The following is a 49,792-nucleotide window of genomic DNA, read 5'->3' on the forward strand; positions in this document are numbered from 1 at the left end:
TCGCCGCCGATCGTTCTCGGTCCGTGAGATGTGAACTGCGCCTCATACCCAGTCGAGACCTAAACGACACGTGGTCGATCGAGGGCGGATACGCTGGCCGGGCAGCGTCGGGTGTGGGCGGTCGTCGGTCGGGTCGGCGCCGGTCAGTGCGCCCCCCGAAGTACGAGCCGTCTGCCGCGGCGCTGCCTCCCTCCCCGTACGACCTGGGCTCACCCGGTGGGCCTGCCCCGCGTGACCGGATGTCCGACCGGGCACGCCCCATCCGATGTGCTGCTTCGCGCTGGCGCACGTCCTGGACTAAGGAAGTGAACCCGTGGCGAACTCGGCCACCCCGAACGGCAAATCCTCCGACTCGACGCCTGCAGGGCCGCCGATCCCTCAGCGTGAGGAGGGCCAGAACGACCAGATCTTCGACACCGTGCTGCGCGGCTACGACCGCCGGCAGGTCGACGACGCCCTGTCCACCCGCAACAAGGAGATCACCCGGCTCAAGGTGCGCCTGGCCGAGGCGAACCGCCAGCACCAGCTGACGGCCGAGTCCGCCGAGCGCACCCAGTCCGAGCTGCGTGAGCTGCGCGCTCGTACGGCCAACGGTGAGCCGTCGGTCCCGGAGGACAGCTTCGGGTTCCGCGCCGAGAAGCTGCTGCGGCTGGCCGAGCAGGAGGCCACCGAGATGCGCAACAGCGCGAGCCGCGAGTCCGCGGGGATCCTCGAGAAGGCGCGGACCGACGCCGAGAAGCACCGCCACGACATCGAGCAGTCGCTGATCGCGCGGGCCTCGCTGCTGGAGCAGCAGTCCTCGCAGCGGTCCGCCGAGCTGCAGGAGCGTGAGCAGCAGATCGCCGACCAGCTCGCCGCTGCCCGCCAGCAGGCCGAGCACATGCACACCGCCGCTGAGCAGGCGGCGCTGCGGCTGCGCAAGGAGGCCGAGGCGGCGGCGGACGACACCCGCCAGCGCGCCGAGTCCGACATCCGGCGCCAGCGCGACCAGTCGACCCAGGAGCTGGCTCGTCTCAGCGGCCTGCAGTCCGACGTGCGCTCCGAGCTGTCCCGCCTGAGCGACGTCCTCAGTGCCGAGGTCGCCAAGGCGCTGAGCAAGGTCGACCCCGAGGCGACCGACAACGCCAAGAACGCCTCGTCCAGCACGTCGCAGAAGCAGGCGGCGAGCTCCGGCTCCAACGGCTGATCCGACTCACCTCGTCCGACCGTCACCGGTCCGTCCGTCCGGCTCCAGCCGGCGGACGGCCGGTGACGACGCTCGTCGAGGGGTTCCGAGCGGCTGCTACGGCCGGATTTCCGTCGTCCGCCATCTTCTCGATGTCCGGGCCTCGCGTGCTAACGTCTTGCGCGGTTGCAGTTGCAGTTCCTCTCAGGACGATGAGGTGCCCGCGCGTAGCGGGCGCTTCGGCGTTGTGGGGCGTGTTCCACGCTTTCGGGGGTAAGACCAGCGGCAGCCGCCGCTCCGCGACGCGGGGTGTCAACGCCAGAGCAACAGATTGAGAGTTACCCCCATGGCACAGGGAACCGTGAAGTGGTTCAACGCTGAGAAGGGCTTCGGCTTCATCGCCCAGGATGGTGGCGGCCCGGACGTGTTCGTCCACTACTCCGCCATCCAGACCCAGGGCTACCGCAGCCTGGACGAGGCGCAGCGTGTCGAGTTCGAGATCACCCAGGGCGACAAGGGTCCGCAGGCGACCAACGTCACCACGGTCTGATTCAGACTTTCCATCGGCCGACCTGATCGGCACGAGACGAAGCCCCGGAACCGAAAGGTTCCGGGGCTTCGTTGTGCTGACGATCCGGCGGTCAGCCGGTCCGCAGCCGGGTGAAGAAGTCCTTGGCCACCGGTGCGGCGACGGTGCCTCCGGTCTGACCCGGGGACACCTGCTCCACCATCACGGCGAACGCGACGTCGCCCTGCCAGCCGGTCAGCCAGGCGCGAACGACCGGCTCGCCCTTCTCGGTGAACTCGGCGGTGCCGGTCTTGGCGTAGACGTCGCCGCCGGGCGTCCCCTGCATCACCGTGCCGGAGCCGTTCGTGACGACCTGCCGCATCATCATGTGCAGCTGGCTCAAGGCGTTCGCGTCGAGCGGCTTGGGGGTACGGTCGCCGCCCTGGCCGCTCACCAGCGCGGGCGGGATGAACGAGCCTCTCGCGACCGAGCCCGACATCACCGCGACCGCCAGGGGCGAGGCGAGGGTGCGGCCCTGACCGAAGCTCGCGGCCGCCTGGTCCACCTTGCCGGTGGTCGGGGGCACCGAACCGGTGAACGCCGGGACACCGAGCTGCTTGCCCCAGTCCTGATCGATACCGAGGGCGAGCGCGGCGTCGTGCATGTCGTTCGGAGCGAGGCTCGAGGTCGCCTGGACGAACGCGGTGTTGCACGAGTGCGCGAAGTCCTCGACGAACGTCGGGTCGGACAGCGTCTCCTTCTCGAAGTTCCCGATCCGGCGACCGTCGACGACGATGTCCGGCGGGCAGGCGACCTTGGTCGTCGGGTTGAAGCCCTTGGTGAGGAGCGCGTACGTCGAGGAGACCTTCAGCGTGGAGCCCGGCTGGTAGCGGCCGCTCAGCGCGCGATTGATGCCGTACGACGGGGAGTTCGCGGCCGCCAGGACGTCTCCGGTCTTGACGTCGATGGCGACCAGCGCCGAGGGGGTCTTGCCGGTCTTGGTCAACGCCGCTTCGGCGGCGCCCTGGACCTTCGGGTCGAGGGTGGTCTGCAGGTTCTTGCCGTTCTGCGGCTTGGAGCCGTGCAGGATCTGGTCCGGGTTGCTCCGTGGGGACACGCTCAACCCCCCGCTCGGGGCAAGGGTCTGGTCGTAGGCGGCCTGCAGGCCGGACGTCCCGGCGTACATCCCTGCGCGGTACCGGTCCGGGTGGTCCTTGATCATCTCGCCGGTGACCGGCCCGACCGCGCCGAGCAACGGCTGCCCGAAGGTGCGGGTCGGGGCGAGCGGCTGCTGGCGCTCGCTCACCAGGACGCCGGTCAGCCCCTCGATCCTGCTCTTGCGGGAGGCGTAGTCGCTGTCCCGGTAGGTGATGACCGGGATGGCTGCCTTGGACCCGGAGGACTGGGCCTGGCGCAGCTTGCCGGTGAGGCTGCCCGGGTCGGCGCTGACCACACCCTCCAGCTGCTGGACGCTGCTCCGCGTCGCCTTGCCCGGGTCGATCTGGATGTCGTACACCGTCTGGTTCGACATGATCTTCGCGCCGCCTCGGCCGAGGATCTCGCCGCGCGTGGCGGTGCTCGGCGCGTTGACGGCGAACGCGTCGTTCGCGCTCAGCTTCGGGTGCCACAGCGAGCGGTCGCCGATCTTCACACCCCACGCATCACCGGAGGTCGCGAGGGGGACCGGGTCGTCCCAGTCGAACTTCGTCCCGTCCGCGAGCGTCCAGCTCACCCGTAGCGTCGCGGTCGCGGTGGACCCGGACCGGTCGATCTTTCCGACCTCGACCGACACCGGGCCGTCGCCGAGAGCGTGGGTGGCGGTACGGAAGTTCTGCGCCGCGCCCGCAGGAGAGGTGCCGACGTAGGACGCCTTCTCCAGGCTGCGCTCCTCCCAGGCCCGCGCGAACGAGGTGGCCGCGGAGCGTGCGCCGTCGTCCTGCTCGGACGTCTGCTGGTGCTGGTGCCACAGTGTGTAACCGCCCAACCCGCCGGCGACGAGGACGCCGGCTCCCGCGGCGGTCAGGACTGTAGATCGAGGCATGCGCTCATCCAACAGCACCGGTCTGACCGACGGCTGAGCACCTCAGCAGGATCCGGCAGTACTGGAGATAGCGCCGTTCGTGCTGGACGAGGACGAGCCGGTCGGCTCGCTGGACGTCTCGTCGGTGGGGGTCTCGCCCGGGGTCGCACCGTCGGTGGCGCCAGGAGTCGCGCCGTCCGTCGAGCCGGCGGTGGGCGCCGCCGTTTCGGTGCTCGCCGCGGGCGCCGGCGGGTTGATCGCCTGGTCGACGAGCGAGCGGATCTTCGTGAAGTTGGGCTTCGCGGTGTTGATGACGGGGGTCCCGAGGTGAACGCTGCGCATGTGACCCTTCTTCATCTTGGTCACCAGCTCCGAGAACGCCGAGAGGTCGTCCTGCGGGACGTCGAGCAGGATGTTCTTCTTGGCGACCTGCATGATGGCGGGGAACTTCGCGAGCATCTGTGCCGGGTTGGTCTGATCGACCAGGGCGTTGACCATGCACTGCTGCCGCTTCATCCGGCCGTTGTCACCGGTCGGGTCCTCGGCGCGGCTACGGGAGTACCAGAGCGCCTCGCGGCCGGTGAGCTTGCGGGTGCCCGGCTCGACGTAGCCGGTGATCGATCCCTTCACGATGTGGCCGTTCTTGATGACGCCACCGATCGCGATGCCCTTGCCGGAGGGACCTTCCGGGACGGTCATCGTCACGCCGCCCATGGCGTCGACCAGCTGCTGGAAGCCCTGCAGGTTGATGACCACCGAGTAGTTCATCTGCAGCCCGACGACCTCCTCGATGACCTCTCGAGTGGTGTTCCAGCCGGGGTACTTCTCATCCGCGGGGTACAGGTCCTTGTGATCGGAGGCTGCCTGCTGCCAGACGGCGTCCATCTGGCAGTCGATCCCGCAGTCGAAGCCGTCGGGCCAGACCTCGTGCAGCGGGTTGTCCTCCGGGAAGGGGACCTTCTGCAGGTTGCGCGGGATGCTGATGAGCACCGAGTCGCCGGTCCTGGTGTCGATGCTGACCACCATCATCGAGTCGGTGCGGACACCGACACGGTCCAGTCCGGCGTCCGAGCCGAGCAGAAGGATGTTGACGCGCGGGACGTCCTTCCAGGGGTTGGCGCCGCCGCCCGGACCTGCCACGTCGTGGCCGCGGCCGGTGAACCGGTCCTGGAACATCGACCCGAACGTGTCCTGAGTGATCAGGACGTACTGCGTGGCACGAGCGGCGGGCACGGCGACCACCAGGCACATGACCAGCGTGAACACGCGCTGCAGCCAGCGGGCCTTCGCACCCCAGCCGCGACGGGACGTCTCACGGGCGGTGAGCATGATGCCAAACACCCACAGGATGCCGCCGATGAGGAAGGCCGCGAGCAGCGCGAGCAGCCCCTTCTTGCTGAGCAGCTGCGTGGCGGCCGTGAGGATGCCGCCGTTGGCGACGAAGTAGGCCATCACCAGGGCGCTCAGCGCGGCCCCCGCCAGCAGCACGAAGCCGAACCGGTGACGTCGGGTGAAGATCAGACCGAGGCCGGGGAAGACGGTGCTCAGCGCGGTGAGCCCGAGCGCGCGGCGGACCTCGTGCGTACGACGACCACGCATCTGCGAGCGGGTGAGCAGCTGGCCCGAGTCGGACTCATCCGCACGCTCGGAGCCGTCCCGCGGCTGACGGCGAAGCGCCTCGTAGGCACCGTTCGTCATCGTCGAATGTCCTCTGGTCGTCGTCTGCCCTAGGGCTTCATCACATCGTGACCTACAAGGCAGGACGAACCAAACCCCGAGGTGCGAGCCGTGGCTAGCGCGCCGCTCATCGTCCCCGATCCGGGCATCATGACGAGCCGGTTCAGCCAAAACACAGGAAGATCACGCCGCAGAGAACACGCCTCTGAACCCTAGACGCTGCGGCCTGATCGTAGGTTGTCACGCGCCGCCGGATCCGGTTTGGTGGCGACGGCCCCTCGCAGGTAGCCTTGCCTGCGCTTGATCTGGAGGCGTCGCCTAGTCAGGTCTATGGCGCCCGCCTGCTAAGCGGGTTTGGGGCTACAACCCCATCGAGGGTTCAAATCCCTCCGCCTCCGCATAGAGGACGAGGGGTACGACCGCGCACCGTGGTCGTACCCCTTCAGTCTGTCCGGGCCGGGTTCGCTCCCTCGCCGGACCGCTCCCAGTGCGCCGACATCGGCAGGCTCTCCAGCACGCTCTCGGCCTGCTGGTGGTCCGGGCTGGCCGGGTGGGCGCCAGGCCGGAACCACCGTCGCAGCAACCAGAACCGCACCACCGTGGCGACCGCGTTGCCGACGAGGAACACAGCCGTGGCGACCCACGTGCCGGCATCCGGCGCGGCGCGGTTCAGCAGCCACAGCGCGAGCGCCGTCAGTGCCCAGCTCACGCCGAGGAGCAGGAGCGACTGCAGCTGGACCCGCACGGCGCCCGTACGACCCTGGACGCCGAAGGTGAATCGGCGGTTGACGGCGGTGTTGGCGACCGTGCTGAGCAGCAGCGCCAGGACGTTGGCCCACTGATGGGTGGTCACACTCGCGAAGAGAGCGAACAGCGCGACGCTGAGGGCTGTGCTCCCCACGCCGACGACCGCGAAGCGCAGCATCTCGCCGCCGAGGCGACGGGGCAGCAGGTTGGCCGGACCTGGCACGGGCTCTCCTTCGGTCAGCCGGCGGTGACCGGCGGGTGCGGCTCGGGCGCCCCCTGCGGCCCCGCCGGTGCGGCGTTCCCGCCACCCGGAAGCGTAGTTGGCCCGGGCAGCGACAGGATCACCTCGGTCGACCCCGGCCGTGACTGCAGCCGCACCTGACCACCGTGGGCGTTCATCACCGCGCGGACGATCGACAGACCCAGGCCCGTGCTCCCCTCGACGCGGGTCCGGGCGGAGTCGCCCCGGGTGAACCGCTCGAAGACGTGCGTCTGCAGCTCCTTCGGGATGCCCGGCCCGTCGTCGCGGACGACCAGCTCGGCGCCACCGTCCGGCACGGGACGGACGACGGTGGTGACGGCGGTGCCGGGCGGGGTGTGCCGGCGCGCGTTGGCGAGCAGGTTGATCAGGACCTGGCGCAGGCGACCCTCGTCGCCCACGACCTCGCACGGCGCATCGGGCAGGTCGAGGGACCACACGTGCTCGGGTCCGGCGGCGTGCGCGTCACTCACCGTCTCGACCGCGAGTCGGGTGAGGTCGACCGGCGAGCGGTCCAACGGCCGTCCGGCGTCGATCCGGGCGAGCAGCAGGAGGTCCTCGACGAGCGAGGTCATCCGGTCGGCCTCGGACTCGATGCGGCCGAGCGCGTGCGTGACGCCCTGGGGCACCGGATCCGGCTCACGACGGGACAGCTCGGCGTAGCCCTTGATCGAGGCGAGCGGCGTCCTCAGCTCGTGGCTCGCGTCCGCCACGAACTGGCGGACCTGCATCTCCGAGCGGTGGCGCGCGGCGAGCGACCGGTCGACGTGGTCGAGCAGCCCGTTGAGCGCCGACCCGACCTGACCGACCTCGGTACGGGTGTCGGTGTCGGTGGCGGGGACCCGCTCCTGGGTGCCGCCCGGTCCGGAGGACAGCGGGAGCTGCGACACCCGGGTGGCCGTGCCCGCGACCCGTCGCAGCGGAGCAAGGCTGCGACGGACCACCCAGGCCGCCGCGGCGGTCAGCACGAGCAGGCCGAGCGCGGTGAGCAGCGCCACTGAGAACGCCGTACGACGGACCGTGTCCTCGACCGGGTCGACGGGCAGCCCTACCGTGGTCGTGACCTGGAGGCGGCGCGCGACGTCACCCGATACGACGACGACCGGGTGGCGGACCGACACGACCCGGTAGTGGCCGGCACTGCCGCCCAGATCGACCGTCCGGGGAGCCGTACCGATGGGGACGGCTCGCAAGCGCGCGATCTGGGCCGACGTGAGCTGGGTCGTCCCGCCGGGGTAGTTGATCGTCGCGCTGGGGCGTAGCTGTTGGCCATCGGCGTCGTCGGGACCACCGCCTCGGCTCGGGAGGATCGTCCCGTCGGACGCCACGTCCAGGCGCAGGTCGCCGCTGCCGACCACTGGGCCCGGTCCGGGCTGACGTCGGCCGCCGCCGGCCTCGATGGCGGCCGACGAGGTGCGCAGCTGGTCGTCGACCTGGCCCGTCAGCGTGCGGTCGAGGCGCAGCACGGTGAGCGCCCCGACGGCGGTGGTCACCGCGACGAAAAGCAGCACCATGGAGGCGACCAGGGTCGTGCGCAGGCTCCACGAGCCGGGGTGCAGGAGCCGCCTCATGGGACGGGCTTGAGGACATAGCCGGCCCCGCGCATCGTGTGGATCATCGGCTCCCTCCCGGCGTCGACCTTCTTGCGCAGGTAGGAGATGTAGAGCTCGACGACGTTCGCCTGGCCGCCGAAGTCGTAGTGCCAGACGCGGTCGAGGATCTGTGCCTTGGAAAGGACCCGCTTCGGGTTCCGCATCAGGAAGCGAAGCAGCTCGAACTCCGTTGCAGTCAGGGCGATCTCGACGCCGGCGCGGCGTACCTCGTGGCTGTCCTCGTCGAGCGTGAGGTCGCCGACGCTGAGCACGGACTCCGGCTCGGGCGCGAGGACCACAGCACGTCGCAGGAGCGCCCGGACCCTGGCGACGACCTCCTCCAGGGAGAACGGCTTGGTGACGTAGTCGTCACCGCCGGCGGTCAGCCCGGCGACGCGGTCCTCGACGGCGTCGCGAGCCGTGAGGAACAGCACGGGTACAGCGGGGTTGTCGTCGCGCAGCCGGCGCAGGACCTCCATGCCGTCGAAGTCGGGCAGCATGATGTCGAGGACGACGGCGTCCGGCCTGAACTCCTTCGCCGTACGCACCGCGCCGGAGCCGGTGCTCGCCGCCTGGATGTCCCAGCCCTCGTACCGCAGCGCCATGGCGAGCAGCTCGGTGAGGTTCGGCTCGTCGTCGACGACGAGGACGCGAACGGGGCTGCCGTCCGCGCGGGTGAGCGTGGGCGTACGAGAGGTCATGCTCACGAGTGAACCGCCCCGGGCTATGCATGCGCCAGGGCGAACCTGTGGGGTTTCTGTGTGCTGGCCGTGGCCGAGCCCCACGACGATCGGGGCCGTCTCAGTCGATGAGACCAATAATGTCTGGTTATTAAACAAATAACCAGAAGTCGCAATACTCCTCGGAGCCACCGCATGGCGACAGCCCGCGCGGGCCTCGCCGTCGTCCAAGGAGAGAACATGTCCACACCCCGAGGCCGCGTCCTCGTCACGCTCGGAGCACTCGTCGTCGGTCTCGGTCTGTCAGGGTGCGGAGGCACCTCGCAGGCAGCCGCAGGCAAGCCGCCCGCCTCGGTCCGGCTGGGCTACTTCCCCAACCTCACGCACGCGACGCCGATCGTCGCCGACCAGGAGGGGCTGTTCGCCAAGCACCTCGGCGGCACCTCGCTGAAGGTCAGCCACTTCAACGCGGGCCCGGCGGCGGTGGAGGCGCTGAAGTCCGGCGCGATCGACGCGACGTACCTCGGTCCCGGCCCGGCCACCAACGCGTTCATCAACTCCGGTGGGAAGGCCCTCACCGTCGTGGCCGGCGCCGCATCGGGCGGCACCTCCTTGGTGGTGAATCCCTCCATCACCTCGGTCCAGGCGCTCAAGGGTCAGCGGGTGAGCACCCCACAGCTCGGCAACACCCAGGACATCGCGCTGCGCTACAAGCTCAAGCAGGAGGGCCTGACGACCAACCTGCAGGGCGGTGGCGACGTCTCGATCGTGCCGCAGGACAACGCCCAGATCCTCGACGCCTTCAAGCAGAAGAAGATCGCGGGCGCCTGGGTTCCCGAGCCGTGGGCGACCCGGCTGGAGGACGCCGGCGGAAAGGTCCTGATCGACGAGCGCGACCTGTGGCCGGACAAGAAGTTCGCGATCACCCTGCTCGCGGTCCGGACGTCGTTCCTCAAGGAGCACCCGGACACCGTGAAGGCCCTGCTCAGCGGCGCGCTCGACGCGGGTGACCTGATCGCCAAGAACCCGAAGAAGGCGCAGCAGGACGTGGCGGACGTCATCGGAAAGGCCACCGGGAAGCCGCAGAAGGTCGATGTCATCGCTCGGGCCTGGAACAAGCTCGACTTCGGCTACGACCCGGTCCCTGCCTCGATCACCACCGGCGCGGACCACGCGTACGAGGTCGGCGTGCTCAAGAAGAAGCCCGAGCTCAAGGGGCTGATCGACCTGTCGATCCTCAACGACCTGCTCAAGCAGCGCGGCAAGCCGCAGATCAGCGGATGACCACGACCACCCCCACCGCGGGCGCGGCGACCGGCACCACGGGTGGTCCGGCCGTCGCGCTCCGCGACGTGTCGAAGCGGTACGCGGGAGAGCGCGGCGTCCTCGCGCTCGACGGCATCTCACTCGACGCGGCACCCGGCGAGTTCGTGTGCCTCGTCGGAGCATCCGGCTGCGGCAAGTCGACGCTCCTCAACCTGGTCTCCGGCCTCGACCGGCCCACCTCCGGAACCGTGACGGTGCAGGGCGATCCGGCCTTCATGTTCCAGGAGCACGCTCTCTTTCCCTGGCTCTCGGCACTGGACAACGTCGCGATGCCGTTGCGCCTCGACGGAGTCGGCCGACGCGAGCGCACCCTGCGGGCGCGCGAGCACCTGGCTGCGGTTCATCTGGAGGAGTTCGCCGATCGTCGTCCGCACGAGCTGTCCGGCGGGATGCGGCAGCGGGTCGCTCTCGCCCGTACGCTCGCGACGAAGGCGCCGGTCCTGCTGATGGACGAGCCGTTCGGCGCGCTCGACGCGATGACCCGCGACCTGCTGCACGACGAGCTGGAGTCCATCTGGCGCGAACGCCGCCTGACGGTTCTGTTCGTCACCCACAACGTGCGCGAGGCCGTCCGACTCGGCGACCGCGTCGTGCTGCTGACCAGCCGTCCCGGGCGGGTCGCCGCTCAGTACCCGGTCGAGATCGCGCGGCCGCGCCGCATCGAGGATCCCGACGTCGCGGCGCTCGCCGGCGAGATCACCGCCGAGTTGCGCCAGGAGGTGGCCCGCCATGGCCGTTGACACCGAGGCCGACCTGCGCCGGCAGGAGCTGCGCGGACTGGACCGGCTGGACTCGACCCGTACTCGCCGACCGCTGGTCCGTCGACTCTGGGACGCGACCTGGCCCAAGGTGGCGGCGCTCGCTCTCGCGCTCGCGGGCTGGCAGGCACTCGCCGCCACGGGCTGGAAGGCCGAGGCCGGCTTCGGCGGACCCGGTCCGGTGCTGCGGGAGCTGTGGGCCGCGCTCACCGACGAGTACGCCGGCAACGGGCTGCCGACCGTCTGGGACGCCATCCGCGTCACCATGACCCGGGGAGTCGTCGGCTTCCTCCTCGCGACGGTCGTCGGGCTGCTGCTCGGCGTGGCCGTGTCCCAGTCGAAGATCCTGCGCGCCGCGATCGGGTCGCTCATCACCGGGCTGCAGACCATGCCGTCGATCGCGTGGTTCCCCCTCGCACTGCTGCTCTTCGGGATCGACGAGTCGGCGATCGTCTTCGTGATCCTGATCGGGTCGGTGCCCTCCATCGCCAACGGCGTCATCAGCGGTGTCGACTACGTGCCACCGCTGCTGGTGCGTGCGGGCCGGAACCTCGGCGCCGGCCGGGTCGGGCTCTATCGCCACGTCATCGTGCCGGCAGCGCTGCCGAGCATCGTCTCCGGCCTGAAACAGGGGTGGGCCTTCTCCTGGAGGTCCCTCCTGGCCGGCGAGCTGCTCGTCGCGATCGCGAACCGGCCCTCGCTCGGGCAGTTCCTGCAGGCCAGCCGCGAGACGAGCGACACGAACTACATGATCGCGCTGATGATCATCGTCCTGGCCATCGGCATCGTGGTCGACGTGGTGTTCAACGCGTTCGACAACCGCCTGCGCCGGCGCCGGGGTGTGGCGCCGCAGCCCTGAGGCCGGCCGATCACTTGGTGGCGATGACGTCCCGCAGACCGGCGCGCGTCTCGGGCGCCTCCTGCCGCGCGGCGTCGGAGGCCTCGTCGGTGTCCAGCTCCTGGGAGGCCCGCTCGGCGCGGACCCGCTCGACGTAGGCGTCGATCTCCTCGCGCACCTTGGCGTCGTCCCACCCGAGCACACCGGCCATGATCGCGGCGGTCTCCTCGGCCGCGTCGACCCCGCGGTGCCTGGTCTCGATGGACATCCGAGTACGGCGGGCGAGGACGTCGGCGAGGTGCAGGGCGCCCTCGTGCGTGACGGCGTACTTCAGCTCGGCCCGCAGGTACTGCTCGGCGCTCTTCACCGGTTCCAGCATCGACGGGTCCTCCTCGGCGAGCGCGAGGACCTCGTGCAGCTGGGAGCCGTACCGGCCGAGGAGGTGCTCGATCCGCCACTCGGGCAGGCCGGTCTCCGCGGCGAGCTCGTGCTCGAGGTTGACCATCGCGGCGTAGCCGTCGGCTCCGATCAGCGGGACGTGCTCGGTGACCGAGTCCTTCAGCGGGCCGAGGTCCTGCGCAGCGGCGTCGACCGCGTCCTGCGCCATCACCCGGTACGTCGTGTACTTGCCGCCGGCGATCGCGATGAGTCCCGGCGCCGGCCGGGCGACGGCGTGCTCGCGGGACAGCTGGCTGGTGTCCTCGCTCTCACCGGCGAGCAGGGGTCGGAGCCCGGCGTACACCCCGACGATGTCGTCGCGCGTCACCGGCACGGCGAGCACGGTGTTGACGTGCTCGAGGATGTAGTCGATGTCGTGGGCCGTCGCCGCGGGATGCGCCAGGTCGTGCGTCCAGTCGGTGTCGGTGGTCCCGATGATCCAGTGCTGGTACCACGGGATGACGAACAGCACCGACTTCTCGGTGCGCAGGATGAGCCCGACCTCGCCGGCGATCCGGTCGCGCGGCACGAGGATGTGCACGCCCTTGCTCGCGCGGACCCGGAAGCGCCCTCGTCCGCCGGCCATCTTCTGCACGTCGTCGGTCCACACGCCCGTGGCGTTGACGACGACCCTGGCTCGTACGGTCGCCCGCTCGTCGGTCTCGACGTCGCGCACGACCACCCCGGTGACCCGGTCGGCCTCCTTGATGATCTCCACGACCTCGGTGGAGGAGCGGACCACGGCGCCGTAGTGCGCTGCCGTGCGGGCGACCGTCATGGTGTGGCGCGCGTCGTCGGCCTGCGCGTCGTAGTAGCGCACCGCCCCGACGAGGGCGTCGGACTTCAGCCCCGGGAAGAGCTTGAGCGCGCCGCCGCGAGTGAGGTGCTTCTGCCGGGGTACCGAGCGTGCGCCGCCCATCTGGTCGTACATCGCCAGCCCGGTCGCGACGTACGGTCGCTCCCAGCCGCGGTGGCTCAGCGGGTACAGGAAGGGAACCGGATGCACCAGGTGCGGCGCGATCCGGGTGAGCATCAGCTCGCGCTCCTTGAGCGCCTCGGCGACGAGCGAGAAGTTCAGCTGCTCGAGGTAGCGGAGGCCGCCGTGGAACAGCTTGGACGACCGCGAGGACGTCCCGCTCGCGAAGTCGCGCGCCTCGACCAGCCCGGTGCGGAGCCCGCGGGTCGCGGCGTCGAGCGCGGTGCCGGCGCCGGTCACCCCACCACCGATCACCAGCACGTCGAACTCGCGCTCGGTGAGCTCCTGCCAGGCGCGCTCGCGCTCGGACGGCCCGAGCGTGGCGCTGAAGGGCTGCATGACCATGGCGATTCCTCTCGGTCCGACGTGGTTGCGCCAAACGTTACGCCCCGTCCTGCTCCCACCGCTCGCCGCATTCACCGGGGGAACGTTTTGGGTGAACCCGTGGACGTGCGTCCGCTCGGAGCGGTAGGACTGGCAGCACGCTGAGCACGACGGAGTGGGCAGCACCGGTCCGGCGCGGCCACCCGTCTCGTCTGAGAGGCACGGTCATGAGTCTTGGATCCGTTTTCGTGAGCGAGGTGATAGGCACCGGGCTCCTGACCCTGCTGGGCTGTGGTGTCGTCGCCAACGCCGTCCTACCGAGGAACAACGGTCACGAGGGTGGCTTCCTCATGATCAACTTCGGCTGGGGAATCGCCGTGTTCGCCGGCGTCTTCGCCGCGTACAAGTCCGGCGCCCACCTCAATCCGGCGGTGACACTCGGCCTGCTGGCCAACGACGCCGGTACGTACGCCAAGGGCGTCGACATCACCGTGGGCTCCACGCTGACCTACCTCGCCGGCGAGTTCGTCGGAGCCTTTCTCGGGGCGCTGCTGTGCTGGGCGGCGTACAAGCGTCAGTTCGACGAGCGTCTGGTCGATGACGCGGTGCCGGTCGAGGCAGCCGCCCGCAGCGCGCGGACCGATGGCCGGCTGGTGAGCGACGGCGAAGACCAGGCCCTGGTCGACGAGCCTCAGGTGGAGACCACCCCCGGTGCACCGTCCCTCGGGGTCTTCTCGACCGGAGCGCAGATCCGCAGCACGCCGTGGAACCTCGTGACCGAGATCATCGGCACGTTCGTCCTGGTCTTCGTCATCATCTGCTTCGGCAAGACGCCCTCCGGCCTCGGCCCGCTGGCCGTCGCCCTCCTGGTCGTCGGCATCGGCGCGAGCCTCGGTGGTCCGACGGGCTACGCCATCAACCCGGCGCGTGACCTCGGCCCGCGCATCGCGCACGCACTCCTCCCCATCCCGCACAAGGACAACAACGACTGGGGCTACTCCTGGATCCCGGTCGTGGGCCCGATCATCGGGGGTGTGCTCGCAGGACTCGTCGCCAACATGTACATCTGATCCACGAAAGCTGCTGAAGGACAAAGGAACTGACATGAGCAAGTACATCGCAGCGATCGATCAGGGCACCACGAGCACGCGGTGCATGATCTTCGATCAGTCGGGTGCGGTCGCGTCCGTCGCCCAGATGGAGCACGAGCAGATCTTCCCGAAGGCCGGGTGGGTCGAGCACAACCCCACCGAGGTCTGGGACAACACCCGCAAGGTGACGGCCGAAGCCCTCGCGCAGAAGGACCTCAAGGCGAGCGACATCGCCGCCGTCGGCATCACCAACCAGCGCGAGACCGCGGTGGTCTGGGACAAGACGACGGGCAAGCCGGTCTACAACGCGATCGTCTGGCAGGACACCCGCACCGACCAGATCGTCGAGGAGCTCGGCGGCTCGGAGGGAGCGGAGAAGTACAAGGCCAAGGTCGGCCTGCCGCTGGCCACGTACTTCTCCGGCCCGAAGGTCACCTGGATCCTGGACAACGTCGACGGTGCCCGGGAGAAGGCCGACAAGGGCGACCTGCTCTTCGGCAACATGGACACCTGGGTGCTGTGGAACATGACCGGCGGCACCGACGGCGGTGTCCACGTCACCGACGTGACCAACGCCTCGCGCACGATGCTGATGGATCTGGACACCCTGAAGTGGGACGAGTCCATCGCGGCCGACATGAAGATCCCCATGTCGATGCTGCCGGAGATCCGCTCCTCCTCGGAGGAGTACGGCAAGGTCCGCGAGCGCGGCGTCCTCGCGGGCGTCCCGATCGCCGGCATCCTCGGCGACCAGCAGGCCGCGACGTTCGGACAGGTGTGCTTCGAGACCGGCACGGCGAAGAACACCTACGGCACGGGCAACTTCCTCCTGCTCAACACGGGCGAGGAGAAGGTCATGTCCAAGAACGGCCTGCTGACGACGGTCTGCTACAAGATCGGCGACAACAAGCCGGTCTACGCCCTCGAGGGCTCGATCGCCGTGACCGGGTCGCTCGTGCAGTGGTTGCGCGACAACCTCGGCCTGATCAAGAACGCCCCGGAGGTCGAGGACCTGGCCAAGCAGGTCGAGGACAACGGTGACGTCTACGTCGTCCCGGCGTTCTCGGGCCTGTTCGCCCCGCACTGGCGTTCGGACGCCCGCGGCGTGATCGTCGGCCTCACCCGGTACGCCACCAAGAACCACATCGCCCGGGCGGCGCTCGAGGCCGTGGCGTACCAGAGCAAGGAGGTCGTCGACGCGATGAACGCCGACTCCGGTGTCGACCTCACCGAGCTGAAGGTCGACGGCGGCATGGTCGGCAACGACACCCTGATGCAGTTCCAGGCGGACATCCTGGACGTCCCCGTGATCCGGCCGAAGATCACCGAGACGACGGCGCTCGGGGCGGCGTACGCCGCGGGCCTCGCGGTCGGGTTCTGGAAGGACGAGGACGAGCTGCGCAAGCACTGGGCCGAGGACAAGCGGTGGGAGCCGCAGATGGACGCCAAGGACCGCGACGCGGGCTACGCGAAGTGGAACAAGGCGGTCAAGCGCACCCTGGACTGGACCAAGGGCGACGCCTGACGGACCGGCGCACGACGAAGGCCGGCACCCGATCGGGTGCCGGCCTTCGGCATGTGCGCGGCCTCAGGAGACCGTCGGTGGTCAGCTGATGGTGACGGTGCGGGTCGCCGTCGCGGTGGTCGGACCGTTGTCGCCGCAGTAGCCGACCGTGAAGGTGATCGTGTAGGTGCCGGGCCCCGCGTACATGTTGGTGCCGTGCGGAAACGCGCCACTCATCGGCTCGGTCGACGCAGCGCTGTCGCACGTGGCGGCCCCGCCGTCGGACCCGACCTGCTGGCCGTCGCCGAACGTGATCCGCGTGTAGGTCGGGTCGACACCGCCCGCCGTCGACGGGTGGACGTAGCCGCGGTAGGTGAAGGAGACCGCGACCTGGGGGCTCTCGACCGACACCGACGGCACGATCGACAGGCGCGCCGGTACTTGTGTCGTGGAGGAGCTGGTCGTCGGCTCGGAGGTGGCGCTGGTCGCCTGGCTGCTGGGTGGGACGCTCGTCGCGTGCCGGCTCGCCTCGCTGCTCCGGGTCGGCGGGACGTACCGCGTGCGGGTCCGCGTCCCGGTGCCGGCCGGGGGGAGCGAGCGCGTGATCGACGCCGGCTCCGAGGCGGACGTGGTGCTGGGCGCACTGGTGGCCGCCGTCGTGGCGGTCGAGGGGCGCAGCGACAGCGAGGGCTCGGCGGCGACAGTGGCGCGGCGGTCGACGCCGCCGGTCACCACGAGGGTGCCGACGACCAGCGCCGCCGCGGCGAGGCCGCCACCGGCGATCGCCAGCGTGCGCCACTGACGTGGCCGCTCGGGTCGGCCGCTCAGCAGCCGGCGTACGTCCTGCTCGCGTCGGTGCTCCAGGTCCTGCGGGGTGACCTGCGCAGCACGGGCCTCGAAGGCGTCGCGCAGCAGCTGTTCCAGGTCGGTACTCACGCTGTCCTCATGATCGGGTACATCGGTCGTACCTCCTGGCGGCTTCGCCCCTCCTCGAAGCCGCCAGACAGGTACACATCGAGAGCGCTCGCGGCGCTCCCACGGTTAAGGACGCACATCCACGGGCGAGGTTGTCGCCGGGCGACGGCATCTTCGGAGCGACCCGGTGACGTCCCTCACACGCGGACGGTCAGGAGCCGGGAGTGCTCACGCCGTCAGCGCTGCCCGGCCCGTCGGTCGCCGTGGAGTCGCCGGAGCCGGACCCAGGCGGCACGGCGGACGGCGAGCTGCCGCTCGTCGGCGACGCGGTCGAGGTGGGCTGGTCGGTGGTGTCGACGAAGAGCGAGAAGAGCCCGGCCTCCGACGTGCTGTCCACCGCGGTCGGGACGGAGGCGGCCATGGTGCTGGAGGGCGAGTGGTACCCACCCGCGTCCCGCGGCCAGCCGCCGAGCGCGGTGTTGTTGTCCAGGTAGCGCGTCAGCTGCATGGCGTTGCTGACGCGGATCTGGACGTAGCCGCTCGAGCGGCGCACCACGACGTACGTCAGGTCGGGTGGCATCGGGATGCTGGACATCTCGCCCTGGGCGACGAACTCGGACGGCACCGCCAACGGACCCGAGACGGAGCCGGGCGCTGCCGTGGACGCCACCGTCGGCTGCTCGGCCGTCGGCCGGCTCGTGCCCGTGATCGAGGACGCGGACGTCGGTGGCGGCACGCTCGCCTCGCGGGTGGGGCCGCTCGAGGTCGCGGCAGACCGGGTCGGCTGCGGACGCGACTGACCACCGACGCTGGTGGCCGTCCGTGACGGGGTGGCCGGGGCGGTCCGCGGCGCGGAGCTCTGGCTCGACGGCAGCTGCGGCAGGCCGATCTCGTTGGAGGGGGAGCTCGTGGACGGCTCGCCTGCGAGCTGCGCGGTGCTGTCCGGCTCGTGCGTGACGACGACCGCGCCGACGACCATGGCAGCGGCGGCGAGGCCGGCCGTCGCGACGTACAGGCTCCGGCGCGTCGTGCGCTCAGGAGGCAGCGGGGCGGCGAGGACGCGGCGCAGGTCGCGCTCGCGGTCGGTGTCCAGGTCGTGGGGGGTGACGCGCGAGGCGCTCGCCTCGAAGGCGTCCCGCAGCAGCCGCTCGAGGTCCTCGCTCATGAGCGCCCCTCCTGGAGGTACTGCTGCAGCGTCTTCATCGCCCGACTCGCCTGCGACTTCACGGTGCCGTTGCTGACGCCCATCGTCTCGGCGATCTCGGTCTCGGACAGGCCGGACCAGAACCGCAGGATGAGGACCTCACGCTGCCGCTCGGGCAGCCGGTTGACGGCCTGCAGGACCTCGCGGTGCTCCTCGCTCAGCATCAGCTCGGCGTCGGCGGCAGGGCCGATGTCGGGCTCGGCGACCCGCAGGTGCGCGCGGACCGTACGGCGGCGACGCAGCGCCGAGCGGGACTGGTTGACGACGGCCTGGCGGATGTACCCGAGCGCGGCGCCCGGGTCGCGCAGCTGGTGCTGGCGCCGGTGCAGACCCAGGAACGCGTCCTGCACGACGTCCTCGGCGGAGGCGAGGTCGTCCACCAGAAGGCGGGCCAGTCGAACCATCGAGAGGTGATGAGCGGCGTACAGCGCCGCGAGATCCACCTCGGACTCGGCCACCGAACGCGCTCCTGTCAGATCCACCAGACTCTCCCCGGACGGCCGGGGAGACGCCAACGCCAAGGTTGTCATGATCCGCCCCCCTGATGGGATGTCGCTCGCGTTCGTGATGGTCCCGTCATCAGCACAGACGCCTGGACCGGACCGAGGTTGCATCAGGGAAACAGGTCTTGACCGTTGCCTTACCTGTCACGTACTGCGGTCGGCCCGGCGCTCCGCACAGGAGCGCCGGGCCGGTTACGTCGTTGTCCGTGAACGGACGAGGGGAGTCTACGACTCGCCGAGGCGAGCCTTGAGGGCGTCCAGCTCGACCCGCAGCTGGGTGGGGAGCTGGTCACCGAACTTGGCGAACCACTCCTCGATCTGCGGGATCTCGGCCTTCCACTCCTCGGCGTCGACGGCGAGCGCGGCCTCCAGGGCCTGGTCGCTCATGTCGAGGCCGTCGGTGTCGAGGCTGTCGGCGGTCGGCACGTGACCGATCGGCGTCTCGACCGCGGCCGCCTTGCCCTCGATGCGCTCGATGACCCACTTCAGGACGCGGGAGTTCTCGCCGAAGCCCGGCCACAGGAAGCCGCCCTCGTCGTCACGACGGAACCAGTTGACGTAGAAGATCTTCGGCAGCTTGGTGGCGTCGGCGTCCTTGCCGAGGTTGACCCAGTGCTGGAAGTAGTCACCGGCGTTGTAGCCGATGAACGGCAGCATCGCCATCGGGTCGCGGCGCACCACGCCGACCTGGCCGGTCGCGGCGGCGGTCGTCTCCGAGGAGAGGGTCGCGCCCATGAACGTGCCGTGCAGCCAGTCGCGGGCCTCGGTCACCAGCGGGACCGTCGTCTGGCGGCGGCCACCGAACAGGATCGCCGAGATCGGCACGCCGTTCGGGTCCTCGTACTCGTCGGCCAGGATGTCGCACTGCTCGATCGGGGTGCAGTAGCGGGAGTTCGGGTGGCTGGACAGCTCGTCGCTGTCCGGCGTCCAGTCCTCGCCCTTCCAGGACGTGGCGTGGGCCGGCGTGTTCTCCAGGCCCTCCCACCAGATGTCGTTGTCGTCGGTGAGGGCGACGTTGGTGAAGACCGAGTTGCCCTTGTTGATCGTCTTCATGGCGTTCGGGTTGGTGTGCTCGTTGGTGCCCGGCGCGACTCCGAAGAAACCGAACTCGGGGTTCACCGCGTACAGGCGGCCGTCCTTGCCGAAGCGCATCCAGGCGATGTCGTCACCGAGCGTCTCGACCTTCCAGCCCGGGATGGTCGGCTCGAGCATGGCCAGGTTGGTCTTGCCGCAGGCGCTCGGGAAGGCGGCGGCGACGTAGTAGACCTGCTGCTCGGGCGAGATGAGCTTGAGGATGAGCATGTGCTCGGCCAGCCAGCCCTCGTCGCGCGCCATGACCGAGGCGATGCGCAGCGAGTAGCACTTCTTGCCGAGCAGCGCGTTGCCGCCGTAGCCGGAGCCGTAGGACCAGATCGTGCGCTCCTCGGGGAACTGCACGATGTACTTCTCCGGGTTGCAGGGCCACTTGACGTCCTGCTGGCCCTCCTCGAGCGGCGCGCCGAGGGAGTGCAGCGCGGGGACGTACTTCGCGTCCTCGCCCAGCTCCTCGATGCGGCGCAGGATCTTGGTGCCCGTGCGGGCCATGACGCGCATGGACACGACGACGTACTCGGAGTCGGTGATCTCGACGCCGAACATCGGGCTCTCCGCGTCGAGGTGACCCATGACGAAGGGGATGACGTACATCGTCCGGCCCTTCATGCAGCCGTCGTACAGGCCACGCATGAGGTCCTTCATCTTCTCCGGGGCCATCCAGTTGTTGGTGGGGCCGGAGTCCTTCTCGTCCACCGAGCAGATGAACGTGCGGTCCTCGACCCGCGCCACGTCGCTGGGGTCGGACGCGGCGTAGAAGCTGTTCGGCTTCTTCTCCTCGTTCAGGCGAACGAACGTGCCTGCCTCGACGAGCTTGTCGGTCAGCTCGGTCCACTCCTCGTCCGAGCCGGTCACCCAGTGGATGCGGTCGGGGGTGGTGAGTGCTGCGACCACGTCGACCCAGGCCTGGAGCTTGGCGTGCGAGGTGCCCGTGGTGGCAGGAGCGTCCGTTGCCGTCATGTTTCGCCTGCTTTCGGCGGTGGCCGGCCGGGACCGGCCGAACCGCCCTCGTTGGGGTGGTGCCCGCGTCATCGGGGGCGGTTCACCGACCGTACGCCCGGCGACGAAAGGGCCCCCAATCGCGAGGAGGCCGCCGAATGTGACGCGCGTCACATGTCTAGTGGGTTGTGTTGAGTTGTCCGTTCCGGCCGTCGCGAACCCGACGAGAGCCACGACATTCGGACAATTCCGACCATCTTGTTTCAGCGATCCCGTGCGGGAATGCTTGCGTACGCCGAGCCGTCGCGGACCGTTCGCCTCGCGTCTTTCCGCCTCGGGTGGCGGCCCTCGGTGTGACCCACCGCGACCAGGCCGCCTCGGTGTGACCCACCGCGGGAGGGGGTCAGCGGCGGGTGGCGACGACCGTCAGCTCGTGCCGGTTGTGCTGCAGCTGGCGGATGAACGTCGGCTCGTACGCCTCCTGCAGCGTCTCGAGCGACTCGTCGGTCTGCTTCACCGGGTTGTTCGTCCCGAGCTTGAAGGTGACGACCACCTGACCGCCCGGGCGCAGGAGGTCCGCCGCCTCGACCATCGTGTGCGCGGTGAGGTGGGGGACCATCCGCATGTCGTTGACGATCAGGTCGACCGGGCCCTCGTCGTACGCGGCGATGAACTCGCCCGCGGTCGTGCGGTGGTGCACGACCCGGTCGTCGGCGAGAACCCGCGGGTCCAGCTCGGCCGGGTCGACGGCGTGGACGGTCCCGAAGCCGCGCGACCGCAGGATCCGGGTCCACCCGCCGGGACTCGCACCGAGGTCGACCGCGACGTCACCCTCGGGGGTACCGATGAAGCCGAACAGCTCCTCCAGCTTGAACTCCGCCCGCGACACCTGCTCCTTCCGGGCGGCCAGCCGGATGCGGCCGCCCGCCCAGTCGCACAGCCCGAGCCCGCTGAGGCCGACCCCGGCCGTCGTCCGCTCGGTGCCGACGCACACCGAGACCGTGCGCTCCGCGCCCGAGGTGACGACGCGGACTCCGTTGTCCATCAGCATCTCCAGCAACGGCCGGCGGATCTTGCCCGGCGACCACGGCACCTCGCCGCTGTCCCAGACGTGCAGGCCGACCTCGTCGCCCGGGTCGAGCTCGTCCAGGGCCGCGTCCGCCGCCCACTCGCTCACGCCCTCGGCGTCCAGGTGCTCCAGCCGGGCCGTGGGTGACTCGGCGTCGACCGCGGCCAGGTGCCGGACGAACCGCAGGTCACCGGCGATGCTGGCCTGCGCGACCTCGGCCTGGCCGCCCTCCTTGAGGTGCACGATGCCGGCGTCCTCACCGACCCGGGTCACCTTGCCGACGGGCAGGGTCCGGCGCAGCTCGGCCACCGCAGAGCGGTAGTAGTCGGGCGCCACGGAGAAGAGCACAGGCGTATCCACGTCACCCATCGTGTCAGGCACCCGCGCGGGTCAGACGCTGCCGGTGCGCCTCGTACAGCACGACGGTCGCGGCGGAGGCGGCGTTGAGCGAGGACGCAGAGCCGATCATCGGGATGCTCAGGACGCGGTCGCAGGCATCGCGCCAGGCGGCCGTCATCCCGCGGGTCTCGTTGCCGATGACGACGACGTCGCTGCCGGTGAGGTCGGTCTCGTGCGGTGTCGCGTCGCCGCCCTCGTCGGTGCCGAGGACGGAGACCGTCTCACCACGGTCGCGGCGCCGCGCCACCCAGGTGAGGACGTCGGCGTGGGACCCGACGCGGACGACCGGGACGGCGAAGAACGAACCCGTCGTCGCGCGGACGCACTTGGGGTCGAACGGGTCGGCGGCGTGGCCGGTGACGACCAGGCCCGCCCCGCCCAGCGCGTCGATCGATCGGATCATCGTGCCGATGTTGCCCGGACTGCTCGGCCGGTCGAACACCAGCGTCGGACCGGCGCCGGCCGGGATGCGGGACAGGTCGTCCGGCGGCATCTCGACCACCGCCAGCATCTCGGGGGCGTCCTCGTCCTTCTCGGCGAGCTCCTGCAGCAGCTCGGGCGCGAGGGCGTACCGGTCGGCCGCCGTACGGTCCAGCAGACCCGTCGCCCACTGGGAGAGGCGCGCGCCGTCGACGTACAGGAAGGATCGGATCGTCCAGCCCTGCTCGGCGGCCAGCGTGATCGGGCGGACTCCCTGGACGAGGAACTCACCCGCGCGGGTGCGCTTCGTCCGGTTGGTCAGGAGGGTCTGCCACTGCTGGAAGGTGGCGTTGCGCCTGCTCACCCGGGTCGCTCGCATGGACCAGCACGGTAGTCGGGCGCTGCCCCAGCTGCGTTCGGTGTTCCTGACGCAGTTCGAACTGCGTCATGAGCAGCAATCGCAGTTTGAGCAGCGGGGGGGCGTGGGGCTGTGCGGCGCGGGTCAGACGGTCTCGCCGGGGAGAGGCATCCGGCGTACGCCACCGAGGCGGCGATGGAAGCGCACGTGCCGGCGGTGCCGGTCGAGGATCTGCCACAGCCGCTCGTGCGCCGCCCAGGGCAACGGTTCGTCGCCGTACTGCCAGGTGGGTCCGAAGCTGACCCATACCGGCACCCACTCGGCCGCGCACTCCCAGTCGCCGCGGTGCTTCATCAGCAGATCACGCCGGATCTGGTACGCCCGGCGCGGGCCGTCCTCGCACAGCGGCGCCGTCCGAACCGGCCACAGCCGCAGGTCGTGACTCATCAGCTCGAGCTCGAGGTCGGTGAGGGCGCACGGGTCCACCAGGACGGTGGCGACGTTCTCGTGCGGCTGGCGTCTCACCCTCGGCACGCTAACCCCGTGCCGACCGAAAGTCAGCGGCCAGCCGGTCTTGCCAAATGCCGGTTCCGCATGGCAAGACGGCGCCGCGCCGTGGAGACAACTGCGTCACTCGAATCTGACGCACGTGCACGTCGGTCAGACTGATGTGACTCAGTTGTCTGGCAGGGGCGGGCGTGACCGAGCGGTGCGGCGGGCGGGGCAGGGGCTGGGGAGTCAGGCGGGGACTGGCTTGATGCGGTCGCCGCCGACCCAGACGCCGGCGATGTCCGCGGGCGTACCCAGGGCGAACACCTTGGCGAGGGCGTCCTCGGCGGAGGCCGCGTGCCGGAGCCCGATGTCGAGGGGCGTGCCGCCGGCGGGACGGACCCAGACCGCGTCCAGCTGCTTGCCGACGGAGAGGTCGCCCACCTGGTCGGCGAGCCCGAGAGCGTCGGCCCCGGCGGACGTCGCCAGGTGCAGCAGGTGCGTGGAGGCGAGGGTGAACCCGTCCCCGAGGAGGAGCTGCTGGGCGAAGTACGCCTGCAGACCCTCCTTGAGCAGTGAGAACCCGGTGCCGGCGCCGACGTCCGTGCCGAGCGCGACCCGGACGCCGTGCTCGACGTGCCGCCGCAGCGGGAAGAGGCCGCTGGCCAGCGCGGCGTTGCTGGTGGGGCAGTGCGCGACGGAGGCGTCGTGCGCCGCGAGCACGTGCAGCTCACCGTCGGTCGGGTGGACGTTGTGCGCGAGGACCGTACGGCGTCCGACCAGTCCGTGCCGCTCGTACGTCTCGACGTAGCTGCGTCCGTCGAAAAGCCCTGACACCTGGGCGATCTCGGCATGGTTTTCGTTGACGTGCGCGGTCATCCACACACCGGGGACGTCCTTGACCACCGCGCCGCACGCGTCCAGCACCTCGTCGCTGCACGAGTACGAGAAGCGGGGCGTGACGGCGTACCGCGCGCGGCCGTGGTCGTGCCAGTGCCGCGCGAGCCGCGCCGACTCGTCGTACGCGCGCTCGGGCGTCGTGAGCAGCTCGGGCGGCAGCAGCCGGTCGGACAGCACCAGGCCGGAGGTGATGCGCAGCCCGAGCCCGGCGGCCTGCTCGAACAGCGCATCGACCGCGCCGGCGAAGTGCGAGCCGAAGACCAGAGCGCTCGTCGTCCCGGCGTCGATGAGCCCGGCGAGGAAGTCGGTGACGACGCCGCCCGCGTACGCCGGGTCGGCGAGCCGGACCTCCTCGGGGAGGGCGCAGTGCGTCAGCCACTCCAGCAGGGACATGCCGAGCGCGCCGATGACCCGGACCTGGGGGAGGTGGACGTGGGTGTCGACGAAGCCGGGCAGCAGGACGCCCGCGCGCAGGTCGACGACGTCCTCGTCGGGGTGGTCGGCGCGCACGACCGCGTACGGCCCGCGGGCGGTGATGGTGCCGTCGCGGACGACCAGGCCCGCGTCGGACTCCGCACGCAGCCGACCACCGGTGAACGGGTCGTCCGGGGTGTCCAGGACGGTGCCGCGGTAGAGCGTCACCGCGCGACCTCGGCCGCCGAGTGGGCGATGGACCGCAGCACCTCGGCGGCGACACCGACGGCGATCGTCGCGGGGTCCTTACCGGGCAGCTCGGGCAGACCGATCGGGGTGACGATGCGGGCGAGGGCGTCCTCGGCGTGACCCTCCGCGCGGAGACGAGCGCGGAACCGTGCCCACTTCGCCGACGAGCCGATCAGCCCGATGGTGCCCAGGTGCCCGCAGCGCAGCGCGGCGTCGCACAGCGCGACGTCCTCGGCGTGGTCGTGCGTCATCACGAGGACGTGGCTGCCCGTCGGGACCTCACCGAGAACGATCTCGGGGACGGGAGCGTGGTGGGGTACGACGGTGGCGACGGCGTCGTCGAGGACCGCGAGCCGCGCCGGATCCAGCTGGTCAGCGCGTGAGTCGACCAGGTGCAGCTCCAGCTCGTGCCGGGCGAGGATGCGGGCGAGCTCGAGCCCGACGTGACCCATCCCGAAGATCGCGACCGACGGGCGAACAGCCAGCATCTCCAGGAGAACTCGCACCTCACCGCCGCAGCACTGCACGCCGTGGGACGACGGCGCCCGGTCGCTCAGCGAGACCGTCAGCTGCTCCGGGGCTCCCGGTCCCGCGGCTCCGAGCATCGCGCGCGCCCGGTCGGCGGCGGACTCCTCGAGGTTGCCGCCGCCGATCGTGCCGAGCACCTCGGTCGCGGTGACGACCATCTTGGCCCCGGCGTCGCGCGGTGCGTGACCGCGTACCTCGACCACGGTGACCAGGACGCCCGGCCGGCGTTCCGCGCGGAGCCGGCCGACGGCGGCGTACCAGTCCACGTCACACCCCCGACCGGACGTGCGGCTGCACCCGCTCGGACGACGGCCGCATCGGCTCGGCGCTCGGCGACGGCTGCTCGGGTTCGCGGCCCGGTGAGCCCTCGACGACGTGCGCGCGTTCGTCGTGCTCGGAACGCGCCTGCTCCACCGCCCAGAAGACCGCCTCCGGGGTCGCGGGAGAGGCGAGGTCGACCGACGTACCGGGCGGCCCGAACGCCGCCGCCGCCTCGCGCAGGGCTTCGCGCACGGAGAACGCCAGCATCAGCGGCGGCTCGCCGACGGCCTTGGACCCGTAGACCGCGCCGTCTTCGTGCGCGTGCTCGAGCAGGCTGACGTTGAGCACCTCGGGCATCTCCGACAGGCTCGGCAGCTTGTACGTGCTCGCGGCCTGGGTGGACAGGCGTCCGCGGGTGGGGCCGTCCGAGGTGTCCCAGCGCAGGTCCTCCAGGGTCAGCCAGCCGGCGCCCTGCACGAACCCGCCCTCGATCTGCCCGAGGTCGACCAGCGGGGACAGTGAGTCGCCGACGTCGTGGACTATGTCGACGCGCCGCGTGCGGTACGCGCCGGTGAACCCGTCGACCTCCACCTCGGACGCCGCGACGCCGTAGGCGAAGTACTTGAACGGCGACCCCTGCATGGTGCTGGAGTCCCAGTGCAGACCCTCGGTGCGGTAGAAGCCGGTGGCCGACAGCTGCACTCGCTGGACGTACGCGAGCCGCACCAGCTCGTCCCAGGTCGTCTCGCCGCCACCGAGCCCGGTCACGACGCCGTCCTCGAACCGGACGTCCGCCGCGGGGACACCGAGCTCGCCGGAGGCGACGACCGCGAGCCGGGCGCGGATCTGCTCGCAGGCGTCCTTCACAGCGCCGCCGTTGAGGTCGGCGCCCGAGCTCGCAGCAGTGGCAGAGGTGTTCGGGACCTTGTCGGTGCGTGTGGGCGCGAGACGAACTCGGTTGAGCGGCAGCCCGAGTGCCGTCGCCGCGACCTGGAGCATCTTGGTGTGCAGGCCCTGGCCCATCTCGGTGCCGCCGTGGTTGACCAGCACCGAGCCGTCCTTGTAGACCAGCACGAGCGCGCCCGCCTGGTTGAAGGCGGTGAGGTTGAACGAGATCCCGAACTTGACCGGCGTGACGGCGAGCGCCCGCTTCGCGTGCTCGTGCGTCGCGTTGAACCGCGCGATCTCGGCCCGCCGGACCAGGACGTCGCCGCTGGTGAGCACCTGGTTCCATGCGGTCGCCAGGCGTTCTGGGTGGCGGACCGGCATGCCGTACGGGGTGTCCTGGCCGGCGGTGTAGAAGTTGCGCCAGCGCAGCTCGACCGGGTCGATGCCGAGCAGCGGCGCGCATCGGCCGAGGATGTCTTCGATGACGAGCATCCCCTGCGGGCCGCCGAACCCGCGGAACGCCGTCTGCGAGGTCTTGTGGGTACGGGCGATCCGGCCGTTCACCCGGACGTCCGGGATCCAGTAGGCGTTCTCGACATGGCAGAGCGCCCGGGCCAGGACGGGCTCGGACAGGTCGAGGCTCCAGCCGCCGTCGGAGGTAAGCGTCGCGTCCAGGGCCTCCACGCGTCCGTCGGAGGAGAAGCCGACCCGCCACTGTGCATGGAACCCGTGCCGCTTGCCGGTCATGGTGATGTCGTGAGTTCGGTTGAGCCGCAACCGAACCGGTCGGCCGGTGAGGGTGGCGCCCAGGGCGGCGATCGCGGCGTACCCGTGCGGCTGCATCTCCTTGCCGCCGAAGCCGCCTCCCATCCGTAGGCACTGGACGGTGACGGCGTTCGAGGGCAGATCGAGGACGTGCGCGACGATCTCCTGAGTCTCGGTCGGGTGCTGGGTGCTGCACTGCACGAACACCTGGCCGGACTCGTCGACCTGAGCGATCGAGCAGTGCGTCTCCAGGTAGAAGTGCTCCTGGCCGGCCATCTCGAAGGTGCCGGTGAAGACGTGCGCCGCCCGCGCGATGCCCGCCTCGACGTCGCCGCGCCGGACGGTCGGCTGACCGCCCTGGAAGCTCTCGGCCTCGATCGCCTCGGTGACCGTCACGATCGACGGCAGGGGCTCGTACGTGACTTCGACCGCGGCTGCGCCGACCCGCGCGGCCTCCAACGTCTCGGCGAGCACCCACGCGACCGGGTGGCCGACGTACATCACCTCGGACGGGAAGAGCGGCTCGTCTCCCTTCACTCCAGCATCGTTGATGCCGGGGACGTCCTCGGCCGTCAGCACCCGCACGACGCCGTCCACGTGCAGCGCCGGGGCCGGGTCGAGCCGCGTCACCAGGGCGTGCGCGTGCCCGCCGGTGACGGGGTACGCGTGCAGCACGCCGGCCGTGCGCCCGACCAGGTCGTCGGTGTAGAGCGCCGTGCCAGTCACGTGCAGCGCGGCGCTCTCGTGCGGAATCTCCTGGCCGACAACGGGATTCGTTGGACGTTCGGACAGGGAGCTCATGCCGTCCTCCCCTCGTCGGCAGCGTGGTCGGCGTAGAGGCGGAGGAGCGCGGTGCGCAGCATCGCCTGCCGGTACGCCGCGCTGGCGCGCTGGTCGTCGATGGGAGTGCCCTCGGTGCGCATCACCTCGGCCGCCGCCCGCACGGTCTCCGCGGTCCAGGGCCGTCCCTCGAGGGCGGACTCGGTCGCCCGGGCCCGGATCGGGGTGGCCGCCACGCCGCCCAGCCCGATGCGCGCGCGGCGGACGACGCCGTCCTGCACGTCGAGGGCCAACCCGACGGCCACGCTGGAGATGTCGTCGAAGCGCCGCTTGGCGATCTTGTGGAACGCCGTGATCTCGCTGAGCGGCAACGGGATTCGTACGCTGCGGATCAGCTCGTCGGGTCGGCGGACCGACTCTCGGTAGCCGGTGAAGTAGTGCGCCAGGGCGACCGTGCGCTCGCCGGCGGCGGAGATCAGGACGACCTCCGCGTCCAGCGCCAGCAGCGCCGGCGGGAGGTCGCCGATGGGGGAGCCCGTGCCCAGGTTCCCGCCGATCGTCGCGCCGTTGCGGATGAGCAGGGACGCGAACTGGGGAAAGAGCTCGTCCAGCAGGGGCACCCGCCCGGCGAGGCCGCGCCCGACTTCGCTGAGCGTCAGCGCCGCGCCGATGTCGACGGCGTCGTCGGAGACGTGGAGCTCGCGCAGCTCGGGGAGGCGGTCGAGGGCCACGACCAGGTCGGCGCGCGCGCCGCGCAGGCTGACCTCGACGCCCCAGTCGGTGCACCCGGCGACGGGGACGGCGTCCGGGTGGTCGGCCAGCAGCCCGAGCGCCGTCTGGAGGTCCGTCGGCCGGACGTACGCGCGGTCGCCGTACGTCTGCCACGTCGCGACCGCGAGAGGTGCGGGCTCGGTCGTACGACGGGTGAGCGGGTCGCTCGCGTCGGCCGGACCGAGGGCGTACGCAGCGTCCCTGATCGGGCGGTAACCGGTGCAGCGGCACAGGTTGCCGCTCAGCGCGTGCAGGTCGAAGCCGTTGGGTCCGCGCTCGCGGTCCGGTTCGGGAGCGGGCGAGCGGTCCGGGCGGTAGTACTCCGCGGCCATGCTGCATACGAACCCCGGCGTGCAGTAGCCGCACTGCGAGCCGCCGCGGACGGCCATCTCGTGCTGCACCGGGTGCAGGTCGTCGACGGTGCCCAGGCCCTCAGCAGTGACCACCTCCTGGCCGTCGAGCGAGCCGACCGGGACCAGGCAGGAGTTGATCGCCGTCCAGCGCGTGCCGTCGCCGTCGTCGGGCCGGGCGACCATGACCGAGCAGGCGCCGCACTCACCCTCGGCGCAGCCTTCCTTGGCACCGGTGAGGCCGATCTCGCGCAACCAGTGCAGGACGGTCGTGTGCGGGGGAACGTCTCCGACCGGGCGTACCCGGCCGTTGACCGTGACGGCCACGGCGTCGCTTCGTGCCACGAACGCTCACTCCTCCCGAGCCGGTCCCACGGACCGGTGGTCCGCGGCGGCATGGTTGGGGTGGGCGTCGACAGCCCGACCGGTTGGCCATGCGGAACGACCGGGCTCGCAGTTCTCCCGACTGTACGCCCGGCGCGGTGTCGCAGGACAGGTTTCGCATTCGTGGAGAAGGTGGAGGTCCGAACGAGAGGAGAGAGCGATGCCCAACGTGATGGTCGACTTCATCATTTCCCTGGACGGTTACGCCGCCGCCGACGGCTGGCCGGGGCTCTGGGGGCTGGGAGGTCCGGAGTACCTCGCCTGGCTCGGTTCGAAGGAGGAGAACGAGCACACCGTCCTCATGGGCGCGCGGACGTACCGACTGATGTCCGGGATCGCCGCCGACGCGCCGGATGAAGAGGGTCTCGGTGGCCTGACGGCGGCGCGCAAGCTGGTGTTCTCCTCGACCCTGGACGCGCCGCTGACGTGGGCGAACACCGAACTGATCGATAGCGATGCGGTCGAGGCGGTCACCCGTATGAAGAGCGAGGACGGGCCGGAGCTGCGCACCATCGGCAGTCTCAGCCTGTGCCGCTCGCTGCTGACCGCGGGCTTGGTCGATCGCTTCCGCGTGGTCGTCTTCCCCGTGATCAACGGCGCCACCGGGCGGGAGCGCATCTTCGATGGGTACCCGGACGTGCGGCTGGACCTGGTCCAGCGCCGTACGTTCGACGGCCGGCTCCAGCTGCTGGAGTACGCGCCCACCGTCCTGGACGCACCCCCTGGCGACATCGCTGGTTGAGCCGGCGCCTCCGCTGGTTGAGCCGGGGCCCCCGCTGGTTGAGCCGGGGCCTCCGCTGGTTGAGCCGGGGCCTCCGCTGGTTGAGCCGGGCCGGAGCGCAGCGGAGGGCCGTGTCGAAACCGGGTGAGGCGCGGGGAGAGTCTCCCGGTGCGGCACCTGGTTTCGACTCGGCTCGCCTAGCGGCTCGCCGGCTCAACCGGCGGTGGGCGCGGCTCGCCGGCTCAACCGGCGGTGGGTGCGGGGGCTGGAGGAAGCGCGGCGTGGCGGTTGACGTCCTTGTAGAGGAGGTAGCGGAACCGACCGGGGCCGCCGGCGTAGCAGGCCTGCGGGCAGAACGCGCGCAGCCACATGAAGTCGCCCGCCTGGACCTCCACCCAGTCGCGGTTCAGCAGGTAGACCGCCTTGCCCTCGAGCACGTACAGCCCGTGCTCCATGACGTGCGTCTCCGGGAACGGGATCGCGCCGCCCGGCGCGAACGTGACGATGTTGACGTGCATGTCGTGCCGCAGATCCTCGACGTCGACGAACCGCGTCGTGGTCCAGGCGCCGTCGGTGTCGGGCATCGGGACGGCCTCGACGTCGCGTTCGCGCGTGACGAAGGCAGCCGGCGCGTCCAGCCCGTCGACCGGCTCGTAGCGCTTGCGGATCCAATGGAACGTCGCGGTGGCGTCCGAGGTGCTGCGCAGCGTCCAGGCGACGCCCGGCGGCAGGAAGGCGTACGACCCCGGCGTCAGGTCGTGCGACCGGCCGTCGAGGGTGAGTACGAGCGCCCCGTCGACGACGAACAGCACCGCCTCAGCGTTGGGGTCGCTCTCCGGGCGGTCGCTGCCGCCGCCGGGAGAGACCTCGACGACGTACTGCGAGAACGTCTCGGCGAACCCGGACAGCGGCCGCGCGAGCACCCACAGCCGGGTCGTGTCCCAGTGCGGCAGGCGACTCGCGGTGATGTCGCTCATCGTGCGGCGCGGCAGCACGGCGTACGCCTCGGTGAACACCGCCCGGTCGGTGGTGAGCTCGGTCTGGGCGGGCAGGCCGCCGCGCGGCACGTAGTCGGGCATCAGGAGTCTCCTCGTCGCAGCAGCCGCCCCAGCGGGCGCTCGGTCGTCGCCAGCACACCGCGTAGCCAGGTGCGCCGGGCGACGCCGGTCAGGGTGACGCCCTCGTACGCGGTGACCTTGTTCTTGTGCTCCAGCCGGGCGGCCTCGACCACGAACGACTCCTCCGGGGCGAACGCGACCAGGTCGGCGTGGCGTCCGACCCCGATGGCTCCCTTGGACTCCAGGCCGACGAGCGCGGCGGGACGTTCGCTCATCCACCGGGTCACGTCGGCGAGGGTGTGACCGCGTCGGGCCGCCTCGGTCCAGACGGCGGACAGGGCGAGCTGCACGGACGCGACGCCGCCCCAGGCGGTGCCGAAGTCGGGCGTCTTCAGGTCGGTCGTGCACGGCGAGTGGTCGCTCACCACGCAGTCGATCGTCCCGTCCGCAATGGCCTCCCACAGCCGAGTTCGATTGACATCACTGCGGATCGGCGGACAGCACTTGTGCGTCGTGGACCCGTCGGCGATGGTCTCGGCCGCGAACGACAGGTAGTGGGGGCAGGTCTCGACGGTGATCGGCAGGCCCTCGGCCTTGGCTGCTCGGATGGCGGGCAGGGCCTGCGCGCTGGACAGGTGCAGGATGTGCGCGCGGCCGCCCGACCGGCGTACGGCGTCGATGACCCGCTCGATCGCGGTCACCTCGGACGCGTCCGGCCGCGAGGCGACGAAACCCTCGTACGTCGAGCCGGTCGCCTCGGTGACGGAGCCCGCGTCCTCGGCATGGACGATCATCAGCGCGCCGATCAGCGCCGTACGCCGCAGGTACTGGTCGAGCTCGGCGGGGAAGAGCGGCGGGAACTCGGGGACGCCCGAGTCGATGAGGAAGCACTTGAAGCCGAAGACGCCCTCGTCGTGCAGCGGCAGCAGGTCCTCGAGGTTGCCTGGCACCGCGCCGCCCCAGAAGCCGACGTCGACGAAGCACTCGCCGTCGGCGGCTGCGCGCTTGATGTCCAGCGCCTCGACCGTCGTCGTCGGCGGAAGGCTGTTCAGCGGCATGTCGACGATGGTGGTGGTGCCGCCCTTGAGCGCGGCGCGCGTCGCCGTCTCGAAGCCCTCCCAGTGCGTGCGGCCGGGCTCGTTGACGTGGACGTGGGTGTCGACCATGCCGGGCAGCAGTACCTCGTCCTGGGCAAGCCGTACGTCCTCGGCGGCGGACCAGTCGGCGTCCACGGGGCCGATCGCCACGACCTCGCCGTCGCGCACGCCGACCGCGGCGGGCCGCTCGGCGCCGTCCACGACCGCGCGCTCGGCCCGCACGACGAGATCCAGGGGCTGCTCCACCCGGCCATCCTCACACCCGACGCCCTGCCCGTCGGCGAAAGTTGGCGGTCGGCACAGCCATGCGTGTGCCGGCGGTCACGTTTTGCCGGTGGTCCGGCAAAGGTTGGTGAGTGGCACAGCCATGAGTGTGCCGGCGGTCAAGTTTTGCCGGTGGGGGAAAGGGTTGGGCGCTGGGGCCGGTCGCGGGTGAGACTCGGGCGATGAGCACGCTGCGACCGATCGACCTGGAGACGTGGCCGCGCCGGGGGTGGTTCGAGCACTACACCCGGCGGACGCGGTGCACCTACGCGATGACCGTCGAGCTGGACGCGACCACGCTGAGGGCAGCCCTGCGGACGACCGGCAGGCGCACGTACGCCGCGCACGTCTGGGCGCTCGCGACCGTGATCAACCGGCACGACGAGCTGCGTATGGACCTCGGCCCGGACGGGAAGCCCGGGGTCTGGGACGTGCTGCACCCGGCGTTCACCGTCTTCAACCCGGCCAGCGAGACGTTCGCGTGCGTGTGGACGGCGTACGACCCGGACTTCGGGGTGTTCCACGACCGGATGATCGACGTGGCGGCGCGCCACCGGGACGCGGTGGAGCTTTTCCCGCAGGACGACCTGCCGGGCAGCACCTTCGACGTGTCGAGCGTGCCGTGGACGTCGTTCACCGGGTTCACCCTGAACATCGAGGGCGGCGCGAACCACCTGCGCCCGATCCTCACTCTCGGCCGGTACGTCGACCGTGGAGACCGCACACTGCTGCCACTGGCCGTCCAGCTGCACCATGCGGTGGCGGACGGGTTCCACGCCGCGCGCCTGGTGAACGAGGTCCAAGAGCTTTTCGACGACCCCACCTGGCTCGCCTGACCGGCGCGTCCTTCGTCGGTCGAGTAGCCGGAGCCTGCGGAGGCGTACCGAGACCTGGTGAGCGCGGTTGCGGGGTCTCGGTACGGGCCTCACTTCGTTCGCCCTCCTCGACCGGCGGTCATCTCGTTGGTTGAGCCGGTCCGAGGCGTTAGCCGAGGGGCGTGTCGAAACCTGGTGACGTACGGGGAGAGTCAGCGTCCGCGGTGGCGGTGGTTTCGACACGGTCTCGCCCAGCGGCTCGCCCGGCTCAACCAGCGGAGCGGCTGCTGTACTCGACCGGCGGTCATCCCGTTGGTTGAGCCGGGCCGGAGCGTTAGCGGAGGTCCGTGTCGAAACCCGGTGACATCTCGGGAGACTCGGGCGGACGGCTCGCCTGGTTTCGACTCGGACTCGCCTAGCGGCTCGTCCGGCTCAACCAGCGGTGGTGGGGCTCAATCAGCGGTGGTGGGGGCTCAGCCGGTGGTCGTGAGGGCGAGGAGGGTGGGCTCGTCGAGGTCGGCCAGCCGGCTCACCTCGTCCAGGTCGAGGGCGCCGCAGCGGACGCCGCGCAGCAGCGAGGACGCCAGCATCCGGGCGGTCGCGGGCTCGTCGGCGATGCCGCTCTCGACGCGCCCGACGTACGCCCGCAGCCGGGCCGCCGCGTCCAGCAGCGCGCGCCGATGGAAGAGATACGTCGCGAGGTACCGGGTCGGCAGGTGGCCGGGGTGCAGGTCCCAGCCCTGGTAGATGCCGCGTACGAGTGAGCGGGTCACCAGCCGGTGGTGCAGCGCCCACGTCGCGTGCGCCTCGGCCTCAGACCCGAACGCCACGACGTTGGTCGACCCGTCGGCCACCCGTACGCCGGTCTGCGCGGCGGCGACCTGCATGACCGCCTTCGCGTGATCGGCAACCGGGTGGTCGAGCGACTGGTAGGCCGCCGCGATGCCGAGCCCCGCGCTGTAGTCGTACGTCCCGTAGTGCAGGCCGGCGCAACGCCCGTCAGCCGCATCGATCATGGCCGCGACCGGCGCGGTGCCGTCCACGCCCATGACCGCTTGTGCCGTCTCGACCTGAATCTCGAAACCCACGCTGTCAGAGGCGATTCCGAGTGCGGACTCGATCGTCGAGCACGCCGATGCCATGGCGGCGACCTGCTCCACGGAGGTCACCTTGGGCAGGGTCACGACGAGGCCGTCCGGCAGCCGCGGGCCGTCGACCAGACCGGAGAGGAACGCCACGAGCGTCCGGACGCCCCGAGCCCGCGTCGGCGCCTCGAACGACTTGAACCGGATGCCGAACCATGCAGGACGCCCGTCCATCGATCGCAGCGCCGCCACCGTGGCCGCCACGTCCGCGTCCTCGACGTCGTCAGGTCGCCCGCCGTACCCGTCCTCGAAGTCGACCCGCAGGTTCTCGATCGGCTCGGTGGCCAGCTTCGCGCGCACCCGCTCGTACACCGCCTCGACGTCCGCGACCGGCTCACCGACCGCAGCCGCCAGGGTCGCGGATGTGGGTGCGTACGAAGCGAGCAGGTCCAGTGCCGACGCGCCCCACCGACGTACGGCGTCGACGTCGAACCGGTCCGCCGGAATGTACGCCGTGTGCACCGGCTGGCGGTCGACGCGATCGCCCGGGTACCGCTCCGCCAGCCGGGCGTCCCAGTCGGACAGCCGCCTGTCGAGCGCCGCGGTGAGCGAGCGCGTCAGGTCCTCGACGGACTCGGGCACGGGCACCTCCGCACGACATCGGTGTGTCACACCGCGCGGAGACGCACGCGGTGTGACACACCGTACGGGTGCGCGGGTGGGAGAGGATGACGCATGGCCGACTCGCTGCCGCTGGACGTCCTCAACACGGCACGGCAGGACGACGTCGCGTCCGCCCTGCTCAGCTGCTGCGCCGCGACGGCCTGGGTCGAGGCCGTGCTCGCCGCGCGCCCGTACGCCGACCGCGGCGCTCTGCTCGCCCGTTCGGACGAGGTCTTCGCCAAACTCGCGACCGCCGACGTGGACGCCGCGCTCGCCGGCCACCCGCGCATCGGCGAACGTGCGACCGGGCAGGGCCGTGACGCGCGGTGGTCGCGGCAGGAGCAGGCGTCCGTCAGCGACGCGGACGCGGACATCCAGGTGCGGCTCCGAGAGGGCAACGTCGCGTACGAGCGCCGCTTCGACCGGGTCTTCCTGATCCGCGCCGCCGGACGCAGCCCGCAGGAGATGCTGGACGAGCTGACCCGACGCCTCGGGAACGATGCCGACACCGAGGCGGCCGAGGTCCGTGAGCAGCTGCGACAGATCACCCGCTTGCGACTGGAGGCATTGCTGACATGAGCTCGCTCTCGACGCACGTCCTCGACGCGGTGCACGGTGCGCCCGCCGCCGGCGTACCCGTCGTCCTGTACGCCCAGCGCGACGGCGCGTGGCAGACCTCAGGGTCGGGCACGACCGACGCCGACGGGCGGATCGCGGAGCTGGCCGGCGACCTCAGCCAGGGCACCTACCGCGTCGTCTTCGAGACGGCGACGTACTTCGTCGCCTCGGGCACGACTGCGTTCTACCCGGAGGTGGTGGTGACGTTCGTCGTCGAGGAGGAGCGACACGTCCACGTGCCGCTGCTGCTGAGCCCGTTCGCGTACTCGACCTACCGAGGGAGCTGACATGGCGTACGTCCTGGGCCACCACCAGTACGGCAAGGCCGAGGTGCGGGTCGTGCGCGTCTACCGCGACACCGACCCGCACGAGCTGGTCGACTACAACGTCAGCGTCGCTCTCCAGGGCGACTTCGCGGACGCGCACATCGAGGGCGACCAGGCGAAGATCCTCACCACCGACGCCTGCAAGAACACCGTCAACGCGTTCGCGAAGGAGCACGGCGACGCGGCCCGGCAGCCCGAGACGTTCGCGCTCGTCCTCGCCCGCCACTTCGTCCGCGACGTGCCTCAGGTGAGCCAGGCCCGCGTGCAGATCGAGGCGTACCCGTGGGACCGCGCGCACGGCACGCCGCACGGCTTCGTCCGCCGCGGCGACCACGTCCGTACGACGACCGTCACCGTCCGCGGCGACGACGAGACCGTGGTGTCGGGCCTGCGCGGGCTGACCGTGCTGAAGACGACCGACTCGGAGTTCCACGGCTTCTACGAGGACCGGTACACCACGCTCAAACCGACGAACGACCGGATCATGGCGACGGAGATCCAGGCGCAGTGGTTGCACTCGGTGACCGAGACCGGTTGGGAAGCAAGCTTTTCCGCGGTGAAGACCGCGATCACCCACAGCTTCGCGAACGCGTACTCCTACGCGTTGCAGCACACGCTGTGGGAGATGGGCCAGGCCGTCCTCGACGCCGCGCCGACCGTGAGCGAGATTCGCTTCTCCTGCCCGAACAAGCACCACTTCGTCGTCGACCTCAGCCCCTTCGGGCTGGAGAACCCGAACGAGGTGTTCCACGCCGACGACCGCCCGTACGGGCTGATCGAGGCGAGCGTGCTGCGCGCGGAGGGCCCCGGTCGCAGCGACGCGTTCGACCCTGGTCAGGCCTGGTGAGGCGGCCTACATCTCCTCATGGGTGTCGGGGTCGCCGCCGAACAGCCGGCCGTCGTCATTCCCGAGCGCGGTGATCGCGGCGACCTCGTCGTCGGTCAGCTCGAACCCGAAGACGTCCAGGTTCTGCTGCTGACGCTCGGGCGTCGCGGACTTCGGGATGGGCAGGCTGCCGATCTGGTGGTGCCAGCGCAGGATCACCTGGCCGGGTGTGACGCCGTGCGCGGCCGCCGCGTCCGCGACCGGTGGCTCCCCGAACGGCGCCTGGCGCTTGCCCATCGGGCTCCACGCCTCCGTGCGGATGCCGAGGCGCTCGTTGACCGCGCGCATCTGCTCCTGCGGGAAGTAGGGGTGCAGCTCGATCTGGTTGACCGCGGGCGTCACACCGGTCTCGCCGATGATGCGGTCCAGGTGCTCCTGCGTGAAGTTCGAGACGCCGATCGCACGCACCTCACCCGCGGCCCGCGCGTCGACGAGGGCCTGCCACGCCTCGGCGTACAGACCGACGCTGGGGTTGGGCCAGTGGATGAGGTGCAGGTCGGTGTAGTCGACCCCGAGCCGCTCCAGCGAGCCCCGGATGGACGCCCGTGCCTCGTCGTACGCGTGGTGCCGCCCGGGGATCTTCGTCGTGACCTGGATCTCCTCGCGGGGGACGCCCGAGCGGCGGATCGCCTCGCCGACGGCCTGCTCGTTGTCGTAGTTCACGGCGGAGTCGAGCAGCCGGTAACCGGTCTCGAGGGCGCTGACGATGGCGCTCACGCCCTCGTCCGCCTTGAGCGGGTAGGTGCCGAAACCGATCGCGGGCAGGGTCGAGCCGTCGTTGAGGGGGTACGTCGGGATCGCGGTGGCCATGCGCCCCAAGGTACGCCGCAGCTCGGACGAACCTCCCGCATATCGGGTTCGGCAACTATGGCGAGACACCTGGATCTGCCCACTCATATGCGATCTCTGCGCAGGCCTCATCGGCGGCTTGCGAACGGGTAAGCCAGAAGAAGTCATCTACATCAAATGAAACGGTTGTACCCCGCAGGGGGTTGATGAGCTGTAGTTCATCCAGAATTTCGTGAGTAGAGGAATAGCTCAGCACCACATAGGAAATGAGTTGGCGGTAATCGACCGAACGGAAGGTTCGATCGACTGTCTTCACTTCACCCAGACCTCGCTTGCTGACCTCGCTGCTGGTTGGGCGTGAGAATCTGAAGTCGGGCGTACCCCCAGCCACGACTCCACAGCCCGGAAGCCTCGGTTCGATTTCGATGCTGTCGAAACCTTCGGTAATTTCAAAGGAATCAAGATTGGCCGCAAGCGCGAGGAGTTCCACCTCTTCCGCCGGAAGCAGAGTATTGGAGAAGTCGGCCTGATCCCAGATCACGGATAACCGAGAACTAGCCATGGCAAAAGCCTGCAGTGGATCAAGCGATTGGGCTGAGTGCTTGGACTTCCACAAGACGAACGCGGCTTCTGAGAGTACCGCATGGCGCTCATGCTCCGAGTTGAGTTTGACTGGATCTGCGCACTGTTCGGCAGACATGTTCGCGATGCGAACAAATGACTCTAGCCGTGGAAACTGCAACTTCCAGTATGAGCCCGCCACCTGTGCGAATCGCTCGGCAGAAATCATCTATACGGGCACCTCCTCGCGACCTTGCGCCACTTTATCTTCTCGCCATTTGAGTGCGATTCGATCAAAATCCGAGAAATGCGTCTTCCTGCGCCAGTGTGCACCTTCGTCATCCAGGAGAAATGAAGACAAGAGAATCGCGCGCTTGACCCATGGATGTTTCTCTTGATAATGACGCCTCTCGGCGGAAATGAATGCAGATGACCGCCAGTTGTGCATGTGTAGCACGATATCTCGCTGCAAGAACGGAGGCGCCTGGGAGGAAGAGTATATCTTCTTTGCAAGAATGAGATTCTCTGCATTCTGTTCGTGGCGGAGTACGCGAAGTCCGTATGCAAGATTCATCGGGAGATTCATGAAGTACGATCCGTCAACAATTCTTCGTCGGATTTCGCTAGTCACGGACGAGATCGTATCTGAACTAAGGTCTGCCGCAAGGTCGTCGAGAACTCGAAGAACAACCGGCATCGCCGGTGCCAACATCTCAAGGCTGTCGACGATTGTGCCGATGGCGGCTTCCTGTATGTCGGCATCTACGAAGCCGAGGGCCTGGGTCAAGCGGCGGACAACGGGCAAATTTACGCGACTTTTCCCAACCTCGCGGGAGAGCATGTCGACAATGTCGAAATCCTCAAGCTCTTTGCGGAGTCTTTCGTATTCTTCTGCTGCGTCCTGGCTGTAGGGGTCAAATCGCAAGGAAAGGCGTACGAATCGTCGTTCCTCTCGATCGGTAGCGGAGAGATCAGGTGAGTCTTCGGCCAAAAATATGGGCGCGCGAAGAAAGTCTCGAGTCCGTACGACTCTCGTCTTTTGCTTTTGTAAGGTGGCCCCTTCGTGTTCGTGAAGGTATTGGGTGAGCGAAATGAGATGAGAGTAAGCTTCCGCTTCACTGGTTGCGAATATTCGGTAATCATCCGCGAAGCGACAGAAGGCTATTCCATCCATTGCGAGCAATTTGTCTACTCTGTCCAGAGTTATTTCAGAAAGGGCGCGGGCGGCGGGACCGCCTACTGGTAGTCCATACGAGACCCCGCCCGAAATAGAACCGAGGAGAAGATTGATGCGTTTCGGCACCTCACCATCCGCGAGTCTGAGTTCGAGAAGGCTGTTCTCAATTCGATGGTGGTAGATCCGCGCGTAGAAGTCGGCAATGTCGGCGACTACGACGTGGCTGTACTTCTTCGCGAGTTCTTCGGACCTCTTGGAGAAATTGAGCCATGAATCAGCCCTGAAGAGCGAAGCGCGGTCTTCGTCAATATCGAAGCGATACGAGAAGACGGAAAGGTCTTCGCTGGGAGCGCGATTTCTCTCTATGGCGGAGGCAGATTCCAGCACCAGTCCGAGCAAGTAGGCGTTCCAGACGGGGTCTAGCTGCGTAGCCCAGCGGAATCCTTCATTCGTAACTAACTGAAGGGCGACATCGGTGGTCGGCGGATCATCCCTCAGCCTGCTCTTGAAGTCACTATGAATACTTGTGAGAAGTGCGACGACTTTGTCCGCATTATCGTGTAGAACGTGGTTTTCTGGCGCGAATGGAAAAACATCCGTATCACCCCACCTAGCGATATTTCGGACGGCAAGGTCAAAACTTCGTTCCACGGTGCCTCGCGTTTCGGACTTGTGTTGTGCCTGTCTGACCCTCCGGTCGCAGAATTTTGAGGAGTCTAGCAATTTGGCTGCTGCGCCCCTTGGGATGCAGCTTGCCGATGTCGTCAGGGTGATCGAGCGCGTGAAAATTCACCGGGTATCCCGGAGAGACATGCATTCGGGTCCGCGGGTGGAGATCCGTTTCGTGTTCAATGCGAGTTTTGGCGAAACTTCGGCTGCGCGCTGGTAGGGCGCTCGTCCTGTTGCGGGCTGGACCGTCACGCCAGGACCTTACATCCCGTGATGTGCGCTTAGGGCGTAAGAGTTCGGAGCGTGTGAGGACGGTCCTGTGCACGGCCGACGGTAGGCTGAATGCAATGCGAATCACTTCTTGAGAGCGGCACTCCTCGAGTGCGAGGTCGTGACCACGGTCAGGCGACCTCCGCGAGTGCCCGTCCATCCCGGACCGACCGGTCGGTCGCTCCGCGCTTCTCGCGTACCCGCGACGCCGGCGACCACTGTGCTCTCAGGAGAACTTCGTGCTCATCTCACTGCTGCGGCGAGCTCATCGCCCGGCCGACGCGACCCGCGTCTACTACGTCGGCAACGCGCTCGTCGACCTGTTCTGGGTGCTGTCGATCACGCTCAACCTCGTCTACCAGGTCACCGTTGTCGACCTGTCGCCGTTCGAGCTGGTCGTCGTGGGAACGGTGCTGGAGGCGACCTGCTTCCTGTTCGAGATCCCGACCGGCATCGTCGCGGACCTCTACTCGCGGCGCCTGTCGATCATCATCGGCGTCCTGCTGATCGGTGCGGGCTTCACGCTGCAGGGCGCGGTGCCCGCGCTCTGGGCCGTGCTGCTCGCCCAGGTCGTCTGGGGCATCGGCTACACCTTCACCTCCGGCGCCTGGCAGGCCTGGATCACCGATGAAGTGGGGGAGGAGCGGGTCCAGCACGTCTTCACCCGTGAGCAGCAGCTCAGCCTGGCCGCGACCTTCGTCGGTACGGCCCTGGCGGGCGTGCTCGGGCTCGTCACCGTCCAGCTGCCGATGGTGCTCGGCGGAGTCGCCGTCATGCTCGTCGGCATCTGGCTCGCGCTGCGGATGCCCGAGGAGCATTTCCACCGGACGCCGCCTCAGGAGCGGGAGACGTTCGCGCACCTGGCCCGGTCGTTCAAGGACGGCCTGGCCACCGCGCGTACCCGTCCGGTCGTCGGCTCGTTCTTCCTGGTCAGCCTGTTCGTCGGACTGTCCAGTGAGGCGTTCGACCGGCTCTGGACGGCGCGCATCCTCGACGACTTCGCGCTGCCCTCGCTGTTCGGGTCGCGCGAGCCGGCGCTGTGGTTCACGGTGTTCGCCCTGATCAGCGCGGCCCTGTCACTGGTCGCCTCGCTCGCCGCCAACCGGTGGGCCGGCCGCGCCCTGACGAACCTGCACCCGAACCGGCTGCTCGCGGGGCTGGTGCTCGTCCAGGTGGTGGGCGTCGTCGGGCTGGCGCTGCTGGGCAACATGTGGCTCGCGCTCGGGGCCATGTGGGCCCGGGCGGCAGCGCAGAAGGTCGCGTACCCGGTGCAGTCCGCCTGGCTGAACCGGCACGTCGACTCCCGCTCGCGCGCGACGGTGCTGTCGATGAACGGGCAGGCGGACGCGATCGGCCAGGTCGTCGGCGGCCCGCCGCTGGGTGCGCTCGGCTCGCGGGCCGGCATCCCCGTAGCGCTGGTCGTGTCCGCGGGCGTCCTGGCCCCGGCGGCTGCGGTGTACGCGCGCCTCCGTCCGCAGCGCTGATACGTGCAGAAGGAGCGTGCGGCATGTCGCACGCTCCTTCTGCACCAGCCACCCCGCCGCCCGCCGTCAGCGCAGCCGGAAGGTCGAGCGGTAGGTCGTCGGAGAGACACCGACCGCGCGCTGGAAGTGTCGCCGCAGCGTGGTCGCGGTACCCATCCCGCAGCTGTGAGCGATCTGGTCGACGGAGGCATCGGTGCGTTCGAGCAGCTCCTGGGCGCGCGCGATCCGTTGGTGGTGAAGCCAGTCCAGCGGCCCGGTCTGCAGCTCGGCGTGCATCCGGCGGGCGAGCTGCCGGGTGCTGAGCCCGGCGCGAGCGGCGAGGTCGCCCACCGTCAGTGGCTGGTCGAGCCGGCCGCGTGCCCACTCCAGCGTCGGGCCGAGCCCGTCCTGCGTGCGTGGCTCGGCCGGTGGAGTGATGAACTGCGCCTGACCACCCCTGCGATGGCCAGGGACGACCAGCCGCCGCGCGATGCCGTTCGCGGCGACCGCGCCGAAGTCGTTGCGTACCAGGTGAATACACAGGTCGAGGGCGGCCGTCTTGCCCGCTGACGTGAGGACGTCCTCCTCGTCGGTGTAGAGCACGTCGGCGCGGACGTCGACGGTCGGGTAGCGCCGGGCGAGGGCGTCGGCGTGCATCCAGTGCGTGGTCGCCGTCCGGCCGTCCAGGAGTCCGGCGGCGGCGAGGACGAACGCGCCGGTGCACAGGGAAGCGATCTGCGCGCCACGTTCGTGGGCCGCGACCAGTGCCCGACTCAGCGCCGGGTCCTGCTCGCCGTCGAGGTCGTCGGTGGACGACACGACGACGGTGTCCGCATCGGTCAGGCGGGCGTACGGGACGGTCGGCAGGTCGGGCAGCCACCGGTGCGGGGTGCCGTCGGCCGTGCTCGCCACCAGGTCGTACCACCGGCCGTCCGGCGAGAGGTCCGAGCGGTCGACGCCGAAGACCTCGGCCGCGATAGCCGACTCGTACAGCATCGCGGCGGGGTGCATGACCAAGGCGACCAGGGGCATGTCCGAAAGTGTACGACCCACGTCGTTTCCGACGCTCGTGCGGCGCCGTCGGGCTCGCCACGATGGACGCATGAGCACCGAACGAGTCATGGTCTACGGAGCCGCCGGGCACACCGGGCGTTTCGTCATCGACGAGCTGCTGTCCCGCGGGCTGACGCCCGTGCTGGCCGGGCGGAACGAGGAGCGGCTGTCCGCGCTCGCGTCGCGGTACGACGGGCTGGAGCGTCGCGTGGTTGGCGTCGAGGACGCGGACCGGCTGCGCGAGGCGCTGGCGGGGATCACCGTCGTGGTCAACGTCGCGGGTCCGTTCCTCGACACCGCCCTCCCGCTCGCTCGCGCCGCGGTGGAGGCCGGCGCGCACTACCTCGACGTGACGGCGGAGCAGCCGGCCGTGCAGCAGCTGTACGACGAGCTCGACGCGCCGGCCCGCAGCGCCGGAGTCTCGGTCGTCCCGGCCATGGCGTTCTACGGCGGCCTCGCCGACCTGCTCACGACGGCCGCTCTCGACGGCGAGCCGGGCGCGGACGAAGTCAAGGTCGCGATCGGTCTGGACCGCTGGTGGCCGACCGAGGGCACCCGCGTCACCGGCGACCGCAACACCGCAGTGCGCCAGGTGATTCGGGGCGGCGTCCTGGCGCCGCTGGAGAGTCCGGCACCGACGGGGACCTGGTCGTTCCCCGGGCCGCTCGGCGTCCAGGAGGTCGTGCAGCTGCCGTTCTCCGAGGTCGTCACGATCCACCGTCACCTCCAGGTGGGCGAGCTCACCTCGCACCTCAACACGGCACCCCTGGCGGACCTGCGCGACTCCAGCACCCCGCCGCCGTCCGCGGCGGACGACTCAGGACGCTCGGAGCAGCGGTTCGTCGTCGAGGTGGTGGTGGGCCGCGACGGCCGGTCCCGGAGCCTCGCGTGCGCCGGTCGGGACATCTACGCCTTCACCGCGCCGATCGTCGTCGAGGGCGTCGTCCGGCTGATCGACGGCCGTCATCAGGGTGCCGGCGCACTGGCGCCGGGGCAGGCGTTCGAGGCAGGCGACGTGCTCGCCGCGCTGGAACGGTCCACCGACGGCTTCAGGCTGCTCGAGTCCGAGCCGGTCGTCGAGCCGACCTGCGCCTGAGACCGCTACGGGCCGGTCGCCGCAGTCGCGGGTTCCACGCACCACAGGCTGGCAGAACCGGCGCACCCGGGTCCGAGGATCCGCACAGCTACCGACACGACGAAGGCCCCGGTCGCATGGACCGGGGCCTTCGTTGACTGTCTCAACACAGCGTGCACCCGAAGGGATTCGAACCCCTAACCTTCTGATCCGTAGTCAGATGCTCTATCCGTTGAGCTACGGGTGCGGGCGTTGCCGTGGCAACGAGGAGCAATGTTAACGGGCTCCGGGCCCAAGTGCGAAATCGGTATCGCCTCGGACTTGGTCGCAGGACCCTCCCGCCCAAGATCAGACCTGACTGAGACCCCCGCACGACAACGACCGGGCGCGTCGTACGTCCTTCACATCAGCGGGCCGAACGGTTCGTGAGCCGGGCGGATCCCGGCGCCACGCCGGGCCGGGGGTCCGGGGTTCAGACAGGGGGAACCGTCATGAAGCACCACTCCATCGCCGTCGCGGCACTCGCACTGAGCGCGAGCCTCGCGCTCGCGGCCTGCCAGGACGAGGACCGCTCGGCCGCCGGCTCCGACCTGCCGGTCGCGGCAGGCAGCACCACCAGCTCCACCGCCGCGAGCAGCACGGCGGCCGGCTCGGCATCGGCGGGTACGGCCGCGCTCAGCAGCGCGCCGACCGGTCAGACGGCGGCGGAGTCCGCCACCGCGAACGCGGCCGGTGGAAGCCCGCAAGGCAGCGTTCCGCAGGCCGGCGGTTCGGCCGCCAACGGCCCGCAGGGCAGCAGTGGTCATCGCGATGAGGGCATGACAGGCGGCAAGGGCCTGACCCTCGCGGGACTCCGGAGCGCGCCGTACCCGGCGATGTGCGACAACCCGGCCGGCCGCCTGGTCAACGGCAAGGACCTGCGCGGACGCGACGGCAACGTAGAGGCGAACATGCCCGGCGTCGGTATGAAGTACTACAACCCGGGCTCCAAGCCCACCCTGCTGGACCTCACCGGCGACGGCCGCAAGGAGATGGTGGTCGAGTTCTTCTGCGACGCGGGCGGCGTGACCTGGCCGAGCGTGATCGTGGTCTACGGCGAGGGCTGGAAGGTTCTCGGCTCCCTCGACCTCGGCAGCGTCGCGAACGCGGACGCCTACTACGGCAAGGCGCGGGTGAGCTCCTGGTCGGTGGGCCGGTCCGGGCTGAACGTGACCTGGCGTGCGTTCCAGGGCATCGACGGCAGCGAGTCGCGGCGGACGGGCGTCCTGAAGCTGCGCGGCGGACGACCCGTCATGACGAACGTCCAGATCCTCAGCGGCCACGGCGCCGGCGGCGGCTCGGTCGCTCGCACCCAGATCCGGTCGATCAACCCGACCACGTCGGCCGGTGGCGTCGCGTCCGGGTGGACCACCACCCGTACCAACGACAGCTGCGACGGCAGCGAGGCGAGCCTGGTCGCCAAGAGCTCCGGCATCTTCGTCTGCGGGGCGAGCGCCTCCGGGTACGACGCGTGCTGGACGGTCAACCGTACGCAGGCCGCCTGCGTCGCCTCGCCGTACCGCAAGCACGCCGACCTGCTGAACCTCACCCGGCCGACGACCGCGCGGCCGTACGCGCATCCGGTGCCGTGGGGTGTGGTGCTCGCGGACGGCACGACCTGTCAGCCGTCGTTCGGCGGGGGTGGCAGCGTGCGCCCGGACGGCTACATCGCCCGCTACTACTGCAGCGACAAGCGCGACCTGCTGATGCGGGAGAACGACCGCGGGGCCGGGTGGTTCGACACCAGCCGCCCGGTGTGGACCGTCCAGGCCGGGAAGGGCCTCACCGGCAAGCGCACCACCGAGCAGGTCAAGGCGGTCTCGTACGCCGTGCGCTGACGAACTGCGTACCGCCCGGCGGCGGCCGGTCAGCCTGCGAAGGGGGATGCAGGCAGGCCGGCCGCACCCGGCTCGCACGTGAACACCGCGCCGGCAGCCGGCTGCTCGCCGTCCGGGACGTTCTCCCGGGTGGTCGTGACGTAGAGGGTGCGCAGGTCCTGACCGCCGAACGTGCACGCGGTGACGTTGGTGACGGGCAGCTCGACGACCTGGTCGAGCTGCCCGTCCGGCGCGTACCGGTGGACGGCCGACCCGCCGTACAGCGCGACCCAGACGCCGCCGTCCGCGTCGACGCAGAGCCCGTCCGGGTCGCCGTCGAGGTCGTCCGGGAGGCGGACGAAGGCTCGTCGCCCGGTGAGGCCGTCCGCCTCCGACCAGTCGAACGCGCTGATCGTGCGCGTCGGGGTGTCGTTGAAGTACGCCGTCTCGCCGCTGGCCGACCAGCCGAGGCCGTTGGAGATGGTCAGGTCGTCCAGGACGCGGGTGGCCGACCCGTCGGGGTCCAGGCGGTACATGAAGGCCTGGCCTTGCGACTGGTCGTAGGCCATCGACCCGCAGTAGAAGCGGCCGGCGGGGTCGCAGCCGCCGTCGTTGAACCGGATCGGCCCGCTCCACAGCTCGGGCAGCGGGGCGATGTCGCTCAGGTCGTCGGAGGTCGCCAGTGCGAACCCGCGCTCGACCGCGACGACCGCGCCGCCGGACGCGCGTGGCCGGAGTGCAGCGGCGACCTCGCCCACATGGGCCCGCTCGACCGAGCCGTCGTCGAGCAGGGTGAGGACGTCGCCGGCCATCAGGTCGACGTACCGGAGGCGCCCGTCGGGCCACCAGACCGGACCCTCGGCGTGGAAGGCGTGCGGCTTCGAGACGGCTTCGGCGCGCATGGACCGACCCTAGCCACCCGTCCAGTTGCGAACGTGTCGCATCTAGGGCCAGGGTGTAACCATGCACGTACCCGACGGATTCATCGACCTGCCGGTCTCGGCCGCGACCGGAGCGGTCGCCGCCGGCGCCGTGGCGATCGCCCTGCGCAAGGCCGCACCCGAGATCCGTGAGACCGGCCCGGCGCTCCCGGGCCTGGTGTCGGCGTTCATCTTCGCCGTGCAGATGGTCAACTTCCCGGTCGGGGCCGGTACGAGCGGGCACCTGCTCGGTGGGGTTCTCGCCGCCGCGCTCGTCGGGCCGTGGACTGGACTGCTGTGCATGACCGTGGTGCTGCTCGTGCAGGGCGTGTTCTTCGCCGACGGCGGCCTCACCGCGCTCGGCACCAACATCACCGACATGGGCGTCGTCACCGTGATCGTCGGGTACGCCGTCATGCGGCTGGCCCTCGGCGTCCTGCCGCGCCGCTCCTCGAGCATCTCGGTCGCCGCGTTCGTCGCCGCCATGCTCGCCGTGCCGGCCGCCGCGGTCGCCTTCACCGGCATCTACGCCGTCGGCGGCTCGGTGGACATCCCACTCGGCAAGGTCGCCACCGCGATGATCGGCTGGCACGTCCTCATCGGCATCGGCGAGGCGCTCATCACCACGGCCGTGCTCAGTGCCGTGCTCGCCGCCCGGCCGGACCTCGTCTTCGTCGCCCGTCACCTGCGTCGCGACCTGGAGCTGGTCGACGCCGACGGCAAACGCACGACCGTCGCGGCGGACGCGCTCGAACCGGCCACCGGGCGGTCCGCCGTCCACCTCGGCCGACGCTCCGTCATCATCGCCCTGAGTGCTGCCGCGGTGGTGGCCTTCGGGCTGAGCTACTTCGCCAGCGCCCACCCCGACGGCCTGGAGTACGTCGGCCAGCAGCTCGGATTCGAGCACCAGGACTCCGCCGTGGCCGGTGGCCCGATGTCCGGCTACGCGGTGAGCGGCGTCCAGAACACCTTCCTCTCCGGTGGCCTCGCCGGTCTGATCGGCGTCGCGCTCACCGTCCTGATCGGCTGCGCGATCGCCTGGATCGTCCGGCGCGTGCGTCCGGTCGAGAAGGCGGCCCCCGAGCGCGAGTCGTCCGCGGTCGGAGGCTGATCCGTGGTCGCGACACCCGTTGCCGGTCCGGCTGCCCGGGGCGCGGACGCCCTGCTCGTCCGCCGTCCCTCGATCGTGCACCGCCTGCCCGCGCAGGTGAAGCTCGTCGCGCTGCTCGTGTTCGTCGTCGTGGTCGTCGCCACCCCGCGTACGGCGTGGCCGGCGTTCGTGGCGTACGGGGTGCTGCTCGCGGGAGTGATCGCGCTGGCCCGGCTGCCGTTCGGCGTCATCGCCCGGCGGATGCTCGTCGAGACGCCGTTCGTGGTGTTCGCGCTGCTGATGCCGTTCGTCGCGTCCGGGCCGCGCGTCGACGTGGTGGGCCTGTCCGTGTCGGAGTCCGGGCTGATCGGCGGCGCGGTCCTGCTGGTGAAGGGTTCGCTCGGTGTCGTGGCCGCGATCGTCCTCGCCGCGACCACCGAGTCACGCGAGATGCTCGTCGGGTTGGAACGGCTGCGACTGCCGGGGGTGCTCGTCGCGATCATCGGGTTCGCCATCCGGTACCTGTCCATCGCCAGCGAGGACCTGGAGCGCGCTCGCATCGCCCGACTCGCGCGGGGTGGCAGCGGCGGACGTTCCTCCCAGCTGAGATCCGTTGCGGGGACTGTAGGTTCGACGTTCGTGCGGACGTACGAGCGGGGCGAGCGGGTCCACCGGGCGATGCTGGCCCGCGGTCTGGACGGACCGATGCCGGTGCTGTCCGGGCGCGCCGCGACCGCTGCCGAGTGGCGTACCGCGCTCGCGCTGCCGGCGGCCGCCCTGGTCGTCCTCGCCGCCGGGCTGGTCCTCACGTGAGCGAGCCCGCGCTGCAGGTGAGCCGGCTCGGGTTCGCCTACCCGGACGGGCACCAGGTGCTGTACGGCGTCGACCTCACCGTCGAGGCGGGCGAGCGGGTGGCGCTGCTGGGTCCCAACGGCGCCGGCAAGACCACCCTGGTGCTCCACCTCAACGGCATCCTCGGCGCAGTCGCCGGCGGCACGGGTACGGGCTCCGTCGCGGTCGGCGGCCTCACGCTGACCAAGGACTCGGTCGCCGAGGTCCGCCGTCGCGTCGGTCTCGTCTTCCAGGATCCCGACGACCAGCTGTTCATGCCGACCGTGGCCGACGACGTCGCGTTCGGCCCGGCCAACCTCGGGCTCAAGGGCGAGGAGCTGCGCGCGCGGGTCGAGTCGGCGCTGCAGGCCGTCGGGATGCTGGAGTACGCCGATCGCGCGCCGTACCACCTGTCGTTCGGTCAGCGGCGCCGCGTCGCCGTCGCGACCGTGCTGGCGATGGACCCCCAGCTGCTGGTGCTGGACGAGCCGTCGAGCAACCTCGACCCGGCGGCCCGGCGCGAGCTCGCCGAGATCATCCGGTCGCTGCCGGTCGCGGTGCTGATGGTCACGCACGACCTCCCGTACGCACTGGAGCTGTGCAGCCGGTCGGCGCTGATGGACGAGGGTCGCATCGTCGCGCAGCGTCCGACCCGGGACCTGCTCGCCGACACCGACCTGCTGCACCAGCACCGGCTGGAGCTGCCGTACGGCTTCGACCCCCTCTCCGTCCCCGGCGCCTGACCCGGTTCCGGCTACTCCGCCGGTCGAGCAGGTCCGACGGGTCCGCTGGTTGAGCCGGGCGACGAGTTCGCTGGTTGAGCCGGTCCGAGGCGTTAGCCGAGGAGCGTGTCGAAACCTGGTGACGTACGGGGAGAGTCAGCGTCCGCGGTGGCGGTGGTTTCGACTCGGGCTCGCCTAGCGG

The 49,792-nt window shown here is 70.1% G+C and carries 43 protein-coding genes and 2 tRNA genes; 19 read left to right on the forward strand and 26 right to left on the reverse strand.

The genetic code is table 11. The features are described from left to right. The first annotated feature begins 313 nt into the window (after positions 1-313). The gene (locus P4R38_RS01070) at positions 314-1,186 is read left to right on the forward strand and encodes a coiled-coil domain-containing protein (RefSeq protein WP_275237141.1); all 873 of its coding nucleotides are present in this window, start codon (positions 314-316) and stop codon (positions 1,184-1,186) included. Between the two features lie 325 nt (positions 1,187-1,511). Further along, a complete protein-coding gene (locus tag P4R38_RS01075; RefSeq protein WP_052595966.1) occupies positions 1,512-1,715 on the forward strand; it encodes a cold-shock protein in 204 nt (67 codons plus the stop codon). 91 nt (positions 1,716-1,806) lie between these two features. On the opposite strand, the gene P4R38_RS01080 is transcribed toward P4R38_RS01075, so the two are convergent. Together P4R38_RS01080 and P4R38_RS01085 are read right to left on the reverse strand one after the other, a co-directional pair. Continuing rightward, entirely contained in the window at positions 1,807-3,714 is a 1,908-nt protein-coding gene (locus tag P4R38_RS01080; RefSeq protein ID WP_277190615.1) for a penicillin-binding transpeptidase domain-containing protein, read from the reverse strand. A 42-nt stretch (positions 3,715-3,756) separates the two neighbouring features. Further along, complete coding sequence (locus P4R38_RS01085) at positions 3,757-5,391, reverse strand: LCP family protein (RefSeq protein WP_277190616.1); 1,635 nt, start codon at positions 5,389-5,391, stop codon at positions 3,757-3,759. Positions 5,392-5,677: 286 nt separating this feature from the next. On the opposite strand from P4R38_RS01085, the gene P4R38_RS01090 reads away from it, so the two are divergent. Then, positions 5,678-5,768: transfer RNA gene (locus tag P4R38_RS01090), tRNA-Ser, on the forward strand. Positions 5,769-5,812: 44 nt separating this feature from the next. Here P4R38_RS01090 and P4R38_RS01095 read toward each other — a convergent pair. The 3 genes from P4R38_RS01095 to P4R38_RS01105 are packed head-to-tail and all read right to left on the reverse strand — an operon-like array spanning position 5,813 to position 8,669. Next, positions 5,813-6,340, reverse strand: a complete 528-nt coding sequence (locus P4R38_RS01095; RefSeq protein WP_277190617.1) for a GtrA family protein — start codon at positions 6,338-6,340, stop codon at positions 5,813-5,815. A 14-nt stretch (positions 6,341-6,354) separates the two neighbouring features. After that, positions 6,355-7,947, reverse strand: a complete 1,593-nt coding sequence (locus tag P4R38_RS01100) for a sensor histidine kinase (RefSeq protein ID WP_277190618.1) — start codon at positions 7,945-7,947, stop codon at positions 6,355-6,357. Beyond that, entirely contained in the window at positions 7,944-8,669 is a 726-nt protein-coding gene (locus P4R38_RS01105; RefSeq protein WP_277190619.1) for a response regulator transcription factor, read from the reverse strand. Before P4R38_RS01105 ends, P4R38_RS01100 begins: the two co-directional genes overlap by 4 nt. A gap of 219 nt (positions 8,670-8,888) precedes the next feature. On the opposite strand from P4R38_RS01105, the gene P4R38_RS01110 reads away from it, so the two are divergent. Genes P4R38_RS01110 through P4R38_RS01120 form a run of 3 tightly spaced genes read left to right on the forward strand, consistent with a single transcriptional unit; the run spans position 8,889 to position 11,591 of the window. Further along, positions 8,889-9,932: an ABC transporter substrate-binding protein gene (locus P4R38_RS01110; protein WP_275237148.1), complete on the forward strand. Its 1,044-nt coding sequence runs from the start codon at positions 8,889-8,891 to the stop codon at positions 9,930-9,932. Then, positions 9,929-10,714 carry an ABC transporter ATP-binding protein gene (locus P4R38_RS01115; protein ID WP_277190620.1) on the forward strand — a complete coding sequence of 262 codons (786 nt, stop codon included), beginning with the start codon at positions 9,929-9,931 and terminating at the stop codon, positions 10,712-10,714. Before P4R38_RS01110 ends, P4R38_RS01115 begins: the two co-directional genes overlap by 4 nt. Next, the gene (locus P4R38_RS01120; RefSeq protein ID WP_277190621.1) at positions 10,704-11,591 is read left to right on the forward strand and encodes an ABC transporter permease; all 888 of its coding nucleotides are present in this window, start codon (positions 10,704-10,706) and stop codon (positions 11,589-11,591) included. Before P4R38_RS01115 ends, P4R38_RS01120 begins: the two co-directional genes overlap by 11 nt. Positions 11,592-11,601: 10 nt before the next feature. Here P4R38_RS01120 and P4R38_RS01125 read toward each other — a convergent pair whose 3' ends face one another. Beyond that, positions 11,602-13,329, reverse strand: a complete 1,728-nt coding sequence (locus P4R38_RS01125; RefSeq protein ID WP_275237152.1) for a glycerol-3-phosphate dehydrogenase/oxidase — start codon at positions 13,327-13,329, stop codon at positions 11,602-11,604. Between the two features lie 206 nt (positions 13,330-13,535). Between P4R38_RS01125 and P4R38_RS01130 the strand changes: the two genes are divergently transcribed. Both P4R38_RS01130 and glpK read left to right on the forward strand, forming a co-directional pair. Continuing rightward, the gene (locus P4R38_RS01130; RefSeq protein WP_275237153.1) at positions 13,536-14,378 is read left to right on the forward strand and encodes an MIP/aquaporin family protein; all 843 of its coding nucleotides are present in this window, start codon (positions 13,536-13,538) and stop codon (positions 14,376-14,378) included. A gap of 34 nt (positions 14,379-14,412) precedes the next feature. Continuing rightward, complete coding sequence (glpK, locus tag P4R38_RS01135; protein WP_277190624.1) at positions 14,413-15,924, forward strand: glycerol kinase GlpK; 1,512 nt, start codon at positions 14,413-14,415, stop codon at positions 15,922-15,924. An 81-nt stretch (positions 15,925-16,005) separates the two neighbouring features. Here glpK and P4R38_RS01140 read toward each other — a convergent pair whose 3' ends face one another. The 11 genes from P4R38_RS01140 to P4R38_RS01190 form a co-directional block, all read right to left on the reverse strand. Then, complete coding sequence (locus P4R38_RS01140; protein WP_277190626.1) at positions 16,006-16,839, reverse strand: hypothetical protein; 834 nt, start codon at positions 16,837-16,839, stop codon at positions 16,006-16,008. Positions 16,840-17,029: 190 nt separating this feature from the next. Next, the gene (locus tag P4R38_RS01145; RefSeq protein WP_277190627.1) at positions 17,030-17,983 is read right to left on the reverse strand and encodes a hypothetical protein; all 954 of its coding nucleotides are present in this window, start codon (positions 17,981-17,983) and stop codon (positions 17,030-17,032) included. Then, positions 17,980-18,480 carry a SigE family RNA polymerase sigma factor gene (locus P4R38_RS01150; RefSeq protein ID WP_275237157.1) on the reverse strand — a complete coding sequence of 167 codons (501 nt, stop codon included), beginning with the start codon at positions 18,478-18,480 and terminating at the stop codon, positions 17,980-17,982. Before P4R38_RS01150 ends, P4R38_RS01145 begins: the two co-directional genes overlap by 4 nt. Before the next feature lie 270 nt (positions 18,481-18,750). Beyond that, positions 18,751-20,577 (reverse strand): phosphoenolpyruvate carboxykinase (GTP), encoded by a 1,827-nt coding sequence (locus tag P4R38_RS01155; protein ID WP_277190628.1) that lies wholly within the window; start codon positions 20,575-20,577, stop codon positions 18,751-18,753. A gap of 382 nt (positions 20,578-20,959) precedes the next feature. Beyond that, positions 20,960-21,985, reverse strand: a complete 1,026-nt coding sequence (locus tag P4R38_RS01160) for an SAM-dependent methyltransferase (RefSeq protein WP_275237160.1) — start codon at positions 21,983-21,985, stop codon at positions 20,960-20,962. A gap of 13 nt (positions 21,986-21,998) precedes the next feature. Beyond that, a complete protein-coding gene (locus P4R38_RS01165; RefSeq protein WP_277190630.1) occupies positions 21,999-22,823 on the reverse strand; it encodes a TrmH family RNA methyltransferase in 825 nt (274 codons plus the stop codon). 123 nt (positions 22,824-22,946) lie between these two features. Beyond that, entirely contained in the window at positions 22,947-23,327 is a 381-nt protein-coding gene (locus P4R38_RS01170) for a hypothetical protein (protein ID WP_277190631.1), read from the reverse strand. 213 nt (positions 23,328-23,540) lie between these two features. Further along, positions 23,541-24,833, reverse strand: a complete 1,293-nt coding sequence (guaD, locus tag P4R38_RS01175) for a guanine deaminase (RefSeq protein WP_277190632.1) — start codon at positions 24,831-24,833, stop codon at positions 23,541-23,543. Further along, a complete protein-coding gene (xdhC, locus tag P4R38_RS01180) occupies positions 24,830-25,648 on the reverse strand; it encodes a xanthine dehydrogenase accessory protein XdhC (protein ID WP_277190634.1) in 819 nt (272 codons plus the stop codon). Before xdhC ends, guaD begins: the two co-directional genes overlap by 4 nt. A 1-nt stretch (position 25,649) precedes the next feature. Further along, complete coding sequence (xdhB, locus tag P4R38_RS01185) at positions 25,650-28,097, reverse strand: xanthine dehydrogenase molybdopterin binding subunit (RefSeq protein ID WP_277190635.1); 2,448 nt, start codon at positions 28,095-28,097, stop codon at positions 25,650-25,652. Further along, entirely contained in the window at positions 28,094-29,542 is a 1,449-nt protein-coding gene (locus P4R38_RS01190) for a xanthine dehydrogenase small subunit (RefSeq protein WP_277190636.1), read from the reverse strand. Before P4R38_RS01190 ends, xdhB begins: the two co-directional genes overlap by 4 nt. Positions 29,543-29,741: 199 nt before the next feature. Between P4R38_RS01190 and P4R38_RS01195 the strand changes: the two genes are divergently transcribed. Next, positions 29,742-30,323, forward strand: a complete 582-nt coding sequence (locus P4R38_RS01195) for a dihydrofolate reductase family protein (protein ID WP_277190637.1) — start codon at positions 29,742-29,744, stop codon at positions 30,321-30,323. Positions 30,324-30,544: 221 nt separating this feature from the next. On the opposite strand, the gene P4R38_RS01200 is transcribed toward P4R38_RS01195, so the two are convergent. Both P4R38_RS01200 and allB read right to left on the reverse strand, forming a co-directional pair. Beyond that, positions 30,545-31,381: a bifunctional allantoicase/(S)-ureidoglycine aminohydrolase gene (locus tag P4R38_RS01200; protein ID WP_277190639.1), complete on the reverse strand. Its 837-nt coding sequence runs from the start codon at positions 31,379-31,381 to the stop codon at positions 30,545-30,547. Then, complete coding sequence (gene allB, locus P4R38_RS01205; RefSeq protein WP_277190641.1) at positions 31,381-32,703, reverse strand: allantoinase AllB; 1,323 nt, start codon at positions 32,701-32,703, stop codon at positions 31,381-31,383. Before allB ends, P4R38_RS01200 begins: the two co-directional genes overlap by 1 nt. A gap of 200 nt (positions 32,704-32,903) precedes the next feature. On the opposite strand from allB, the gene P4R38_RS01210 reads away from it, so the two are divergent. Next, complete coding sequence (locus tag P4R38_RS01210; protein WP_277190642.1) at positions 32,904-33,557, forward strand: CatA-like O-acetyltransferase; 654 nt, start codon at positions 32,904-32,906, stop codon at positions 33,555-33,557. A gap of 452 nt (positions 33,558-34,009) precedes the next feature. Here the strand turns inward: P4R38_RS01210 and P4R38_RS01215 are convergent, their stop codons facing one another. Next, on the reverse strand, positions 34,010-35,263 hold the full coding sequence (locus P4R38_RS01215) for a DUF6986 family protein (protein ID WP_277190644.1): 1,254 nt from the start codon (positions 35,261-35,263) through the stop codon (positions 34,010-34,012). Positions 35,264-35,356: 93 nt separating this feature from the next. Between P4R38_RS01215 and uraD the strand changes: the two genes are divergently transcribed. Genes uraD through pucL form a run of 3 tightly spaced genes read left to right on the forward strand, consistent with a single transcriptional unit; the run spans position 35,357 to position 37,075 of the window. Continuing rightward, positions 35,357-35,863: a 2-oxo-4-hydroxy-4-carboxy-5-ureidoimidazoline decarboxylase gene (gene uraD, locus P4R38_RS01220; protein ID WP_277190646.1), complete on the forward strand. Its 507-nt coding sequence runs from the start codon at positions 35,357-35,359 to the stop codon at positions 35,861-35,863. Continuing rightward, positions 35,860-36,189 carry a hydroxyisourate hydrolase gene (gene uraH / locus P4R38_RS01225; RefSeq protein ID WP_277190647.1) on the forward strand — a complete coding sequence of 110 codons (330 nt, stop codon included), beginning with the start codon at positions 35,860-35,862 and terminating at the stop codon, positions 36,187-36,189. Before uraD ends, uraH begins: the two co-directional genes overlap by 4 nt. Position 36,190: 1 nt before the next feature. After that, positions 36,191-37,075 carry a factor-independent urate hydroxylase gene (gene pucL / locus P4R38_RS01230; protein WP_277190648.1) on the forward strand — a complete coding sequence of 295 codons (885 nt, stop codon included), beginning with the start codon at positions 36,191-36,193 and terminating at the stop codon, positions 37,073-37,075. A 6-nt stretch (positions 37,076-37,081) separates the two neighbouring features. On the opposite strand, the gene P4R38_RS01235 is transcribed toward pucL, so the two are convergent. Genes P4R38_RS01235 through P4R38_RS01245 form a run of 3 tightly spaced genes read right to left on the reverse strand, consistent with a single transcriptional unit; the run spans position 37,082 to position 40,292 of the window. Beyond that, entirely contained in the window at positions 37,082-37,924 is an 843-nt protein-coding gene (locus P4R38_RS01235; RefSeq protein WP_277190649.1) for an aldo/keto reductase, read from the reverse strand. A 55-nt stretch (positions 37,925-37,979) separates the two neighbouring features. After that, complete coding sequence (locus P4R38_RS01240) at positions 37,980-38,693, reverse strand: hypothetical protein (protein WP_277190650.1); 714 nt, start codon at positions 38,691-38,693, stop codon at positions 37,980-37,982. Further along, entirely contained in the window at positions 38,694-40,292 is a 1,599-nt protein-coding gene (locus P4R38_RS01245; protein ID WP_277190651.1) for an RNA-directed DNA polymerase, read from the reverse strand. 527 nt (positions 40,293-40,819) lie between these two features. On the opposite strand from P4R38_RS01245, the gene P4R38_RS01250 reads away from it, so the two are divergent. After that, positions 40,820-42,064: an MFS transporter gene (locus P4R38_RS01250; RefSeq protein ID WP_277190652.1), complete on the forward strand. Its 1,245-nt coding sequence runs from the start codon at positions 40,820-40,822 to the stop codon at positions 42,062-42,064. A 66-nt stretch (positions 42,065-42,130) separates the two neighbouring features. Here P4R38_RS01250 and P4R38_RS01255 read toward each other — a convergent pair whose 3' ends face one another. After that, a complete protein-coding gene (locus tag P4R38_RS01255) occupies positions 42,131-43,075 on the reverse strand; it encodes a helix-turn-helix domain-containing protein (protein ID WP_277190654.1) in 945 nt (314 codons plus the stop codon). Positions 43,076-43,145: 70 nt separating this feature from the next. Here P4R38_RS01255 and P4R38_RS01260 point away from each other — a divergent pair, with 70 nt between their 5' ends. Continuing rightward, the gene (locus P4R38_RS01260; protein WP_277190656.1) at positions 43,146-44,192 is read left to right on the forward strand and encodes a saccharopine dehydrogenase family protein; all 1,047 of its coding nucleotides are present in this window, start codon (positions 43,146-43,148) and stop codon (positions 44,190-44,192) included. A 153-nt stretch (positions 44,193-44,345) separates the two neighbouring features. Here P4R38_RS01260 and P4R38_RS01265 read toward each other — a convergent pair. Next, positions 44,346-44,418 (reverse strand) — tRNA-Arg (locus tag P4R38_RS01265). 244 nt (positions 44,419-44,662) lie between these two features. Between P4R38_RS01265 and P4R38_RS01270 the strand changes: the two genes are divergently transcribed. Then, the gene (locus tag P4R38_RS01270) at positions 44,663-46,048 is read left to right on the forward strand and encodes a hypothetical protein (RefSeq protein WP_277190657.1); all 1,386 of its coding nucleotides are present in this window, start codon (positions 44,663-44,665) and stop codon (positions 46,046-46,048) included. 29 nt (positions 46,049-46,077) lie between these two features. On the opposite strand, the gene P4R38_RS01275 is transcribed toward P4R38_RS01270, so the two are convergent. Continuing rightward, positions 46,078-46,929, reverse strand: coding sequence for an SMP-30/gluconolactonase/LRE family protein (locus tag P4R38_RS01275; RefSeq protein ID WP_277190658.1), 852 nt, complete (start codon positions 46,927-46,929; stop codon positions 46,078-46,080). A gap of 61 nt (positions 46,930-46,990) precedes the next feature. Here P4R38_RS01275 and P4R38_RS01280 point away from each other — a divergent pair, with 61 nt between their 5' ends. From P4R38_RS01280 to P4R38_RS01290, 3 genes are read left to right on the forward strand one after another with little or no spacing between them, the layout of a single operon-like run. After that, positions 46,991-48,058: an energy-coupling factor ABC transporter permease gene (locus tag P4R38_RS01280; protein WP_277190659.1), complete on the forward strand. Its 1,068-nt coding sequence runs from the start codon at positions 46,991-46,993 to the stop codon at positions 48,056-48,058. A 3-nt stretch (positions 48,059-48,061) separates the two neighbouring features. Then, entirely contained in the window at positions 48,062-48,850 is a 789-nt protein-coding gene (gene cbiQ, locus P4R38_RS01285; RefSeq protein ID WP_277190661.1) for a cobalt ECF transporter T component CbiQ, read from the forward strand. Beyond that, positions 48,847-49,611, forward strand: coding sequence for an energy-coupling factor ABC transporter ATP-binding protein (locus tag P4R38_RS01290; RefSeq protein WP_277190662.1), 765 nt, complete (start codon positions 48,847-48,849; stop codon positions 49,609-49,611). The genes cbiQ and P4R38_RS01290 overlap by 4 nt, the downstream gene beginning before the upstream one ends. Positions 49,612-49,792: the final 181 nt, after the last annotated feature.

The organism is Luteipulveratus flavus (assembly GCF_029439465.1).
Classification (GTDB): Bacteria; Actinomycetota; Actinomycetes; order Actinomycetales; family Dermatophilaceae; genus Luteipulveratus; species Luteipulveratus flavus.

What these genes read in the sequence shown, in the direction of transcription:
- P4R38_RS01155 (WP_277190628.1), bottom strand. Translation starts at nt 20,577, where the DNA reads ATGACGGCAACGGACGCTCCTGCCACCACGGGCACCTCGCACGCCAAG.
- P4R38_RS01110 (WP_275237148.1), top strand. Translation starts at nt 8,889, where the DNA reads ATGTCCACACCCCGAGGCCGCGTCCTCGTCACGCTCGGAGCACTCGTC.
- P4R38_RS01280 (WP_277190659.1), top strand. Translation starts at nt 46,991, where the DNA reads ATGCACGTACCCGACGGATTCATCGACCTGCCGGTCTCGGCCGCGACC.
- uraH (WP_277190647.1), top strand. Translation starts at nt 35,860, where the DNA reads ATGAGCTCGCTCTCGACGCACGTCCTCGACGCGGTGCACGGTGCGCCC.
- P4R38_RS01075 (WP_052595966.1), top strand. Translation starts at nt 1,512, where the DNA reads ATGGCACAGGGAACCGTGAAGTGGTTCAACGCTGAGAAGGGCTTCGGC.
- P4R38_RS01195 (WP_277190637.1), top strand. Translation starts at nt 29,742, where the DNA reads ATGCCCAACGTGATGGTCGACTTCATCATTTCCCTGGACGGTTACGCC.
- P4R38_RS01200 (WP_277190639.1), bottom strand. Translation starts at nt 31,381, where the DNA reads ATGCCCGACTACGTGCCGCGCGGCGGCCTGCCCGCCCAGACCGAGCTC.
- P4R38_RS01145 (WP_277190627.1), bottom strand. Translation starts at nt 17,983, where the DNA reads ATGAGCGAGGACCTCGAGCGGCTGCTGCGGGACGCCTTCGAGGCGAGC.
- uraD (WP_277190646.1), top strand. Translation starts at nt 35,357, where the DNA reads ATGGCCGACTCGCTGCCGCTGGACGTCCTCAACACGGCACGGCAGGAC.
- pucL (WP_277190648.1), top strand. Translation starts at nt 36,191, where the DNA reads ATGGCGTACGTCCTGGGCCACCACCAGTACGGCAAGGCCGAGGTGCGG.
- xdhB (WP_277190635.1), bottom strand. Translation starts at nt 28,097, where the DNA reads ATGAGCTCCCTGTCCGAACGTCCAACGAATCCCGTTGTCGGCCAGGAG.
- P4R38_RS01100 (WP_277190618.1), bottom strand. Translation starts at nt 7,947, where the DNA reads ATGAGGCGGCTCCTGCACCCCGGCTCGTGGAGCCTGCGCACGACCCTG.
- P4R38_RS01165 (WP_277190630.1), bottom strand. Translation starts at nt 22,823, where the DNA reads ATGCGAGCGACCCGGGTGAGCAGGCGCAACGCCACCTTCCAGCAGTGG.
- P4R38_RS01235 (WP_277190649.1), bottom strand. Translation starts at nt 37,924, where the DNA reads ATGGCCACCGCGATCCCGACGTACCCCCTCAACGACGGCTCGACCCTG.
- P4R38_RS01210 (WP_277190642.1), top strand. Translation starts at nt 32,904, where the DNA reads ATGAGCACGCTGCGACCGATCGACCTGGAGACGTGGCCGCGCCGGGGG.
- P4R38_RS01125 (WP_275237152.1), bottom strand. Translation starts at nt 13,329, where the DNA reads ATGGTCATGCAGCCCTTCAGCGCCACGCTCGGGCCGTCCGAGCGCGAG.
- P4R38_RS01130 (WP_275237153.1), top strand. Translation starts at nt 13,536, where the DNA reads ATGAGTCTTGGATCCGTTTTCGTGAGCGAGGTGATAGGCACCGGGCTC.
- P4R38_RS01240 (WP_277190650.1), bottom strand. Translation starts at nt 38,693, where the DNA reads ATGATTTCTGCCGAGCGATTCGCACAGGTGGCGGGCTCATACTGGAAG.
- P4R38_RS01270 (WP_277190657.1), top strand. Translation starts at nt 44,663, where the DNA reads ATGAAGCACCACTCCATCGCCGTCGCGGCACTCGCACTGAGCGCGAGC.
- P4R38_RS01085 (WP_277190616.1), bottom strand. Translation starts at nt 5,391, where the DNA reads ATGACGAACGGTGCCTACGAGGCGCTTCGCCGTCAGCCGCGGGACGGC.
- P4R38_RS01080 (WP_277190615.1), bottom strand. Translation starts at nt 3,714, where the DNA reads ATGCCTCGATCTACAGTCCTGACCGCCGCGGGAGCCGGCGTCCTCGTC.
- P4R38_RS01275 (WP_277190658.1), bottom strand. Translation starts at nt 46,929, where the DNA reads ATGCGCGCCGAAGCCGTCTCGAAGCCGCACGCCTTCCACGCCGAGGGT.
- P4R38_RS01115 (WP_277190620.1), top strand. Translation starts at nt 9,929, where the DNA reads ATGACCACGACCACCCCCACCGCGGGCGCGGCGACCGGCACCACGGGT.
- glpK (WP_277190624.1), top strand. Translation starts at nt 14,413, where the DNA reads ATGAGCAAGTACATCGCAGCGATCGATCAGGGCACCACGAGCACGCGG.
- P4R38_RS01260 (WP_277190656.1), top strand. Translation starts at nt 43,146, where the DNA reads ATGAGCACCGAACGAGTCATGGTCTACGGAGCCGCCGGGCACACCGGG.
- P4R38_RS01120 (WP_277190621.1), top strand. Translation starts at nt 10,704, where the DNA reads ATGGCCGTTGACACCGAGGCCGACCTGCGCCGGCAGGAGCTGCGCGGA.
- P4R38_RS01255 (WP_277190654.1), bottom strand. Translation starts at nt 43,075, where the DNA reads ATGCCCCTGGTCGCCTTGGTCATGCACCCCGCCGCGATGCTGTACGAG.
- P4R38_RS01105 (WP_277190619.1), bottom strand. Translation starts at nt 8,669, where the DNA reads ATGACCTCTCGTACGCCCACGCTCACCCGCGCGGACGGCAGCCCCGTT.